Source organism: Streptomyces sp. NBC_00289, from assembly GCF_041435115.1.
Taxonomy (GTDB): domain Bacteria; phylum Actinomycetota; class Actinomycetes; order Streptomycetales; family Streptomycetaceae; genus Streptomyces.
In genome coordinates this window covers 7,058,765-7,116,435 of sequence record NZ_CP108046.1, presented here as the reverse complement: position 1 = coordinate 7,116,435, position 57,671 = coordinate 7,058,765, and the positions used below count along the sequence as shown (strand labels likewise).

Sequence of the window (57,671 nt, the reverse complement as noted above, 5' to 3'; positions counted from 1 at the left end):
TGCACCGGCACTGATCAGGGCCGCGGCCCGAAGACCCCCCACTGCGGCTGGGCGCTCCCCCCGGGGCGCTCAGCCGCAGCAGTCCGGATCCAGGCCCCGCGGCAGCAGGTCGCCGCCGAACACCGTGCAGGTCGCCTCGTGCCCGCCGAGGGCGGCGACCGCGAGGAGCAGCGAGCCGGCCGTCCACGTGGTCAGTTCCTCGGGCCACAGGGCCTCGTCGTCGAAGACGTATCCCGTCCAGTACAGGCCGCTCTCCGCGTCGCGCAGGTGCTGGATCGCCTGGAGGATCTCCAGAGCCCGGTCGGACTCGCCCACCGCCCACAGGGCCAGGGCCAGTTCGGCCGACTCGCCGCCGGTCACCCACGCGTTGGGGATGACGCAGCGCACTCCGAAACCGGGTACGACGAAGCGGTCCCAGCCCTCCTCGATACGGGACTTGGCCTCCGCGCCCGTCAACGCGCCGCCGAGCACCGGGTAGTACCAGTCCATCGAGTAGCGGTCCTTGTCGAGGAACCGCTCGGGGTGCCTGCGGATCGCGTGCCGGAGCGCGCCCGCGGCCAACTCCCAGTCGGGTTGCGGCTCTTCGCGCTGTTCGGCGATGGCGAGCGCGCAGCGCAGCGCGTGGTGGATGGAGGAGGAACCGGTCAGCAGGGCGTCCGCGGTGTCCGTGCCGTCGTCCTCGCGCTTCCAGCCGATCTGCCCGCCGGGCCGCTGGAGCCGCAGCACGAACTCGATCGCCGCGTGGACGGACGGCCACAGCCGGTCCAGGAAGGTGTCGTCGCCGGTCGATAGGTAGTGGTGCCAGACACCTACGGCTATGTAGGCGACGAAGTTCGTCTCCCGGCCCCGGTCGGTGACCGCCGCGAAGTCCCCGTCGGCGTAGGCCGCGTACCAGGAGCCGTCCGGGTTCTGGTGCCGGGCCAGCCAGTCGTAGGCGCGCTCGGCGGCCTCGTGCTCGCCCGCCGCGTCCAGCGCCATCGCGGCCTCGGTGTGGTCCCACGGGTCGAGGTGGTGGCCCCGGAACCAGGGGATCGCGCCGTCCTCCCGCTGTACGGCGAGGATGCCGCGGACGGTCGCGGCAGCCTGCTCGGCGGTGAGGACCCCGGCCAGGACGAGGTGTTCCGTCCGGGGCGTGGTCACTTGGTGGCCGCCTCGGGGGACTCGGACAGTACGGGCAGGTGCGGTTTGGTCGCGTACGCCACGAAGCTCTTGCCGATCAGCGGGTTCAGCGCCTGCTCGGCGACCCGCGTCGCGAGCGGCTTCTTCATGATGTCCCAGACCAGCAGCTTGTGGTACGCCCGCACCGGCAGGGCGCGGTCGTTGTCGACGCCGAACGCGCACTTCAGCCACCAGTACGGCGAGTGCAGCGCGTGCGCGTGGTGGCTGCCGTAGGGGCGCAGGCCGGCCTCCCGGATTTTGCCGAGGAGTTCGTCCGCGCGGTAGATGCGGATGTGACCGCCCTCGACCTCGTGGTAGGCGTCGGACAGTGCCCAGCAGACCTTCTCGGGGCCGTAGCGCGGGACGGTGATCGCGATGCGGCCGCCGGGCTTCAACACCCGGACCATCTCGGCGAGTACGCCCTTGTCGTCGGGGATGTGCTCCATGACCTCGGAGATGATGACGACGTCGAAGGACTCGTCGGGGAAGGGCAGCGCGAGGGCGTCGCCCTCCATGGCCGTCGCGGTGGCGCCGGCCGGCGCCTCGCCGGCCTCCTTCATCGCCGCGAACCACTTCGCGACCTCGCGGATCTCCTCGCCGTTCTGGTCAAGCGCCACGACCTGGGCTCCGCGCCGGTAGCACTCGAACGCGTGCCGGCCGGCACCGCATCCGAGGTCCAGGACACGGTCGCCCGGGGCGAGCGGGAACCGGGAGAAGTCGACGGTCAGCACGTGGCCCTGCTTTCGCGGTTGGAATCGACGTCTGTCACGTGTGCGGCGACGGCCGCGTCCCGCGCCGGGGGCGCGGGGGCGGTGGAGTTCACGGGGGTGCCCGCAGCGGGAGCCGGGGTGCCGGGCGTGGCGCCCGTGGCCTCGGCGATGGCCTCCCGGTACCTGGCCACGGTGCCCTCGGCCGCCCGGGCCCAGGTGAACCGCTCCAGCACGCGCCGACGTCCGGCCGTGCCGAGCCGCGCCCGCAGCTCCGGGTCGGCCAGCAGCCGGCTCAGGCCCGCCGCGAGCGCCCCGGCGTCACCCGGCGGTACCGCCAGGCACGTCTCGCCGTCCCGGCCCGCGACCTCCGGGATCGCCCCACCGGTCGTGGCCACCAGGGGCGTGCCGGTCGCCATGGCCTCGGCGGCCGGCAGCGAGAAGCCCTCGTACAGCGACGGCACACAGGCGACCTGCGCCGAGCGCACCAGGTCGACGAGTTCGGCGTCGGAGATGCCCTTGACGAACTCGACGGCGCCCTCGAGGCCGTACCGCTCGACCGCCTGGGCGACCGGTCCCTCCGTGGGGCGTTTGCCGACGACGACGAGGTGGGCGTCGGGGTGCTCGGTGCGAACCTTGGCGAGTGCCTCGACGAGGTGGACCAGACCCTTGAGCGGTACGTCGGCGCTGGACGTCGTCACGATCCGGCCCGGTCGCCGCGGGACCGAGGGGTCGGGCGAGAACAGGTCGGTGTCGGCGCCGATGTGGACGACGTGGATGCGGTCCTGACGCACGCCCAGGTCGTCGATGATCTCCTGCCGGGACGTACCGGAGACGGTGAGCACCGACGGCAGGCGGCGGGCGACGCGCTTCTGCATGCGCGTGAAGGCGTACCAGCGCCGCACGGACAGCCTGCGCCGCCGGCTCTCCGCCGCGTCCAGGTCCAGCCGGCGGTCCACGGTGATGGGGTGGTGGATGGTGGTGACCAGGGGCGCGCCGACGTCACCCAACAGGCCGTAGCCGAGCGTCTGGTTGTCGTGGATGACGTCGAAGTCGCCGCGCCGGGCACGCAGTTGACGGCGGGCGCGGAGCGAGAAGGTGAGCGGTTCGGGGAAGCCGCCGGTCCACATGGTGGCGACCTCGAGCGCGTCGATCCAGTCGCGGTACTCGCCGCGCCCCGGGGTGCGGAAGGGGTCCGGCTGCCGGTAGAGGTCGAGGCTGGGCAGTTCGGTGAGGCTCAGGCCTTCGTAGCCCTCGTCGAGGACGGGGTAGGGCTGGGAGCCGATGACCTCCACCCGGTGGCCCAGGCGCACGAGTTCACGCGAGAGATGCCGGACGTAGACGCCCTGGCCGCCGCAGAACGGGTTTCCCTTGTAGGTGAGGAGTGCGATGCGGAGCGGTCGCTCTCCCCCACCGGCCGCCTCGCTGGAGCGGGAGCGACCCCCACCGGCCGCGAGGTCGTCCGGAGACCCCGCCTGACTGGCCTCAGCGGTCACTCTGGGCCCCCTTCTGCCTGCACTGTCCCGCGACATTACGCCGGGCGCTAATCTAGAACAAGTTTCAGACTTGATCGTTCAGGAGGCTCTGAATCTACCGGCAGGTAGGGACACTGTGAGCAGTGGATCAGGTGATTCACGCCACGGCACAGGCTCCTGCCATGCTGTCCGATCACCAGCCCTCACCGACCGTCACGGAACGAGATCCATGCCTGCGCAAGCCAAGCCGGCCAAGGTGGAAGCCAGTACCGCGCGAACGGCCTCGGCGTCCCTCACCGAGCGTCAGGAGGCGCGCCGGCGCCGCATCCTGCACGCCAGCGCCCAGCTGGCCAGCCGGGGCGGCTTCGACGCGGTGCAGATGCGCGAGGTCGCGGAGTCCTCCCAGGTCGCTCTCGGCACCCTCTACCGCTACTTCCCGTCCAAGGTGCACCTGCTGGTGGCCACGATGCAGGACCAGCTGGAACACATGCACGGCACGCTGCGCAAGAAGCCGCCGACGGGCGAGACGGCGGCCGAGCGGGTCGCGGAGACCTTGATGCGCGCCTTCCGCGCCCTGCAGCGCGAGCCGCACCTGGCGGACGCGATGGTCCGCGCCCTGACCTTCGCGGACCGCAGCGTCTCCCCCGAGGTCGACCAGGTCTCCCGCCAGACCACCGTGATCATTCTGGACGCGATGGGCCTGGACGACCCGACCCCTGACCAGCTCTCGGCGGTCCGTGTCATCGAACACACCTGGCACTCGGCCCTGATCACCTGGCTCTCGGGCCGCGCCTCGATCGCCCAGGTGAAGATCGACATCGAGACGGTGTGCCGGCTGATCGACCTGACGTCGACGGACGGGTGACGGGCGCCACCACCACCGGCGCCTCGCCACCGGGGCTCACTCCTCCGGTGCCGGCGGCACCGCCGCGTCGACGTGGCGGCGGCGGTGCGCGCCACGGTCCGCGGCACGCCACCACCGGCGCCTCGCCACCGAGACCCACGCCTCCGGTGCCGCCGGCACCACAGGCGCCTCGCCACCGAGGCTCACTCATCCCGTGCCGGACGCCCTCGCCACCGGCACCTCGCCACCGAGGCTCACTCCTCCGGCGGGAACACCGCCTCCCCGCTGCCCAGCAGCGAGATCATGATGGCCTCCACGGGGCAGCTCTCCGCCGCCGCGAGGACCTTCTCGTTGGCGTCGGACTCCGGCTCGACCGGTCGGGACTGGCGGGCGGTGTCCAGGCGGAAGCCGGCCGGGGCGTGATGGACGCACTGGGCCGAGCCGATGCAGAGGGAGCGGTCGACCTCGACCTGCCAGCGGTCGCCCGCCCCCACAGTCGGCTGCGCTCGCGCGGGAGGTACGCCCATCGCTCAGCCCTCCCAGCCGGCCGGGAGGTGGATCATCTTGTGTTCCAGGAACTCGCCGTATCCCTCGGGCCCGAACTCCCTGCCGAGGCCGGAGTTCTTGTAGCCGCCGAAGGGGCCGAGCATGTCGAGGCTGAAGGTGTTCACCGAGTACGTGCCGGTACGGACCTGGCGGGCGACCTCGATGCCGTGCTCGACGTCGGCCGTCCACACGCTGCCGCTGAGCCCGTAGTCGGAGTCGTTCGCGATCTTCACGGCCTCGGACTCGTCGCCGTAGGGGAGGAGGCAGATCACCGGTCCGAAGATCTCCTCGCGGGCGATCCGCATGGAGTTGTCCACGTCGCCGAAGAGGGTCGGCTCGACGTACCAGCCGCGGTCCAGGCCCGGCGGACGGCCACCGCCGGTGAGGATCTTGGCGCCCTCCTCCTGGCCGATGCGGATGTAGTCGAGGTTGCGCTGTTGCTGGCGCCTGGCCACCAGCGGGCCGACCTGGGTCGCCGGGTCCAGCGGGTCGCCGACCACCAGCGCGCTCGCGGCCTGGGCGAAGGCGTCGGCGAACTCGTCGTAGCGGGAGCGCGGCAGCAGGATGCGCGTCTGGGCGACGCAGGCCTGGCCGTTGTTCATCCAGGCCGCGGAGACGATGCCGGGGACGGCGGTGGCGAGCTCCGCGTCCGGCAGCACCACCGCCGCCGACTTGCCGCCCAGCTCCAGGGTGACGCGGGTGAGGTTGCGCGCGGCGACCTCCATCACGCGTTTGCCGGCCGCGACCGAGCCCGTGAAGGAGACCTTGTCGACGCCGGGGTGCCCGACCAGGTACTCGCTCACCTCGCGGTCCGCCGGGAGGATGGAGAGCACGCCCTCCGGCAGGCCGGCCTCCCGCGCGATCTCGCCGAGGATGTACGCGTCCAGCGGCGACTCCGGCGACGGCTTGAGCACGACCGTGCAGCCGGTGAGCAGCGCGGGCGCGAGCTTGGCGGCGGCCACGAACTGCGGGACGTTCCAGGGGGCGACGGCCGCGACGACTCCGACCGGCTCGCGCCGCACGAGGATGCGGCCGAGGACGCCGGCGCGCTTCTCCTCGTAGGTGAAGTTCCGCGCGACCGTGATCGCCGCGTCCCACACCATCATCGCGCCGAGGGCCTGCGCGAGGACGCTCCAGGAGTACGGCGACCCGTTCTCGGAGGAGATCACGCGGGCGATCTCCTCGTGCCGTACGGCGATGGCGTCCTTGATCCGGCCGACCACCTCGATCCGCTCGTCGAGCGTCATCCGCGGCCAGGGTCCCTGGTCGAAGGCCCGGCGGGCCGCGGCGACCGCCCGGTCCACGTCCGCCGTGGAGGCGTGCGGGACCCGGCCGATGACCTCCTCGGTGTGCGGGGAGATCACCTCGATGACGTCCTTGCCCAGGGGGTCGGTCAACTCCCCGCCGATGAACAGCTGTCCGTGTTCCACGAGCTCGAGCTCGGTCATGGCGACTGCCTCCCGGGGCCGTTCCGGCCACTTCTCTGACGATCCATCAGATTCTCGGATACGAAGACTGATACCAGTTCCGTTCGCCGGAGTCCACGGACGGGACGTCCACGGGAAGGTCGGCTCGGGCTCCCATCGAAACTCGTTCTAGTTATAGTGACCGGAACGCGGCGATTGGGGAGCCATGACGCAGGTGTACGACCACGGCGGCGGCGTACGGTCCATCGAGGTCCCCATCCCGGACAACCCCCTGGGCCACACCCTTGTCTACGTCGTCGACACCGACCGCGGCCCGGTGCTGATCGACACCGGCTGGGACGACCCCGCCTCCTGGGACACCCTGGCCGAGGGACTGGTGGCGTGCGGCACCGCGGCCGGCGAGATCCACGGTGTGGTGATCACCCACCACCACCCCGACCACCACGGCCTGTCGGGCCGCGTCCGTGAGGCCTCCGGCGCCTGGATCGCGATGCACGCGGCCGACACGGCCCTCGTACGGCGGGCCCGCTCCACCGGCCTCGACCGGTGGTTCACCTACATGTCCGCCAAGCTCGCGGCCGCCGGCGCCCCCGAGACCCATGTGGCCCCCCTGCGCGCCGCCCGCCCCAGCACCCTGCCCGGCCTCTCCCCCGCCCTCCCGGACCGGGAGATCGTCCCCGGCGAACTCCTCGACCTCCCCGGCCGCCGGCTGCGCGCGATCTGGACCCCGGGCCACACGCCCGGCCACGTCTGCCTCCACCTGGAGGAACAGCATCCCGCCCGACTCCCGGGCCACGGGCGGCTGTTCTCCGGAGACCACCTGCTTCCCGGGATCACCCCGCACATCGGCCTCTACGAGGACCCCGACGACGCCACCGTCACCGACCCGCTCGGCGACTACCTCGACTCCCTGGAACGCGTCGGCCGCCTCGCCCCCGCCGAGGTACTCCCCGCCCACCAGCACGTCTTCACCGACGCGGCCTCCCGCGTGGGCGAGTTGCTCACCCACCACGAGGACCGCCTCACCGGCCTGCTGACCCTCCTGGCCGACCCGCTCACCCCCTGGCAGCTCGCCGAACGCATGGAGTGGAACCGCCCCTGGGACCAGATCCCCTACGGCTCGAGGAACATCGCCGTGTCGGAGGCGGAGGCCCACCTGCGCCGCCTGGTGAAACTGGGGCGGGCGGAGGCGGTGCCGGAGAGCGACCCGGTGACGTACGTGGCGGTGTGAACCACGCGCGCCGGTGGGTGCGTCGCCGACGGGCCGACCGGCCCCCCGTCACCGGCACGCGCCGAATCCACCCGGCACACAGGCGGCCCTCAGGGGTCTTGTTACGGGCCGGTAGAGTGGCGGCGTCGTCATCACACCCGTACGGGGGGAAGCCGGTGCAATTCCGGCGCTGACCCGCAACCGTGAGCCGTTCGCCAAGGACGGTGAGCCGGATCACCCCGCGCGGTACGTGACCGGCTCAACGCGCATCGGCAGCCGGCCGGTGTGCGGCACCGTCGAGGTTTCACGGAGCCGAGCCGCCGGGGTGTCCCGTGCTGCCCGGCTCTCCGCAGGAGAGGGCACCCGCCGATCATGAACGTCCGCCGCAGCGCCGCGGTTCTGGCCGCCATAGCCGTGACCGGCGTGGCCTCGCCCGCCGTCGCCGCCGATCCGTCCCCGTCCGCGTCGCCGTCGGTGGCGCTGCCGTCCGGGCTGTACGGCACCACCGACCCGCAGTACGACGGGGTCTGGCGGCAGTCGCTCGCCCTGCTCGCCCAGAAGACCGTGGGAGTGAAGCCCGCCGCCGAGGCCGTGGACTGGCTGGCTGGGCAGCAGTGCGCGAGCGGGGCGTTCGCGCCGTTCCGTGCCGACACCGCCAAGGCCTGCGACGCCAAGCTGCTGGTCGACAGCAACAGCACGGCCGCCGCCGTACAGGCACTGGCCGCGCTCGGCGGGCACGAGGCCGAGACCGGCAAGGCCGTCGGCTGGCTGAAGTCCGTGCAGAACAAGGACGGCGGCTGGGGCTACGCCCCGGGCGGGCCCAGCGACACGAACTCGACGTCGGCCGTCATCGGCGCCCTCACCGCCACCGGCGAGAAGCCCGCCGACGTGGTGAAGGGCGGCAAGTCGCCGTACGACGCCCTGCTGAAGCTCGCCCTCCCCTGCGACGGGGACGGGGCGGGCGCCTTCGCCTACCAGCCGGACAAGAAGGGCAGGCTCGCCGCCAACGAGGACGCGACCGCCGCGGGTGTGGTCGGCGCGCTGGGCAAGGGGCTGGCCGGGGAGTCCGTGAAGCCGACCGACGCGCCCGTGACGTGCGAGGACGCCAACGACCCCGAGCAGGCGGCGAACAACGGCGCCGCCCACCTCGTACAGGCCCTCGCCAAGGACGCACATCTGACGTCGGCTCTTCCCGGCTCCGAGGACCAGCCGGACTACGGCAACACGGCCGACGCGGTCCTCGCCCTCGCCACCGCCGGCCACGGCGAGAAGGCGGCCGACGCGATGCGCTGGCTGGAGGCCAACTTCCAGAAGTGGGCGCGTCAGGGCGGCCCGGCCGCGTACGCGGAGCTGATCCTCGCCGCGCACGCGGAGTCCTCCGACGTGCGCGACTTCGGCGGCCAGGACCTGGTGAAGCTCCTCAACGCGACCGGCCCCACGCCCGCCTCCGTCCCCGCCGTCTCCGCCGCCACGTCGGACGGCGCGAAGAGCGACGAGAGCAGCCGGGGCGACGACGGCCTCAACGTGTGGTGGGTCGTCGGTGTCGGTCTCGTCGCCGGCATCGGCATCGGCATCCTGATCAGCGGCCGCAACAGGAGGCGGCAGCCGTGACGCGCCGCCGCGCCGCCGTACTGCTCCTCGCCCTCTTCCTGCTGGGCAACGCGACCCAGGCCCGGGCCGCCGGCTATCGCTACTGGTCCTTCTGGGACCGCACCGGCGGTCACTGGACCTACGCCACGCAGGGCCCGTCGACCAGCCGCCCCACCGACGGCGACGTCCAGGGGTTCCGCTTCTCGGTCAGCGAGGACTCCGGCGACTCGGCGCAGCCGCGCGGCGCGGCCGACTTCGCGTCGATCTGCGCGCGAACGCCCGCGGCGGACGGCAGGAAGCGGGTGGCTCTCGTCGTCGACTTCGGTACGCCGGCGGACGCCCCGTCCGGCGAGACCCCGCCCTCGGCGCGCACCGCCTGCGCCCGGGTGACCTCGGACGCGACGACGGCCGAAGCGCTGGCCTCGGTGGCCAAACCACTGCGCTACGACGCAAACGCCCTGCTGTGCGCGATCGCCGGCTACCCGAAGACGGGCTGCGGGGAGCAGGTGGCGGCCGGCGAGAGCAAGCACGCGAGCGCGAAGCAGAAGCCTGCCACGAACGACGACGGCCCCTCCCTCGGCCTGCTCGCCGGTGCCGCGGTCGTGGCGGTGCTCGGCGGGGCGGCCGTATGGCAGGCGAGGCGGCGCAGGAATGCGCCGTAGGCCCCGGCTGCCGGGCTTCGAGGGGAACGGCTTCGAGCGGAAGGACTTGGGACGGCCGGACCTCGGGCGGCCGGGCCCCCGACGGGTCGGCGGGGCGCTGCACCCCGGCGCGTGGTGGCTGTGGGCGCTGTCCCTCGGCACCGCGGCCACCCGCACCACCAACCCCCTCCTCCTCGCCCTTCTCATCGCCACCTCCGCCTACGTCGTGGCCACCCACCGCCCCGACACCCCCACCGCCCGCTCCTACACCGCGTTCGTCAAACTCGCCCTGGCCGTCCTCGCCGTCCGCCTCGGTTTCGCGGTCGTCCTCGGCTCCCCCGTCCCCGGCACGCATGTGGTCGTCACCCTGCCCGAAGTGCCGCTCCCGCACTGGGCCCAGGGCATCCGCCTCGGCGGCAGGGTCACCGCGGAGGGCCTCCTCTTCGCGCTGTACGACGGCCTGAAACTGGCCACGCTCCTCATCTGCGTCGGCGCCGCGAACGCCCTCGCCAACCCGGCCCGGCTCCTCAAGTCCCTGCCGGGCGCCCTGTACGAGACCGGCGTGGCCGTGGTCGTGGCCCTCACCTTCGCCCCGAACCTCATCGCCGACGCGCAGCGGCTGCGCGCCGCACGCCGGCTGCGCGGTCGTCCCGACCGGGGCGTACGCGGCCTACTGCATGTGGGACTGCCGGTCCTGGAGGGCGCGTTGGAGCGCTCCGTCGCCCTCGCCGCCGCGATGGACGCCCGCGGCTACGGCCGCAGCGCCGACGTGCCGCCCACGGTCCGCCGTACCACCGCCGTCCTCACCCTGGGCGGCCTCCTCGGCGTCTGCGCCGGAACGTACGGCGTACTGACCGCGGCCGGCGGCACCTACGGCCTCCCCCTCCTCCTCGTCGGCCTCGTCTGCGCCCTCGCCGGCCTGCGCCTCGGTGGCCGCCGCTCCCTGCGCACCCGTTACCGCCCCGACCGGTGGGACGCGCGGGCCTGGCTGGTCACCGGGTCCGGCGTCGCGGTCGCAGCGCTGCTGACCCTCGCCGCCGCCGGCGACCCCGAGGCACTGCATCCCGGTGTGGTCCCCCTCGTCGCCCCCACGCTGCCCATGTGGCCGGCGGCGGCCGTACTCGTCGGTCTGCTCCCGGCGTTCGTCGTGCCCACCGCCCGGGCCGACTCCGGTACCCGGCCCGCGCCCGCCGCCCCCGCGTCCTTCGAAAGCCCCTCCCCCAAGGAGCCGTCGTGATCCGCTTCGAGAACGTCTCCGTGACGTACGACGGCGTCCCCGAACCCACCGTCCGCGGCGTGGACTTCGAGGTCCCGGAAGGTGAACTCGTCCTCCTCGTCGGCCCGTCCGGTGTCGGCAAGTCCACGATCCTCGGGGCGGTCAGCGGCCTCGTCCCGCACTTCACCGGCGGCACCCTGCGCGGCCGCGTCACGGTGGCCGGCCGCGACACCCGCACCCACAAGCCTCGCGAACTCGCCGATGTCGTCGGCACGGTGGGCCAGGATCCACTGTCCCACTTCGTCACGGACACCGTGGAGGACGAACTCGCCTACGGCATGGAGTCGTTGGGCCTCGCACCGGACGTGATGCGCCGCCGCGTCGAGGAGACCCTCGACCTCCTCGGCCTGACCGGCCTGCGCGACCGCCCCATCTCCACCCTCTCCGGCGGCCAGCAGCAACGCGTCGCGATCGGTTCCGTCCTCACCCCGCACCCCCAGGTCCTGGTCCTCGACGAACCGACATCCGCCCTGGACCCGGCCGCCGCGGAGGAGGTCCTCGCGGTCCTCCAGCGCCTCGTGCACGACCTCGGCACGACGGTCCTCATGGCCGAACACCGCCTGGAACGCGTCATCCAGTACGCCGACCAGGTCGCCCTCCTGCCGTCCCCGGGAGCGGCGCCGGTCCTCGGCACCCCGGCCGCCGTCATGGCCGTGTCCCCGGTGTACCCGCCGGTGGTGGACCTGGGCCGGCTGGCGGACTGGTCGCCCCTGCCCCTCACCGTGCGGGACGCGCGACGCCGGGCACCGGCACTCCGTGAACGGCTGACGGAGCGGGCGGAGGCGGCAGAGCGGGCTGAGGCAGCACAGCGGGCGCCGGCCAGGGAAGAGGCGTCGGCCACGGCGGAGGCGCAGCGGGCGGAATCGACCTCACCGCCACCCGCACCCAAGGCACTCCGGCACGCACCCTCCCGCTGGTGGCGGCGCCGTCACCGGCCGTCCGACTCCGCGAGGTCCGCACCCGTGGCACACGCTGCGCACGCGGCCGAGGTCCGCTCCCTCGCCGTCCGGCGCGGTCGCGTCCAGGCGCTGCGTCACGTCGACCTGACCGTCACCCCCGGGGAGACGATCGCGCTCATGGGCCGCAACGGCGCCGGCAAGTCCACGCTGCTCGCCGCACTCGTCGGACTCGTGGAACCCGCGTCCGGTTCGGTGCGGGTCGGCGACGCCGTACCGCATCGCACGGCGCCCCCCGACCTCGTACGCCGCGTCGGCCTCGTACCGCAGGAGCCGCGCGACCTGCTGTACGCCGACACGGTCGCCGCCGAATGCGCCCACGCCGACCGCGACGCGGGCGCCGCCCCCGGCACCTGCCGGGCCCTGGTCTCCGGCCTCCTCCCCGGCATCGCCGACGACACGCATCCCCGTGACCTCTCCGAGGGGCAGCGGCTCACCCTCGCGCTGGCCGTCGTCCTGACCGCCCGTCCTCCCCTCCTCCTGCTCGACGAGCCGACCCGCGGCCTGGACTACGCGGCGAAGGGCCGCCTGGTCGCGGTCCTGCGCGGCCTCGCGGCCGAGGGGCACGCCGTCGTGCTGGCCACGCACGACGTGGAACTGGCCGCCGAGCTCGCCCACCGGGTGGTGCTGCTGGCCGACGGCGAGGTGATCGCCGACGGTCCGACGGCGGACGTGGTGGTGGCCTCCCCGTCCTTCGCCCCGCAGGTCACCAAGATCCTGGCCCCGCAGAAGTGGCTGACGGTCGCGCAGGTCAGGGAGGCGCTGGCATGACCGCCGCCCCCGCCTCCGTCCCCCAGGCCCGGCCCGTCCGTCTCGGCCCGCGTTCGCTCGTCGCCCTCGCGCTCGTCAGCGCCGTCGGCGTGGCCGCTCTGACCTGGCCGTTCCTCGCCCCGCCCGCCTCCCAGCTGAACGCCCACGCCCAGGACGCCCCCTGGCTCTTCGCCGGCTTGCTGATCCTGCTCGTGGCGGTGGTCACCGCGACGATCTCCGAGTCCGGCCTCGGTCCGAAGGCGGTCGCGATGCTCGGGGTGCTGGCCGCCACCGGCGCGGCTCTGCGCCCGATCGGCGCCGGGACCGCCGGCATCGAGCCCATGTTCTTCCTGATGGTGCTGAGCGGACGGGTGCTCGGTCCGGGGTTCGGCTTCGTTCTCGGCTCGGTCACGATGTTCGCGTCCGCGCTGCTCACGGGCGGGGTGGGTCCGTGGATGCCGTTCCAGATGCTCGCGATGGGCTGGTTCACGATGGGCGCGGGCCTGCTGCCGGGTCCCGACCGGCTGCGCGGCCGCGCCGAGCTGCTGCTCCTCGCCGCGTACGGCTTCCTGGCCGCCTTCGCCTACGGCACGGTGATGAACCTCGCCGGGTGGCCCTTCATGAACGAGAACGCCTCGAACATCGCCTTCGACCCCGACGCGGCGGTCCCCGCCAATCTGGCCCGCTTCCTCGCCTACTGCCTGGCCACCTCCCTCGGCTGGGACCTGGGCCGGGCACTGGTCACGGTCCTCCTCACGCTCGCCGTCGGACCGGCGGTGCTCAAGGCGCTGCGTCGCGCCACGCGCCGGGCGGCCTTCGAGACGCCGGTCACGTTCGACGGCCCCGCTGCGTGAGACGCCGTACGCCGACCGTCACGACAGGTTGGTCCAGCGGTGAACCATCCCACATGACGCAGGTCACGTACGAAGCCGGGCCGTAGCGGAAAACGCCTGGCATGCACCCGCCATTCTGGGGTCTGACCTGCGGTTTGAGAGCCACGTCACACGGGGGCCAATCCCCCCAGGTACGGCCGCAACTAGCAAATAGGGTATTTGCGGGCACTTCGCCGAACTGTTTCTCTGGATGACGTCGCACGGCGCCGACGTGCCCTCCAGGGCCTCGGCGCCGCTGTACGCCCCCCGCCACGCACCGCGTGGTCCGGATGTACGGCGACCGCCCCGTCCCCGAAGAAAAGGTTCTCCGTGTTCGTCTCCCGCATCGCCCGTCGCATCGCCACCCCGAAGAAGGCCCTCACCGCCGCCGCGCTGGCCGCCGCCACCACCGGCATGGTCCTCACCTCGGCTCCGGCCCAGGCCGCCACTTCGTCGGCCCCCCAGGCCCAGGCGATCGCGCACAAGCTGATCCCGAGCGCCGCGCAGTACAACGCCTTCAGCAAGATCGTCCAGCACGAGAGCGGCTGGAACGTCACCGCCAAGAACTCCTCGTCCGGCGCCTACGGCCTGGTCCAGGCCCTGCCCGGCTCGAAGATGGCCTCGGCCGGCTCCGACTGGAAGACCAACGCCGCCACCCAGATCAAGTGGGGCCTGGACTACATGAACTCCCGCTACGGCAGCCCGGCCGCCGCCTGGAGCTTCTGGCAGTCCAACGGCTGGTACTGAGCGGTCCCACCCGCCAGGCACCTGCCGTAAGAGCCGGCTGCACACCGTCCCTGCCGCCCCTGTCCGCGAGGGCCGACCGCAGACCTCCGAAGCGCCGGCCGCACGCCACACGCGCATGACCCCGCCTCCTGCTCGACCGATCCCCTCGACCGGCCCACCGCACGGCCGTTCACCTGGACCGACATCTCCATACGACCGGTCACCCCGACCGGCACCCACCCCCGGTCACCCCTCGACCGACCCACCCGTACGACCGGTCACCGCGACCGACTTCCCGTACGACTGGTCCCCCCTCGACCGACCGTCCCGCACGACCGGTCCCCCTGACGCGAAGGCGGCGGCCCCCCGATCCCCGGGGCCGCCGCCTTCGCCATGCCCGGGCGGCGCGGCGGCACCCCGTGCGGAGGGGGCTCGCCCCGGCGGCCCGGCGGACGTGTCGCCGCGTGCGGCACCCTCACCCCGGCGGCGGCCGGACGTCACTCCGTGCGCACCGCCTTCACCCCGGCCGCCCGACGGACGGCACCCCGTAAGCACGGCGCGGCGGCACCCCGTGCGTAGGGCGCTCGCCCCGGCGGCCCGGCGGACGTGTCGCCGCGTGCGGCACCCTCACCCCGGCGGCGGCCGGGCCCTGCTGACCCCCGCCATCACCCGCCGCCTGATCGAACGCTTCGCCCACCGCACGGAGACCCCGCCGACCGCCCCGCACCGCGACCTGTCGGACCTGACCCCCCGTGAGCTGGAGGTCCTCCGCCTCCTGGCCACGGGCCTGAGCAACGCCGAACTCGCCGCCCGCCTCTCCCTCAGCCCCACCACGATCAAGACCCACGTGGGCCGCATCCTCTCCAAACTCGACCTCCGCGACCGAGTCCAGGCAGTGGTACTCGCCTACGAGACGGGCCTGATCTCCCCGCACCACGGCGACAGGTAGAAGATCGCGGACCTCACGGAAGCGGCCGCGAGGGCGCGGCCCGGCCAGGACGTCGGGCGGCTCCCGGCCCTCGGCTCCCGGCTCCCGGCTCCCGGCTCCCGGCTCCCGGCTCCCGGCTCCCGGCGTGGGAGTCTGGCCCGCGGTGATCCCCTTGCCCTCCTTCGCCGTGTCCGGGGTGGGCTCGGCGGACACCGTGCGCCCGTCCCGCCGACCACCGGAGGCTCGTATGACGTCAGAGAGCGCCGAGGCGCAGCCGCGTGCCGCCGAAGCGCGGGGGGTGCGGCTGGTGCCCGTGTTGTTGGTGTTGACCGTGGTCAGCGGGCTGATCGACGCGGTGAGTTACCTCGGCCTCGGACGCGTCTTCACCGCGAACATGACCGGCAACGTGGTGGTGCTCGGCTTCGCGGCGGCCGGGGCGCCCGGATTCTCCGTCGCGCACACCCTCACGTCCCTGGTCTCCTTCCTGGCGGGCGCGGTGGTCGGCGGGCGGGTGGCGGTCCGGCTCGGCAGTGGCTCGCGGCGCACCTGGGTCCGATCGACGCTGGCCGTCGAAGCGGTGCTGCTGGGCGCGTCGGCCGCGGTCGCCTTCGCCGACCCGGACGCCTCCGCCGACGCCACCGTGTACGCCCTGATCTCGGTCACGGCCTTCGCCATGGGCCTGCGCAACGCGACGGTACGCAAGCTGGGCGTCCCCGACCTGACGACGACCGTCCTGACGATGACCCTCACGGGCCTCGCCTCCGACTCCCGGGCCGGCGGCGGCTCCGGCCACCACTCACCCCGCCGTACCGCCTCGGTCGCCGCGATGCTGGCCGGCGCCACACTCGGCGCCTGGCTGGTGATCCACCACGATCTGGGCATCCCGCTGCTGATCGCGGCGGTGGCCGTGGCGGTGCTGGCGGTGGTGGCCTCGGGGCGGGAGTAGACGCCCGCTCCGGTCCTCACCCGCCGCCGTCACCACCCCGGCCCGCCGCGTTCACCACCGTCGTCACCTGGGCGGCGGCTACAGTCGCTGGATGATCGTGCCGGTGGCGAGGCCGCCTCCGGCGCACATGGTCACCAGGGCGAACTCCTTGTCGGCGCGCTCCAGTTCGTGGAGGGCCGTGGTGATGAGCCGTGCTCCCGTCGCCCCGACCGGGTGGCCCAGGGCGATGGCGCCGCCGTTGACGTTGACCTTGTCCAGGTTCTGTTCGAAGACCTGCGCCCAGCTCAGCACCACCGACGCGAACGCCTCGTTGATCTCGACGAGGTCGATGTCCTTCAGGGACATGCCCGCCTTGCCGAGCACGGCCTTCGTGGCGTCGATCGGTCCGTCCAGGTGGAAGTGCGGGTCCGCTCCGACCAGCGCCTGAGCGACGATCCGCGCCCGTGGGCGCAGTTTCAGCGCCCGCGCCATCCGCTTCGACGCCCACATGATGGCCGACGCCCCGTCGCTGATCTGCGACGAGTTGCCCGCCGTGTGCACGGCTGTGGGCATGATCGGTTTGAGTGCGGCCAGCGCGTCGGTCGACGTGTCGCGCAGCCCCTCGTCGCGGTCGACCAGTCGCCACATGCCCTGGCCCGCCCGCTGTTCCTCCTCCGTCGTCGGCACCTGGACGGCGAAGGTCTCCCGTTTGAACCGCTCCTCCGACCAGGCGGCCGCTGCGCGTTCCTGGGAGGCGAGGCCCAGGGCGTCGACGTTCTCCCGGGTCAGGCCCCGGTGCCGGGCGATCCGTTCCGCCGCCTCGAACTGGTTGGGGAGGTCGACGTTCCACTCGTCCGGGAACGGTTTCCCGGGTCCGTGCTTGGAGCCCGATCCCAGCGGCACCCGCGACATCGCCTCGATGCCGCAGCTGATGCCCACGTCGATGACGCCCGCCGCGATCATGTTGGCCACCATGTGGGAGGCCTGCTGCGAGGATCCGCACTGGCAGTCGACGGTCGTCGCCGCCGTCTCGTAGGGCAGCCCGACCGTCAGCCAGGCCGTCCGCGCGGGGTTCATGGACTGTTCGCCGGCGTGGGTGACCGTGCCGCCGACGATCTGCTCGACACAGTCGGCGGGGATGCCGGTCCGACCGAGGAGTTCTCGGTACGTCTCGCCCAGCAGGTAGGCGGGGTGCAGGTTGGCGAGCGCGCCGCCGCGCCTGCCGATGGGAGTGCGTACGGCTTCGACGATCACGGGTTCCGCGGCCATGGGGAGTTCCTCTCCTCCGGTACCCGCGCGGCGCGGGGCGTCCCGGCCCGGCCCGCCACGCGGAACTAGTACGTGTTCTAGTTCCCCCTGCAGTCTGCTGACAGGGAGTCCGTCGCCGCAAGGGTCGTGCACCCCGGAAGTCTTGATCTGCGCGTCCGCACGGAGTCCTCACTCAATTGACGGCGCCGTGCCTCTTGCCACTTGTAGAACCCGTTACTACCTTCACGGCAGTTCCTGATGGACCGTCAGAAGGCTGTCACACCACAGCTGGAGTTGCCGATGCCCTGTCCAGCGCTGCCCGACGGGTTCGACTTCACCGACCCCGACCTGCTGCAACACCGCGTGCCCTTGCCGGAGTTCGCCGAACTGCGCCGGGCCGAACCGGTCCGCTGGATCCCGCAGTCGGACAACGTGGCCGGCTTCCAGGACGAGGGCTACTGGGCGGTGACCCGCCACGCCGACGTCAAGTTCGTCTCCACGCACCCGGAGATCTACTCCTCGACCCTCAACACGGCGATCATCCGCTTCAACGACCACATCGAGCGCGACACGATCGACGCGCAGCGCCTGATCCTGCTGAACATGGACCCGCCGGAGCACACCCGGGTCCGCCAGATCGTGCAGCGCGTGTTCACCCCGCGCGCCATCCGGGCCCTGGAGGACAACCTCCGCACCCGCGCCCACACCATCGCGCAGACCGCCCTCGCCCACTCCGGGCCCTTCGACTTCGTCACCCAGGTCGCCTGCGAACTGCCCCTCCAGGCCATCGCCGAGCTCATCGGCATCCCGCAGGACGACCGGGCCAAGATCTTCGACTGGTCCAACAAGATGATCTCGTACGACGACCCGGAGTACGCCGTCACCGAGGAGGTCGGCGCCCAGTCCGCCGCCGAACTCATCGCCTACGCCATGAACATGGCCGCCGAGCGGAAACAGTGCCCCGCGAAGGACATCGTCAGCACGCTCGTCGCGGCCGAGGACGAGGGCAACCTCGCCTCCGACGAGTTCGGCTTCTTCGTGCTGATGCTCGCCGTCGCCGGCAACGAGACGACCCGCAACGCCATCACCCACGGCATGCACGCCTTCCTCACCCACCCCGAGCAGTGGGAGCGGTACAAGCGGGAACGCCCGGAGACGGCCGCCGAGGAGATCGTCCGCTGGGCCACCCCGGTCAACGCCTTCCAGCGCACCGCCACCCAGGACACCGAACTCGGCGGCAAGCAGATCAGGAAGGGCGACCGGGTCGGTGTCTTCTACGCCTCCGCCAACCACGACCCCGACGTCTTCGACGACCCGGACACCTTCGACATCACCCGTGACCCCAACCCGCACCTCGGCTTCGGCGGCGGAGGCCCGCACTACTGCCTCGGCAAGTCCCTGGCCGTCCTCGAGATCGACCTCATCTTCAACGCGATCGCCGACGCCCTGCCCAACCTGACGCTCGCCGGCGACCCGCGCCGGCTGCGCTCCGCCTGGATCAACGGCGTGAAGGAACTCCAGGTCAGCGCGGACTGACGGACAACACCCGTAGGACAACACCCTCACACTCGGGCCGGCGGCTTTCCCGGCGCCGCCGGCCCGTTCACAGTCCTGCGAGGCCCGAAGGCCCCCCGCCTCCTGGGGGAGGCGGAAGCACACCTCCCCACGCCCCGCCCCTGCCTCCCCGAGGGCCGCCCGGCGCGCGGCCTCGTCCCCCGTCGGGGCGGTGGTGCTTTTTACGGCGGAGTTCCGCCGGAACAGCCTTCCGCCCGAGCCGCGCGTGCAGCCGCAGTGGCCGGGCGGCAGCGAACGGGGGCGAGGCCGTCGCGGGCGCGGCGGTCTCCGCCCGGAGGCGGCGCCTGGGCTACGCCACCACGTATCCCTCGGTCCACTCGTCCTCGTCGAGTACGGACTCCTGGATGTAGAAGCAGTCGGGTTCGTCGGCGAAGCCGGGGAGCTGTCGGGCCCGCTCGATGCGCCCGCGCGCGGCCTCGCGGCTCGAATAGGTGCCGAGGTGTTTGACGTCGTCACCGGCCTCCTCGTCGGACCAGAAGTCGTCAGGTTCGGTGAAGTGCCGGATCTCGCCGTCCTCTTCGGCGACGTGGTGTACATGCCACAGCAGGTAGACCGTGGTGGTGCCAGCCATCGTTGTCACGCCTTTCGCTCTGTCGTCACGTGCGAAGGGGACCCGGGTCCCCTTCGCACGTGACGAACGATACGGAGAGGACCCGGGTCCCCGGTCGGCCGGTCGAGTCCTCAGGACTCAGGCGCCGTCGTGCGCCGTCAGTTCCGGGACAGGTACTTCCGCACCTTGTTGTAGATGGATCTCGGTCCCTTCTGGTACGGCGGACGGTAGCCGCCGTGCTTCATCACCCGGTCCGTCGCGTGGTCCAGCGATTCACCGGAGTGCCTGCGCTGCCCCTTCGCGAAGTCGGGGACGTCGTTGCCCTTGGCCTTGCCGGACTTCTTGGCTTCCTTCCACAGGTACTTGACCTTGCGGATGGCCCAGCTCTTCCCGTACCACCAGATGAGTCCGATGATGGCCACCACGGCCGCGACGCCGATGATGGTGAGTGCCGTTCCGGCGCTCACTCCGAGTCCGGCGGCGCCGACGAGGGCCAGTGCGGCCATCCTTCCGTCGAGGTCGACCATGTTGACGGGGTCGCCGCACACGTAGTCGTAGGCGTTGCAGCTGCCACCCGTCACCGGGTCCGTCTGGAGGAAGCGGCCGGTGGCCGGGTTGTACAGGCGGGCGCCCATGAGGCTGAGGCCGGTGAGGGTCTCGCCGGAGCGCTGCTCGTCGCCGAGCCAGCCGTAGCGTGAGGCCACCTGTCCGGCACGCGGGTTGCCGTACTCATCCGCGTCGAGGACGGTCGGAGCCTGGGCGATGTCGCTCGGCAGGGCGAGGGTGATGTCGCCGTGCAGGTCGGCCAGCAGGAGGACCGTGCCGCCGGTCTTGGTGGTAGTGGCGGCGAGTTTCCCGTCGAGGCCGCTCACATTACGGGTGAGGGCTCCGCTGGTGTTGTTCTCGACGATCCACCGCGGGCTGTCGGAGTCGGAGTCGTAGTGGTTGGTCTTCGCCTCGGTCTGGCTCCACGTGCCCGCGTTGTTGGTCTCCTTCGTCCAGGACCGGAACCGCATGTTGGAGTCCAGCGTCCAGGTCTGGCGCTGAGTTCCGGCGGTCTGCTGCTGGGCGAGGTCGTTCGCGAAGTACGCGACCGTGGACCCGGGCAGGGCGGTGGTGCGGCCGAGGGCGTCGTAGGTGTAGCCGGAGTTCACCTGTCGGTCGGCGCTGTCGTAGCTGTAGGAGGTGGTGGTACCGCCGGTGGTGGTGCAGTCGGCGTTGACCGCCGCGGTGGCGGAGGCCAGCGTCTTGCGGTTGGAGTTCTTGTCGAAGGTGTAGGAGCGGGTGGTACAGACGGCGTCGGTGCTCGTGTCCTGCACACGGGTCAGCCGACCGGCCTTGTCGTAGGAGTAGGACTGGGAAGCCGTGACGCCGGGGGTGCCGGTGTGGGTGGCGACCTGTCCCTGGACCGTGGACGTGACGCTGTCGGACACCAGCACGGTGCCGTCGCTGTCACGGGTGTAGGTACGGGTGACGGGTGTTCCCGCCGGGTCCTGCTCCTGCTTCATGGTGAAGCCGCCGGGCAGACCCTGGCTCACCATGGTGCCGTCGGCGTCGTAGCGCGCGGTGAGCGTGCCCGCGACCGAGTCCGCGACCGACGTGGCAAGACCCCGGGGGTCGACGGCGGTGTCGTAGGTGTACGTGGTGGTCGACGGCACGCTGTCGGTGACCTTGGCGGGCCGGTCCAGCGCGTCGTACTGGGTCGAGGTGGTCCCGCCGTCGGCGTCCGCGTAGGACATCTCACGGCCGAGCTGGTCGTACGTCTTGGCGATGGTGCCGCCGGCCGTGGACGTCTGCTTGTCCTGGAGCCCGGTGGCACTGTCGTAGGACAGCGTCGTGACGGGCACGGCCGCGCCGACGCCACCAGCGACGGTGACCGTCTTGGGCCGGCCCGCGGCGTCGGGGGTCGTCGTGGTGGTGCGGGTGACGCTGTTGGCCGTCTCCGTGACCTTGGCGGTCTGTCCGAAGAGCCCGTACTCGACGGTCTTCTCCGGGAGCTGGCTCGGGTTGGTCCCGCCGTCGGTGACGGCCCCGGCCGGCGTGGTGCGGCACAGTGCGTCCGCCCATTCCGGCTTGCCACCGCAGGGGCCGGTGCCGTCGCCCGTGTAGTACGTGGCGATTGTCGTTCCGGCATCGGTTCCGGTGGACGCCGGCTTGGTGGTCTTGATGACCTGGCCCTGGCTGTTGTACCCGGTGGTCGTGGTGATCGCCAGACCGCCGGGGTCGTTGGTCACGCTGGTGGGCTGCCCGAGGGCCCAGTCGAACCCGATGGCGACCGCACGGGGATCGGCGAGCAGGTCGGGCCAGGAGCGCGGCTGCGCACCGTCGGTCTGACGCGTGACCTGGTCCTTCACGACGGCGGTGCCGTCGGTGGGACGCCCGGTGTCGTACGCCTTGACGGTGTGCTGGCGGGCCATGGTCTGGCTGCCCGCCGCGGCGACCGTGACGGATCCGCTGACCAGGTCGGCCGCCAGCGTGATCTGCCGCAGCGGACCGTAGGCGTCGGTCTCCCTCGTACCGGTGGCGTCGTAGACCGAAGCGCTGGACAGCAGATGCGCCCGCTCCGCGGAGGAGAGCGCGTTGATGCCGAGGTCGACGAGCCGGCTCTTCTGCGCCGTGGTCGTGCCGAGTGCCAGTTCCCGGTTCGCGGCGGTCAGCGCGCGGACCGTGTTGCCGAACTGGTCGTACTCGGTGACCGCGATGTGGTCACCCGGAGTGGCCTCGTCGACCTCGCGGCCGGAGGCGTCCAGGTAGTGGACCGCGGCGCGCGTGTAGGCACCCGCGCCGAGGGAGGCTCCGTCGTTGGCGGACGGGACCTGGTCGGCGGGGAAGACGGCTGTCCCGTCGGTGGGGGCGTCCGTCTGGCCCCAGGACGCGATGGCCGCGGCTCCGAGGTCGTTCGGGGCGGAGCTGCCGCTCAGCGGCACGCCGTACACCACGTTGGTGTCGGCCGTGCCGTTCGTCTGGGTGGCACTGCCGGGCGTCAGCGTGGCGCGGGACGTCTTGAGCAGCATCCCGGCGCCGGAGGCCGGATTGGAGCCGGCCTGGCCGTAGGTGAACGTCCAGGGGAGTTGTCCGGGCGGGGTGAGTGTCGCGACCCGGCCGGCACCGTCGTAGGTGTAGGCCGTCTTCAAAGCCGGGGAGATTCGGGGGTCCCAGGTGTTCCTGAGTCGTCCCGAGTCGTCGTAGGCGTAGGCGGCGACGGGGGTCGCGGTCGATGTGGCCGCGCCGGGGGCGGTCGCCCACAGCTTGATCGACGAGACCTGGTCCTTCACGTCACCGAAGGCCGACGACGTGGCGGTGGTCGTGCCGGCGTACACGAACTCCAGGACCCGGCAGCCCTTCGTCGACGGATCCGCGTCACAGGAGGCCAGGGTGGTCGCGGTGGTGGAGGCGATGATGCGCTTGGGGCGGGCCCGGGTCGTGCCGTCGACGGTGACGGCCTCCGAGACCACCTTGGTGGTGGAGTTGGCCAGGCCGTCGGCCAGCGAACTCGTCACGGTCCACGTGGTGGCACCGGCGGCGACCTTGGAGAAGGTGGTCACCGTGCCCGCCGTGTCGAACAGCGTGAACGAACCGGTCGTGAAGACGCCCTTGAGGGTCAGGTCCTCCGATCCCGGTTCGGGGACCCAGCCGTTGGCCGCCGCGTTGGCGGTGAACGTGATGGTGGAACCGTCGCTGGTGACCACGTCGAGCGAGGTGGCGGACGTCTTGCGGATCTCGGTGTAGTCGGAGTCGACGACGTCGGCGACGGTGCCGGACAACCACTCCTTGCCGAAGATCGCCGCCTGACCCTGCTGGTCGGCCCCTGCCTGGGGCGAACGGGAGGATGCGGTGCGGTTGACCGTCATGCCGAAGAACTCGGCGTCGGTGTCGGAGAGCGTGTAGTCGCCGGTGAGGAGGTTCACCGTACCGGGGCCGACGCTCTCGGACGCGGCTCCGTCCGCGTTCCGGTCCACGACCACGGTGATCGGGTCGGACGCGGCGGCCGCGTCGGCCGGACCGGTGAAGTCCGCCCGCACCTGCACCGCGCCGTCGGGGTCGATGGTCGAGGTTGCGTTCCAGGTCAGCTTCGGGCTCTTGCCCGAGACCAGCGCGAGCGGCCACGACGTGACGGTCTGGCCGTTGTCGGTGACGTCCTTCGCGGGGACTGCGGTCCAGCTGTCGGCGTCACCGCGCCGCCAGGAGAAGGCGACCTTGTCGAACTTGGCGCCGTCGGCCTCCGCCATGAGCGAGACGCGGGCGGCGGTGCGGGTGCCGTCATCGGGCAGGGTGACACCGCCGGGACCGGCGTGGAAGGTGTAGCCGATCGGCTCGGACTTGTTCTCCGCCTTGTCCGTCGCGCGGACCTGGAGGGTGTTCGTCCCGGCCTTGGGCGGGGTGACGGAGATGGTCACCGGGGTGGTGCCGCTCGTGGCGACCTTGGTCCACGTGGTGCCGTCGAGGGACCACTCGATGCCGTTCTGGTCGCCGGCCGGCGGGACGACGGTGAACTGGCCCGCCTGACCCGCGCCCTTGACCCACTGGCTGCTCGGGTAGTCCGTCGAGGCGACGGAGGACGGCGCGGACGGCGCGGACGTGTCCACGGTGAAGACCGCGTACGCCGACCAGCCCACGTTGTAGCTGGTGCCGTCGTAGGGCGACGTGCGGAACTTGTACGTCTTGCCGTTGGTCAGCAGGCCCGCCGGAACGGTCACCGAGGCCGGCTGCCCGGAGGGGACGTACGGCGACACGAGGACGTCGCCGACCTGGGTGCCCGTCGCGTTGTCGAAGATCTGGAACGTGCCGTCGACCTTGTCGTTGTTCGGGTCGACGAAGGTGTCACGCAGCGTGGGCGTCGTGGTGTTGACGAACCATGTGCCTGTGGTGTTCTTGAAGAACGGCGGTCCCGCCTGCTGGTCGGTACCGGTACGGGGACGGTAGTTGTAGGTGACGACGAGCTTCGGCGGGTTGGACGCCGCGTTCGCGGAGTTCACCCGCTTCCACTGCGCGGTCAGCGTCTCCGAGGTCGCGCGCAGTCCCATGCCGGACGTGGCGTTCTTCGCGGAGGCCCACTCCTGCACCAGGGTGGTGACGTCGGCGTTGATCCAGCCGTCCGGTGCCGAGGTGCAGCCCGGGTTGCCCTTCGTCTCGGTGGACGTGGCCTTCTTCGCCGTCCACGCCGGCTGGGCGGTCCAGCGCGAAGCGGTGGACGCCTTGCCCGCGGACCAGACCTCCCAGGGCTCCGCGGTGCACGCGGTGTTGCCCGAGTGCATGTTCCACAGGCTCAGCTTCGCGTCCGAGACCAGAGCGTCCGAGATCGGTGCGGTGTTCCACGTGATGAAGGAGCGCGCGGTACGCGGGGTGCCGTCGCCGTTGGTGGTGCCGGGGTTGCCGAGGTCCAACTCCGTGTCGGCCGACCAGTCGACGGTCTCGCCCTGCTGGACGTAGGTGTCGAAGACGTTGCCCAGGGCCGCCGTGGAGGGGTCCACGGTGACCGGGAACTTCGTGGCGGGGTCGGCCAGGAACTTCGCGTCCGGGGTGAAGACCAGGTCCAGGGAACCCTGGTGCCGCACCACACGGAGCTTCACCGGCGCACGGTGGGTGTGCTCGCCGGAGATCTTGTCGACGGCCGCGTCCCACATGACGGGCGCGGGCATCGACGCCCGCTTCTTGCCCTTCTTGTCGGAGAAGGTCAGGCTGCCGTCCTTCAGCTGCTCGACCTTCAGCCCCTTCGCCTTGAGGGGCAGCGTGTACGCGAAACCCTCGCGGTCGGGCTTCTCACGGATGTCGACGTACTGCTCGAAACCGGTCCGGGTCGCCTCGACGACGAGGTCGGCTCCCGGTACGGCGTTGACGTACGTGGCACGCGTGCCGTCCAGCTTCGGGTCGGGCAGTCCGCCCTTCCACTGCAGGGCGATCTGCTGGTCGCCCTCTCCCAGCGTGACGAGGTCGCGGGCCTTCGCCTTGCCGGTGTCCGCGAGCGAGCGCGCCTTCGTGCCGCCGCCGGCTGCCAGGCGGAGACCACGGGGGTGGGACTTCGGCGTGATGCCGCCGGCCCCGTCGTCGACGAGGTCGAGGTCCACGGAGCGCCAGTGGCCGTCCTCCTGGAACCGGACCGGTCCGGCCGAGAGTTCGGTGGTCAGCGAGCCGTTGGCGTTGACCCACGTGGTGGAGGTCTCCGTCCGCTCGGACAGCGCCTCGACCCGCTTGCCCGACAGCCGGGCGGTGACGCGCGCCCCGGCGATGTCGGCTGCTTCCGTGGCGTACTTCTTGGCCTTCGCCGGAGCCTTCGCGGGCGGTGCGGCCAGGGCCGCTCCGGTTCCGTCGAGCACGGTGACAGCCAGTGCCAGGGCGAGTGAGGTGGCTATGCGCCGGGTCCACACTCCCTGGGGATCGAGCCATGCGCGACCGCGCCGTGCCCGCATCCTTCGTTTACTCATGATGTCCCTACAACGCTCGCCGGCCCACGAGTTGGGCCGAGCGCCATGATCGTAACGACACCTAAAAAGCGCTCCGCGCACCAAAGACGGACGATACGCTCCTCCAGACGGCCCCCACATGTCGGATCGTTATGCCGGAGCGCCAGGAAGGGCACGAACCCGTCAGTCCGGGAATACGCGCAGGTGGCGACATATTGGTCGCACGACCTGACGGCCCATCATGGGGTACGGGGAGGCGTCGCGCACCGCTGACGGACCCGATCCCGGTCAAGCTCCTTACAACATGCTTATCCGCCAAGGGACTTCGAACCACAGGGCCTGCGGAGTCGGACCGTCCACAGCGCGAGGCGGTCGCCCCCTCGCCGCCGCTACCCCTGCGACACGGCGATACCCGAGGAACAGGGAGGATCTCCACCGCTGCCGGAAGTACCCGCGCCCGGGCCAGTTCGCCGTTCGTCCCGCGAGGGCCCGGCGGATCGCCTCCACGGCCGCCTTCCGTCGGCCCCGCGCCAGTCACAGCAGGGCCAGGCTCGGCTGGGCGTCCCAGCCGTGGTGGACGGTGTCCCGGTAGGCCCGCTCGGCGTGAATGCCACCCGGGCGAAGGTCCCCCGCGTCGGGACCACCGAGCACCGGCTCAGCTCGGCACGGTGGCCTTCTCCCGGGCCGGTGCCTCGCTGACCGGGGCCGTCGTCGCGCCCCCGGCCCGTGGCCCCTGGAACAGGTACGTGAGGCCGAAGCCGCCGCCGACCACCATCGCGCCGCCGGCCGCGTCCAGCACCCAGTGGTTGCCGGTCGCCACGATCGCCGAGACGGTGAAGAGCGGGTGCAGCAGGCCCAGCGCCTTCATCCACCACCTGGGCGCGATGATCGCGATGACGAGCCCGCACCACAGCGACCAGCCGAAGTGCAGCGAGGGCATCGCCGCGTACTGGTTGGTGAGGGCCGTCAGCGTGCCGTAGTCCGGCTTGGAGAAGTCCTGCACGCCGTGCACGGTGTCGATGATGCCGAGACCCGGCAGCAGCCGCGGCGGGGCCAGCGGGTAGAGCCAGAACCCGACGAGGGCGAGCAGGGTGGCGAAACCGAGGGCGGAACGGGCCCAGCGGTAGTCGACCGGGCGGCGCCAGTACAGGACGGCGAAGACGCTGAGCGGGACGACGAAGTGGAACGACTCGTAGTAGAAGTCGAAGAAGTCGCGGAGCCAGCCGACCCGCACCACCGCGTGGTTGGCCCAGTGCTCGATGTCGATGTGCAGCCACCGCTCCAGATCGAGGATCTGGTGGCCGTGCTCCTCCGCCCGCGCCCGGCCCTCGGAGTTCGATCCGCCGGTCGCCGCGAGCCGGACCTTCTGGTAGGCGGCGTAGGTGACGCGGATCAGGAGCAGTTCGAGCAGCAGGTTGGGGCGGGTCAGCACGCGGCGCAGGAAGGGCAGCAGGGGCACGCGCGGGAAGCGGGTGGGGACCGGGGCGGCGTACTCGGTGGGGATCGGCGACCGGTAGTACGGCGAGGTGCGGGAGAGGAAGGGGACGAGGGTGGCGGCGGCCAGGGCCGCCAGCAGGACGATGTTGTCACGGAGTGTGTACAGCGACGCCATGTTCGGCAGCATCATCTTGGCCGGCAGCGTCATCACCAGGATCACCGCGACCGGCCACACGTACCGGTCGGAGGCCCGTCTGCCGACCCGGCCGACGACCGCGAGCAGCACCCACAGCAGCTGGTGCTGCCAGGTGGTGGGCGACACGGCGATCGCGGCACAGCCGGTGATCGCGACCGCGAGCAGCAGCTGCCCGTCGCGGGCGTAGCGCACGGCGCGCCGCAGGCCGAGGACGGCGACGGCCGCGCCGAGCAGCAGGAAGAGGGTGATCTCCAGCGGCCCGGACAGCCCCAGCCGCAGCAGGGCGCCGTGCAGGGACTGGTTGGCGAGGCCGTCGGCCGCGCCGCCGAGTCCCGCGCCCGCCATGTGGTGCACCCAGTAGGTGTACGAGTCGTGCGGCATCGCGGCCCAGGCAAGCGCGGTGCACGCGGCGAAGGTGATGCCGGTGGTGGCGGCGGCGCGGCGGCGGCCGGTGAACCACAGCAGGGGCGCGAAGAGCAGTACGGCCGGCTGTAGCGCGGCCGCGACGCCGATCAGCACTCCGCCGGCCCGTTGGCCGCGTACGACGAAGCAGCCCAGCAGCACGAGCAGGACCGGCATGATGCTGGTCTGGCCGAGCCAGAGGGTGTTGCGCACCGGCAGCGAGAGCATGAGCAGGCTGATGGTGACGGGCGCGGCCAGCAGCGAGGTGCGGCGGCTGACGGGCTGCGGCAAGGCGCGGGCGGCGACCAGGCCGAGGGCGACGACCAGCAGCAGGGTGCCGAAGGTCCAGCCCCAGCCGAGGGCCTGCTCGGCGGCCCGGGTCAGCGGTTTCAGGACCAGTCCGCCGAACGGGGTGCCGGTGAACCGCGTCGAGTCGTACAGCGAGCCCGTCACGTGCAGGACGCCGTTCGCCCCGACCCAGGTCTCGAGGTCCGTCAGCCGCTCCCCCTCGGGGGTGCCGAGGACGACGACGAGCTGTCGTACGGCGAGAACGGCGGCCACCAGCCACAGGCCGAGTCTCGCCGCGCGCAGGCGTGGTCTGGCAGGACCCGCGTCCGCCGCCCCGGTCACTCCGAAGGCCTCCGCCGCTCGCCCGCTGTGCTCCGCATTCGCCACGCCTCGCCGGCCTCCGCCCCGATTGTTCGCGTGTCCTACGCGCCGAGTTCCGCTTGCGGACCCCGTGGGCCCGCACCACCCCCGGAAAGAGACGCCGGCAACCCCGCCTTCACCTGACGTCCGTTCCCCTTTTGTCCGGACGACGATAGTCCGCCGCGGGCCCGGTCGCCGCCGCGGGGCGCGAGATGGATCACAGTGATCTCCCGCGGAACGCGTTCAAGAGCGGGCCTGCGCGCCTGTACAGACCCCATTTACGTGCCCCATGCAATCAATCGCGCACGGCACGTAAGGGGGACAAGTACCCCTATGGTCGTTTTTTGGCCTGCCGCGGGCGCCATCGTCGCCGCCGTCGCCGCACCACGGGCCGGTCCCTGTCTCCGTCGAAAGGTGGCGAGCGAAGTTTTGCCGACTGCCACAGTCGTCACATCCCAGTCCCCCACGTCCCCCGCCCCGCTCTCGCAGGGGGCGCCCGACGTCACCACCGTCGATCCCGCCCTCGTGAAGCGCGCCGTCAAGGCCGCCGCCCTGGGCAACGCGATGGAGTGGTTCGACTTCGGTGTCTACAGCTACATCGCGGTCACCCTGGGCAAGGTCTTCTTCCCCTCGGGCAACCCGACCACCCAGCTGCTCTCCACGTTCGGCGCCTTCGCCGCGGCCTTCCTGGTCCGCCCGCTCGGCGGCATGGTCTTCGGCCCGCTCGGCGACCGCGTCGGACGCCAGAAGGTCCTCGCCGTCACCATGATCATGATGGCCGCCGGCACCTTCGCGATCGGCCTGATCCCGTCGTACGCCACCATCGGCGTCGGCGCCCCGATCCTGCTGCTCGCCGCCCGCCTGGTGCAGGGCTTCTCGACCGGCGGGGAGTACGCGGGCGCCTCCACCTTCATCGCCGAGTACGCGCCCGACAAACGGCGCGGCTTCTTCGGCAGCTGGCTGGAGTTCGGCACGCTCGCCGGATACATCGGCGGCGCGGGCCTGGTCACCCTGATGACCGCCCTGCTCTCCTCCGCGGACCTGCAGTCCTGGGGCTGGCGGATTCCGTTCCTGATCGCGGGCCCGATGGGCATCATCGGCCTCTACCTGCGGATGCGGCTGGAGGAGACCCCGGCGTTCGCGGCCGAGGTCGAGAAGGCCGAGGCCGACCGCCCGAAGGTTCCGCTGCGCGAGATGATCACCGGCCAGTGGCGTGCGCTGCTGCTGTGCGTGGGCCTGGTCCTGGTCTTCAACGTGACCGACTACATGCTGCTGTCGTACATGCCGAGCTATCTGACCGGCGAACTCAGGTACGACGAGACGCACGGCCTGCTCGTGGTGCTGGGCGTGATGGCGCTGATGATGGTCGTCCAGCCGTTCGCGGGTGCGCTGACCGACCGCGTCGGCCGCCGCCCGGTGATCGCCGCCGGCTGCGCGGGCTTCCTGCTCCTGTCCGTCCCGGCCCTGCTGCTGATCCGCCAGGGCAGCCTGCTCGCCGTCGCCCTCGGCATGGGCGCGCTCGGCCTGCTCCTGGTGTGCTTCACCGCCGCGATGCCCTCGGCCCTGCCCGCCCTGTTCCCCACCCGGGTGCGGTACGGCTCGTTGTCGATCGGTTTCAACGTGTCCGTCTCGCTGTTCGGCGGAACCACGCCATTGGTGGTGACGGCACTGATCGGCGCGACCGGGAACATGATGATGCCCGCCTACTACATGATGGCGGCGGCCGTGATCGGTGGCGCCGCGGTGTGGTTCATGACGGAATCAGCGGGACGCCCGCTGCCGGGCTCGGCACCCGCCGTGGAACGGTGACCGGCCCGACCCGCTCCGCGTCCGGGTCCGGGCGCGCCCGTCACAGCGGTGACCGTGACCGCCCGCGCCTGCCGCCGCGCGTCCCCGCCTGCCGGCAGCCGCCCTCACCCGCGGCTGCCGGCGCCTGTCCCGGCTCCGGGTGCGCCCGATGACGGGCCGCCGGGCCGCTCCCGACAGGGCTCCCGGAAATCCCGGACAGGGGGCGGGCGCGCGACTATATTCGTTAGGGCAGCTAGTTAGCTCCCCTAACTAGACATATGAAAGGCACAGGTGCATGAGCGAGTCGCAGCTCTGGGACGCCGTCGACGACTACGTCACCGCCCACCTCGCGCCCGATGACGAGACCCTGGAGGCCGCCGTCCGGGACAGCGAGACCGCCGGTCTCCCGCAGATCGCCGTCACGGCGCCGCAGGGCAAGTTCCTCCACCTCCTCGCCCTGATCCAGGGGGCCCGCACCGTCCTGGAGATCGGCACCCTCGGCGGCTACAGCACCATCTGGCTGGCCCGCGCCCTGCCCGCCGACGGCCGACTGGTCTCGCTCGAGTACAGCGCCCGGCACGCCGAGGTCGCCACCCGCAACATCGCCCGCGCCGGTCTCGACAAGCTCGTCGAGGTCCGGGTGGGTCCGGCCCTGGAGTCCCTGCCCAGACTCGCCGACGAGAACCCGGCCCCCTTCGACCTCGTCTTCATCGACGCCGACAAGGCCAACAACCCGCACTACGTGGAGTGGGCCCTGCGGCTCACCCGCGCCGGCAGCCTGATCGTCGTCGACAACGTCGTACGGGGCGGCCGGGTAGCCGACGCCGACGACACCTCGCCGGACGTCGTGGGCACCCGCGCCGCCCTCGAACTGATCGGCAGCCACCCGAGACTGAGCGGCACCGCCCTCCAGACGGTGGGCGCCAAGGGCTACGACGGTTTCGCGCTGGCCCGGGTACTGGCCTGAGCGGCCCGCCGGTACGGGTACTGACCTGAGCGGCCCGCCGGTCCGGGCACTGGCCTGAGCGCCCCGCCGGTACGGGCGAACGCCCCGCAGATCCGGGCGAACGCCCCGCAGGTCCGAGCCGAGCGCCCCCCGGTCCGGCGAACGCCCCGCCGGTCCGAGCCGAACGCCCCGCCGGTCCGAGCCGAGCGCCCCGCCGGTCCGGGCGAACGCCCCGCCGGCCCCGGCGAACCCTCAACAGATCCGGCCCGAGCGCTCCGCAGGTCGGGCAGGGCAACGGCGCCGGCGTGCCGCACGCGACGGCGCCGAGCCCCCTCCCACTCGGCCCCTGGCCGCTACACCTCGTGGTAGAAGCCGACGTTGACGCTGCGCGGGGCGGTGCGGTCGCGGACGATCACCTCGCCGCTGCCGCCCCTGGGCAGCGGCACCGTCCCGCCGTAGGGGAGGGGCTGCGCGTACCCGCCGATGGTCACGGCGACCTCGGAGGACGGGTCCGGCTGCGAACCGCGCAGCCAGGACACCTGCCACGCGCCCTCGGGGCCGCACAGGAACTCCAGGTGCACCCGGGAGATGAACAGCCAGTCGTCGGGCGTCGCGAGCCGGCACACGGACTTGTCCCGGCCCACCCGCAGCACCGCGCCCGGCTCGCTGGGCGCCTCGGCCATGAGCATCCCGGCCGTGGCGCCCTCCTCCGCCGCGCTGACGGTGGCCATGGTGAGTTCGAGCACGTGCGCTCCTCCTGAGACGTCCTGGTACGAGGGCTGGGAACGCCCCTGTACGGCGCCCCGGTTGGCGCACCGCCGCCGCATGATAAATCGCCCGGGCCTGCCGCGTCCGGCACAATGGACCCATGACCGAGCGAAAGCCACCCGGCATCCCGTTCGAGTCCTGGGTCGACAAGCAGATCCGGGAAGCGGAAGCACGCGGCGACTTCGCCCATCTGACCGGCGCGGGCAAGCCACTTCCGGGCGGCGCGGACACGTCGTACGACGAACTCTGGTGGATCAAGCGCAAGATGGCCCGCGAGGGCCTGTCGGTCCTGCCGCCGACCCTCGCCCTGCGCAAGGAGGCCGAGGACGCGCTCGCGGCGGCCGCCAAGGCGCCCAGCGAGCGGATCGTCCGGAAGATCGTCGAGGACATCAACGTCAAGATCCGTGAGGTCATGTTCAAGCCGCCGCCCGGCCCCCCGCTGGGTCTGAAGCCGTACGACGTCGAGGACGTCGTACGTCAGTGGCGGGAGCGCCGGGCGGCGGCTGGATAGGCGAGCGAGCGGCCCCTCGGAGCCGGGCCTGCAGCCGGGCTGTCAGAGGTGCAGGAGCCGTTCCGCCAGTTCGCGGTAGTCCCGCAGCGCCAACCGGAGTTGCTCGGTGTCGGTGCTCGTGGCCGACTTGGCGTCCGCGCCGTCCACGCCGTCCGCGGACTGCCAGGACTTGCGAAGCGTACGGCGGTGCTGCGTCACGGCGTCGGTGAAGCGCGAGGTGACCTCCTCCAGCACCCGGTCCGCCTCCTCCACGGAGGTCCGGGGGCTGTCGACGAAGCCGGTGACCGCGTGCTGGAGCCGCAGGGCGAGCTTGTCGCTCTCGTCGTCGTGCGGGAAGAGCTGCTTGCCGTGGACCCCGATGCCGGACTTCGCGGCACCGCCGGGAGTGGCGGTGCCCGACGTGGCGTCAGTGGTCCGTGCGCCGGCAGCGGCGGCGGCAGGTGAGCCGGAGGACGACTCGGTGCCCCGCGTGCCCAGCGGATCCGGTTCGTGGCCGCGACCCCCGCCCAGGCCGCTGTCGCGACCCGTCGAGGTCTCACGGCCCGTCGAGGTCTCACGGCCCACCGAAGTCTCACGATCCGCCGTGGTCTCGCGACCTGCCGGTGTCTCGCGTCCCACCGATGTCTCCCGACCGATCGCACTGTCGCGCCCCGTCGTCGTCTCGCCACCGGGAGCGGACTCGTGCGGTGTGCGGCCGCCCGTCCCGGTGTCGCCGGCGGGCGTGGTGAGTCCGCCCGGGACCGTGTCGCCGCGCGGCGCGCTCGCCGGTTCGCCCGTCGCCGGGTCACGGCCCGGAGCGGTCGCCGGGATCGTCGAACGGCCTCGGTTCTTGCCGTCGCGCGGGGCGCCCTCGGCACCCGCGCCGGTCGTCGCGTCCGTCATGTCACTCAACTCCCCTTCGCGTGACGCCTGGTGAATGCCCACCCCTGATGGCCGCGGCCCTCGGTACGGGCGGGTGTCGACTCGCCGGTGGCCGTCCGGGACTCGTCCCGGCGATCCAGCCGACGGGCCGGGCCCATCAGCTGCTCGTACAGGGCCCTGGCCTCGACCATGGCCTCGCGCATCTCCTCGGTGCCCGCCCGGCCACCGTCCTGCGTCCCACTCGCGCGCGTGGCGGCGACGCGGTGCACGCGCCGGAAACCGTGCACGTGGTGCGCGTGGTGCACGGACAGCGCGGCGAGCTGCTCCTCGTACTGTGCGCCCGCCGGGAAACCGCGGGCCTCGGCCAGCTCGGCGAGCAGCCGGTCCGCCTCGGCCACCGCCTCCGACGGTGAGTCGACGAAACGCTCCTGGGCCGCCGTCCAGCGGGCCTCGAACTGTTCCCGCTGCGCGGGCTCGAGCTCCCGCTCACGCAGCGATCCGTGCCGCTCCACGCGCTCGGCGAGCTCGCGTTCGGCGGCCTTGGAGTCCCCGTCGTGCCGGGCCAGGGCACGGTCGTACTCGGGCCCGAAGCGTCGCTTCAGGCTTCCGCCCGCGTGCCCGCCACGGGCTCGCAGGGTCAGGACGGCCGCCACGATGACGACGACCGCCACGATCACGATCAGAGCAATGATCACGCCTGTGGACATGAATGCCTTCCGGGTTCTCGACCCAACCGACCTTCCGTACGGGCCGGTTCTCTGAAGCGTGTTGCCCCGAAGTCGCTCCCCAAACGGTGCCTGCCCGCCACGGGGGTGTACGTCGGGCCGGTGCGGTTCACGGCGACCGGTCGCCGGAATGCATCCGAGCGACGTGTCGATCCGGCGGTGGCCCGATCGACGCGGAGGTGAGGGAACACCGACTGAGGAGGTAGTCATGGGTGAGGTCATCGCACGGCTGGCCATGTCGCTCGACGGATACGTCGCCGGCCCGGACTCGGGCCGCGAGCACCCGCTCGGCATCGGCGGGGAACGGCTGCACGCGTGGGTGTACGGGCTGCGGACCTTCCGCCGGATGCAGGGGCTGGAGGGCGGGGCGACCGGCCCCGACGACGAGCTGATCGCGGCGTGGGCGGAGCGGCCCGGGGCCGTGGTCATGGGCCACGGCATGTACATCACCGGCGAGATCCCGTGGGGCGACGACCCGCACTTCCACACGCCGGTCTACGTCGTCACCCACCATCCCCGCGAGCCCCTCGTGAAGGAGGGCGGCACCACATTCCACTTCGTCACCGAGGGCCCCGGGCGCGCGCTGGAGCTGGCGCGCGAGGCGGCCGGGGACAAGGACGTCTCGCTGGCGGGCGGTGCGGACCTGGTGCAGCAGTTCATCCGGGCCGGATGGCTGGACGAGCTGCTCCTGCACGTGGTGCCGGTGCTGGCGTGCGGCGGGCGGCGGCTCTTCGAGCACCTCGGTGACGAGCAGCTCGAATGGCGCAAGACGCAGGTGCTCGACTCGCCGGGGGTCACGCATATCCGGTTGCGCGCCCCGCACACCGCCTCACGAGAATGAGGACCATGACGTGGACCCTCGCTCCGGAACCCTTCGACTCCCCGGTCGCCGCCGCGCTGTGGCGGGCGTACTACACGGAGGTCAGCGACCGCTGGTACCTGCTGCACGAAGGGCGCCGGACCGACCCCGCCGAGCTGGAACGGGAGATCGCCGCCGAAACGGGCGCGGATCTCGCCCCGCCCAAGGGGCAGTTGGTGGTCGCACGGTACGACGGTGAACCGGCCGGCAGCGCGGGCGTACGGCTGCTCGACGCCGCGACCGCCGAACTCACCCGGGTGTTCCTGTACGAGGGGATGCGCGGCCGGGGCGGTGCCGCGCTCCTCGTACGGGCGGCCGAGGACGCGGCCCGCGCCCTGGGCGCCACCCGGCTGATCCTCGACACCCGCGGGGACCTCGTGGAGGCCCGCGCGCTGTACGCCCGCCTCGGCTACACGGAGACGGCGCCCCACAACGACGACCCGTACGCCGACCACTGGTTCACCAGGAACCTCGGCTGAGCTGCCGGAACCCGCACGAGCCTCGGCCGGCCCGCACGAACCTCAGCCGACATGCGTGGCCGGACCGCCGTGCGGTTCCTCCCGGTCCGAGCCGCACAGCTCCTCGTTCAGCTCCCGCACCAGCTGGGCGAGGTCGGTCGGCCGGTCCGGGCCCCACCAGTCGCCGAGGAGCTCGGCCAGGGACTCCTCCCGGGCGAGCGCCAGCCGTTCCGCGACCTCGCGGCCCCGGTCGGTCAGCGTCATGTCGAGGCCCGCACGCTCGGCCAGGCCCCGTTCCTCGACCTGCCGGGCGGCGTCGACCAGGACACCCAGGGGGACGGCGCTGCGGTCGGAGAGGACGGCCGGCTCCACCCAGCCGTACTTCTTGATCCGCAGCAGCAGCCAGCTCGCCGCGGGCAGCAGGTCGTAGCCGGCCCGTTCGGTGATCTTCTCGTAGATCCGACGGCGGCCCTCGCGGGTGCCGAGGACGGACAGCGCGCGGCACACCTCGTCGTACGACGAGCGCTCGACCGGGTTGCTGGCGAGGGTCTCGGTGACATCGGGTGCCGTGACGGAGCCGCGCAGCTTGTCCTCCTTCAGGAACCAGGCCAGCACGAAGCCGAGGAGGGCGACGGGAGCGGCGTACAGGAAGACGTCGGTGATGGACGAGGCGTAGGCGTGCAGGGCCGCCGGGCGCAGGGCGGGGGACAGTGTGGCGATGCCCCGCGGGTCGGACTCCAGCGCGTCCGCCGTGACGCCGGGCGGGAGCTGGGCACCCCGGAGGGCGTCCGCGAGCTTGTCACCGAGACGGCTCGCGAAGACCGTGCCGAAGATGGCCACGCCGAAGGAGGCCCCGATGGACCGGAAGAAGGTCGCGCCGGAGGTGGCGACGCCGAGATCCTCGTAGGAGACCGAGTTCTGCACGATGAGGACGAGGACCTGCATGACCAGGCCCAGGCCCAGGCCGAAGACGAAGAAGCAGCCGCTCATCGCCGCGGTGGAGCTGTGCTCGTCGAGCCGGTGCAGCAGGAGCAGGCCGAGGGTGGTGACGCCGGTGCCCAGGACCGGGAACACCTTCCAGCGGCCGGTGCGGCTGACGATCTGGCCGGAGGCCGTGGAGGCCAGCAGCAGGCCGGCCACCATCGGCAGCATGTACACCCCGGACACGGTCGGCGAGACGCCCCGCACGACCTGGAGGAAGGTCGGCAGGTAGGTCATCGCGCCGAACATGGCGAAGCCGACGATGAAGCTGATGACGGCGGAGAGGGTGAAGGTGCGGATCCGGAAGAGTTTGAGCGGCAGGACCGGCTCGGCCGCCCTCCGCTCGACGCGGACGAACACCACGGCCAGCGCGACGCCCAGCACCGTGAGGACGACCACCTGCGGCGAACCCCAGCCCCAGGTGGTACCGCCGAGCGAGGCCACCAGCACCAGGCAGGTGGCCACGGAGGCGATGAGGAACGTACCGAGGTAGTCGATGACGTGCGGGGTGACCTTGCGCGGAATGTGCAGGGTGCTCGCGATCACCGCGAGCGCGACGACGCCGACGGGCAGGTTGACGTAGAAGACCCAGCGCCAGCTCAGGTGCTCGGTGAACAGGCCGCCGAGCAGCGGGCCGAGCACGCTGGTCGCCCCGAAGACCGCGCCGAACAGGCCCTGGTAGCGGCCGCGTTCACGGGGTGGGACGAGGTCGCCGACGATCGCCATCGACAGCACCATCAGCCCGCCGCCGCCCAGTCCCTGGAGCGCGCGGAAGGCGATGAGCTGGGGCATGTTCTGCGCCATGCCGCACAGGGCAGATCCGATGAGGAAGATCACGATCGCGGTCTGGAACAGCTTCTTGCGCCCGTACTGGTCGCCGAGTTTGCCCCAGAGCGGGGTCGCGGCGGTCGATGCCAGCAGGTACGCCGTGACCACCCACGAGAGATGGTCGAGACCGCCGAGGTCGCTGACGATCGTGGGCAGGGCGGTCGAGACGATGGTCTGGTCCAGGGCGGCCAGCAACATGCCGAGCAGCAGCGCGCCGATCGAGACGAGGACGTTGCCGGGCACGTGCGGGTCCCTCGCGTCTCGCGCGTGCCCGGTCGCGACGGGCGCATCCCCTGCCATGCGGACCTCCGTGGATCTCGGTTCCTCTTCTCGTGGGTTCCATCGTGGTCGGAGTGGCGCGTTACGGCCTGTCGAATCCCGCCGGAAGCGGGCATTCCGGGGGCTCACGACGGGGGCTGTGGAGGAGATCTGGATAATCTCTGGAGTTCGGGAGGGGAACGCGAACACATGGACGAGGGGAGGGCCGAACGCGTGGACAAGCCGAAGGGGCACCTGTGCCCGGAGTGCGGAGCGCCGCGGGGGGCCGACAACACCCCGTCCTGCGACTGCCGTCAGCGGGCGTCCGAAGCCCTGCTGCACACCCGTACCGCGGAGGCGGCAGCGGCGGAGGACTTCGATCCGCTGCGGATACGGCCGTACGTGGAGCTGGAGGGCGCGGAGACCGAGACAGGGGCTGGAGCGGCGGCGGGGGCGGGGAACGACGACGTTCGGCATCCGGGGGTTCCGGCGGAGAGCGGGAGCGGGCCCGAAGCCTCGGCCGGAGCCGCGACCGGAGCCATGATGGAAACCGCTGCCGGAACCGCGGCCGGAACTGGTGTGCCCCCGGCGGAGGTCACCATGGCGCTGCGGGCCGTGCCCCCCGGGGCGGCCACCGCAGCGGGACCACCGGTGTCTCCGGCGCCTCCTGTGCCCCCTGTGGCTTCGCACGGGGCCGATCCGCTCGGACCGGAGGCCGCCGCCGTGACGATGCCGATCCCGGCCGTCCGCGCCGGCGCGTTCGACCACCAACCTGTGGACGGGCACGACGGCAGGGTGGATGGCGCAGACGCGACCACCGCGCTGCCGACGCCCCTGGCACCTTCGGCGACCGCGCCCAGCGCCACCGATCTGAGCCTGTTCGAGGCGGACGGCGGTCGGGGCACTCCGGGGGCGTTCGACGACCGGGAGCGGCCGCGCCGCCGGGGCCGTACGGTGCTGCTCGGCGTCGGTGGGGCCGTCGTCGCGGTGGTGGCGGTGGCCGGGTTCGCGAGTGGGCTGTTCACCTACGAGGCGCCCTCGCGCAACGGTGCGGCGCCCGAGGACGTACGCGTCAGCATGCCGGATCCGTCGCCGAGCACGGTGTCCGCCTCCCCGTCCGCCTCGGCCGGCTCCGCCACACCCACGTCCGCGTCACCGTCCCCGTCGGCCAGCGCGAGCCCGTCGCCGTCCTCGGCGTCACCGTCGGCGTCGAGCGCCTCGCCCTCGCCGTCCCGGTCGGCCTCGCCCACGCAGACCACACCGGCCGCCACGCCCACCGCGTCCGCGGGCGGGTCCGGCGACGACCGGTCCGGCGCGACCGTTCTGCGGCGCGGCGACAAGGGGCCCGAGGTGGTCGAACTCCAGCTGCGGCTGACCCAGTTGTTCCTCTACGACCGGGACGCGAGCGGCAGCTACAACGAACATGTCGAGGACGCCGTGCGCAACTACCAGTGGTCGCGCGGCATCCAGGCGCCCGAACTCGGTGTGTACGACCGGGCGACCCGGGCTCGGCTGGAGTCGGAGACGCGGGAGCCGTAGTGGCCTACGGCCGCTGATGTTCGGTTCAGGGGGCCTGTGCCTTTGCCGGTGCCGGTGTCCTTGCCGGTGCCGGTGCCAGTGCCTTGTCGGTTCTGGTCCCGGTGTGGCCGTCGCTGGGGGCTGCCGCCCCCAGACCCCTGCTTCGGCCTGAAGGGCCTCGTCCTCAAACGCCGGACGGGCTGTGATGTGCCGCCCCGTCCCGGGAGGCGGGCCGTGATGTGCCGACCGCTTCCGGACGGAACCCACCCGCCGAAGCTGATGCCGCCGCCGACCCGCCCCGCCACCTACCCCACGTACAACCGGATCCCCTCGTCGCCCGCCGCCTCCACGCGTACCTGCGTGAGGTCGTGCACGAGGGCGTCCGGGTTGTGGAGGCCGGCCCTCGGGCCGACGCCGACGACCCGCATTCCCGCGGCGCGGCCGGCGGTGATGCCGGCCGCCGAGTCCTCGAAGACGACGCAGTCGGCGGGTGCGATGCCCAGTTCCGCGGCGCCCTTGAGGAAGCCTTCCGGGTCGGGCTTGCTGGCGCCGACGGATTCGGCGGTCACCCGGATGTCCGGAAGGCCGAGGCCGGCGGCGGCCATCCGGGCCGTGGACAGGGGGACGTCGGCGGAGGTCACCAGGGCGTGCGGCAGGCCGCGCAGGGCGGCGAGGAACTCCGGTGCGCCGGGGACGGCGACGACGCCGTCCATGTCGGCGGTCTCCTCGGCGAGCATGCGCGCGTTGTCGGCGTGGTTCTGCTCCATGGGCCGGTCCGGCAGCAGCAGGGCCATCGACGCGTAGCCCTGTCGCCCGTGGACGACCTTCATGACCTCGCCCGCGTCCAGCCCGTGCCGCTCGGCCCAGCGCCGCCAGCAGCGCTCGACGACGGCGTCGGAGTTGACGAGTGTGCCGTCCATGTCCAGCAGCAGGGCACGGGCGGTGAGCACGGTGGGCGCGGCGGTGGCCGTCATCGGCAACTCCAGGACGTGGGGCGAGGGGCGCTGGGGTGTGTCCCCGGGTGACAAGGTGGCCCCGCCCGCCGGTCAGGGAGAACGAGCGGGAGCCACTTTGTTTCTCTACGGTACAAAACCCGGCCCGCTTCCGCCAGCGTCTCCGGAAACAGTTCACCCGCCGTTCAGCTCGGCGCGGCTCATCCGGCCACGGCCTCCCACAGGCTCCACACGCCGAGGCCCAGCATCAGCACGGCGGCGATCCGGGTGATCAGTTCCAGCGGCACCCGCTTCATCAGCGCCCTGCCGCCGACGATGCCGAGTCCGGCCACCGCCCACAGCGCCAGCACGGCACCGAGGCCGACGGACAGCGGGTCGTCGTAGCGGGCCGCGAGGTTCGCCGTCATGATCTGCGTGAGGTCGCCGAACTCGGCGACCAGGATGAGCATGAAACCCGCACCGGCGACCTTCCAGAAGGACTGATCCTCCGGCTTGCGGATCTCCTCCTCGCCGTCGTCCTTCTTCAGCAGCAGCACCGCGGCGCCGCCCAGGAAGAGCAGGCCCGTCAGCGCGTGCACGAGCCGCTGGGGCAGCAGCGTCAGCACGCTGCCGGCCGCGACGGCCAGCACCACGTGCAGGGTGAAGGCGGCGGCGACGCCGGCGAAGACGTACGAGGCGCGGTAGCGAGTGCCGAGGACGAGGCCGGCGAGCGCGGTCTTGTCCGGCAGTTCGGCGAGGAAGACGACGCCGAAGACGAGCGCCGTCACGGTGATGCTGATCAAGGTCCCTCAATCGGTCGGGGCTGCCCCACCGAGAGCGCTGAGCCTTTCCACAGGACACCTCGGCAGGGCAGCACACGGGTCCCGCGCCTGACGGCACGGACGTGCACTGCTTGCCGAAGGTCTCGCTGGCCGACCTCGCGATGGTGCGAGGGTCTGCCTCCGGGCGCCGGCTCAGACGAGCTGAGCAGTATGTCGACGGTCCGGCGAAGAGCTACTCCCCTTCTGCGCCGTCCATGGTACGCGACCGCCGCGGAGTCCTTCGAGGCGGGAATCCCGTCATGAACCTTGTTATGTCATGAACGCGTCACTAGCTTCTTACCCACCGCACACCTCCCCGCAACACGGCGTCGCGAGCATTCCCTCGCTCGCACTCCAACGCCCCCTGACCCCACAGGAGTTCGCATGCCGAAGTTCTACGCGCGTCGACGGCTGAGCATACTCGCGACCCTCACCGGCCTCATAGCCTCCGTCGCACTCTTCAACTCGCCGTCCGCCTCCGCCGCCCTCCCCACCCCGGTCAGCGCCGCCACCGCCCGCACCTACCTCTCCTCCCTCACCGTGGCCACCGAGGTCCGCACCGGCTACGACCGGGACCTGTTCCCGACCTGGATCACCATCAGCGGCACCTGCAACACCCGCGAGTACGTCCTCAAGCGCGACGGCTCCAACGTCGTCGTGAACTCCGCCTGCACGGCCACCAGCGGCAGCTGGTACTCCCCGTACGACGGCGCCACCTGGACCGCCGCGTCCGACCTGGACATCGACCACCTCGTCCCGCTCGCCGAGGCCTGGGACTCCGGCGCGCGCAACTGGACCACCGCCCAGCGCCAGGGCTTCGCCAACGACGTGACCCGGCCGCAGCTCCTCGCCGTCACGGACAACGTGAACCAGTCCAAGAGCGACCAGGACCCGGCCGAGTGGATGCCGTCGCTCACCTCGTACCGCTGCACCTACGTCCGCGCCTGGGTGCAGGTGAAGTACTACTACGGCCTGTCGGTCGACTCGGCCGAGAAGTCCGCGCTCACGAGCTACCTCTCCGGCTGCTGACGCGCCCGGAGAACCCGGAGGCGCCGGAACCTCCCCACCGGCCTCCGTCGTTCCGTACCGTACGGGGCGACGGAGGAGGGCGATCACGTGGCGGAACTGCGCCTGGGACCACTGCTGAGGTATGCCGACAGCTCGTCCGCGACCATCTGGGTCGAGGCGAGCCGTCCGTGCACCGCCGAGGTGCGCTGCGCCGACGGCGCCGAGGGCTCGGCCCGCACCTTCCAGGTCGCGGGGCACCACTACGCTCTCGTGCCGGTCGACGGACTGGCACCGGACACGACCCGGTCCTACGAGGTGTATCTCGACGGCGACCGCGTGTGGCCGCTGCCCGAGGCGCCCTTCTCGGCGTTCCCGCCCTCGGTGATCCACACCCCCGGGCAGGACGACGGCGTGCGGGTCGCCTTCGGCTCGTGCCGCTGGGCCGCGCCCGCCGCCGACGCGCACGATCCGGTGGGCCCCGACGCCCTGGACACGCTGGCGGCCCGGATCGCCGCGGACCCCGAGGGCGAACGACCGGACGTCCTGCTGCTGCTCGGCGACCAGGTGTACGCCGACGAGACCTCCCAGGACACCCAGCGCTGGCTGGCCGCCCGCCGCGACCTGAGCGAGCCGCCGGGCACCGGGGTCGCCGACTACGAGGAGTACACCCACCTCTACTACGAGTCCTGGCTCGACCCCGAGATCCGCTGGCTGCTGTCCACCGTGCCCAGCTGCATGATCTTCGACGACCACGACGTCATCGACGACTGGAACACCTCCGCGTCCTGGCTCGCCGACATGCGCGCCACCCCCTGGTGGCAGGAACGACTGCTGAGCGGCCTGATGTCGTACTGGGTGTACCAGCACCTCGGCAACCTCTCCCCCGCCGAACTCGCCACCGACCCCCTCTACGCGGCCGTCCGCGAGACCCCCGACGGCACCGGTCTCCTCCGGGAGTTCGCCGGCCGGGCCGACGCCGACGCGGCCTCGGTGCGCTGGAGCTACCGGCGCGACTTCGGCCGCGTACGCCTGCTGATGGTGGACAGCCGGGCGGCCCGCGTCCTCGAGGAGGACCGCCGCGCGATGCTCGACCCGGGCGAGGAGCGCTGGCTGCGCGAACAGGTGCTGGAGGAACCCGGCTCCTACGACCATCTCCTCATCGGCACCTCGCTGCCCTGGCTGCTGCCGCATCTGGTGAACGACGCCGAGAACTGGGACGCCGCGCTGTGCCGGGGCCGGCGCGGCGCCCGCCTGGCGCGGTTCGGTGAGTATCTGCGGCGCCGGGCCGACCTGGAGCACTGGGCCGCGTTCCCGGCGTCCTTCGAGGCCCTCGGTGAGCTGATCGCCGAGGCCGGTTCCGGGCCGGGGGCACCGGCGACGGTCTGTGTGCTGTCGGGAGACGTCCACCACGCGTATGTGGCCGAGGCGCGGTGGCCGTCACGGGCCGAAGGTGCTCCCCGGGCGCGGGTGGTGCAGCTGACCTGCTCTCCCGTCCACAACTCCATCCCGCTGACGATGCGCCTCGGCTTCCGCTTCGGCTGGAGCGCGGTGGCCCGGGCCCTGGGCAGGGGGCTCGCCCGGCACGGCGGCTGTCCGCCGCCGTCGGTCAAGTGGCGCAAGACGGGCGGTCCCTGGTTCGGCAACCAGCTCATGACGCTCACGCTGCGCGGGCGTTCGGCCCGGCTCCGGCTGGAGCAGGCGCTGACGACCGACGCCGGGCGGGCGCGGCTCGAGGTGGTGCGGGAGTCCGAACTCGCCCCCTGATCAACCGGTTTCGTCCGTTTGTTGTACCCGTGGCCCGGGATGCCCGTGACCCCTCCCACACCGGGGGCACCCGGGGCTGAGACGGTGACACCCCCGACGGCATGATGATGCGGACCGTCCGCTTCCGGCTGGGCGGTCCGCTGCCACGCGCCCCCCACGCCCGGGAGTCTCCGCCTTGTCTGCACCGACCGCGGACCACGTGCCCGTCTCCGTCGCCCTGGTCGGCGCCGGCCCGCGCGGCACCAGCGTCCTGGAACGCCTCAGCGCCTCCGTGCCCGACCTCCTCCCGCCGGCCGCGCGGCTGACGGTCCACGTCGTCGATCCGGCACCGCCCGGCCCCGGGCGGGTGTGGCGCACCGCGCAGTCGGCCGAGCTGCTGATGAACACCGTGGCCTGCCAGGTGACCCTGTTCACCGATCACAGCGTGGACTGCTCCGGCCCGGTCCGGCCGGGCCCGAGCCTCCACGAGTGGGCGGACGGCGAGCTGGGACCGGACGAGTACCCGACCCGTGCCCACTACGGCCGGTACCTGGAGTGGGTGTTCGCGAAGACGGTGCGCGAACTGCCGCCCGGGGTGCGCGTCGAGACACACGCGGCACGCGCGGTACGGCTCGACGACGCCCCCGACGGCCGCCAGACCCTGACGCTCGACGACGGCCGCACCCTGACCGGGCTGGCCGCCGTGGTCCTCGCACAGGGCCATCTGCCGGTGGCCGCGGACACGGCGCAGCGCGGGCTGACCGCGTACGCCGGACGCCACGGCCTGCGGCACGTCCCGCCCGCCAACCCGGCGGACGTCGACCTCTCCCCGCTCGCCCCCGGTGAACCGGTGCTGCTGCGCGGCCTGGGCCTCAACTTCTTCGACCACACGGCCCTGTTGACGACAGGGCGCGGCGGCCGCTTCGAGCGCGCCCCGGGCGGCCGGCTGCGCTACCTCGCCTCCGGCCGCGAGCCGCGCCTGTACGCCGGTTCGCGGCGCGGCGTCCCGTACCAGGCCCGCGGAGACAACGCGAAGGGCGCCCACGGCCGTCACCTCCCGCTCGTGCTGACCGACGAGGCCGTCGCCAGCTTCCGCAAGCGCGCCGACTCCGGCGAGGCGCCGGACTTCCTCGCCGAGATATGGCCGCTGGTGGCGAAGGAGGTGGAGACGGTCTACTACGAAGGGCTCGTCGGCGCCCTGGAGTTCAGGGTGCGGGGGTTCGCGGCCGGGGAGTCCGGCCTTCCGGAGCCCGGCGCCCCGCAGTTCAGGGACCGCTTCCTGGCCACCGCCCACCGCAGCCCCCAGGAGGCGGCCGTACTGGACGAGTTCGGGGTGCCGGAGGCCGACCGCTGGTCCTGGGACCGGATCTCCCGGCCGTACGCGGGCCGCACCTTCGCGACACCGGACGCCTGGCGGGACTGGCTGCTCGGCCATCTGCACGAGGACGCGGCGCAGGCGGCCCTGGGCAATGTCGCCGGCCCACTGAAGGCGGCCCTCGACGTGCTGCGGGACCTGCGCAACGAGCTGCGGCTGATCGTCGACCACGGCGGGCTCGCCGGCGCGTCCCGGCGGGACCATCTGGACCGCTGGTACACGCCGCTCAACGCGTTCCTGTCCATCGGCCCGCCCCGGCGCCGCGTCGAGGAACTGGCCGCGCTGGTGGAGGCGGGCGTGGTGGAGGTGCTCGGACCGCGGCTGGAGGTGCGGGAGGAGGACGGGGCGTGGGTGGCGCACTCGCCGGAGGTGCCCGGCTCCGCTGTCCGGGTGACGACGCTGGTGGAGGCGCGGCTGCCGGAACCGGATCTGCGGCGCACCGGCGACGACCTCCTCGCCCGGCTGCTGAAGACCGGGCAGTGCCGCCCGCACGCCGTCGAGGGCGGGTACGAGACCGGTGGGCTGGACGTGACGCGGCGGCCGTACCGCCTGATGGACCGTCAAGGACGCGTGCACACACGGCGGTTCGCCTTCGGGGTGCCCACTGAGGGCGTGCACTGGGTGACCGCGGCAGGTGCGCGACCGGGTGTGGATTCGGTCACGCTTTCGGACGCCGACGCGGTGGCGAGAGCCGTTCTACGTGCGGCGGCGGGCGAAGCGGAACCCCAAGCGGAAGCACACGCATGGCCAAATGTTGAACTTGCAAGTATTGATTAGCTCCGCCTAGCGTGGGTGCCTCACTCGGTTCCGCCCCCAGACCGGTTCCCCCACGGACCGGCCCGACCGAAGGAGCAACCCCCACATGACCGAACGCCTCAACAGCGCCCAGCCGTACGCCCTCGGCCTGTTCCGCATCGTCGTCGGCCTGGTCTTCGCCCTGCACGGAGCAGCCTCGATCTTCGGCATCCTCGGCGGCGCCGCGGGTACCAACGGCGGCACCCTCGACTCCGGTACCTGGCCCGGCTGGTACGCGGCCGTGATCCAGGTGGTCGCCGGCACGCTCGTGACCCTCGGCCTCGGCACCCGGGCCGCCGCGTTCCTCGCCTCGGGCTCGATGGCGTACGCCTACTTCAAGGTGCACGCGCCGATCGGCCTGGGTCCGTCGGAGAACGGCGGCGAGCCCGCCGCCCTGTTCAGCTGGGCCTTCCTGCTGCTGGTCTTCACCGGCTCCGGCGCCTTCGGCCTGGACCGGCTGTTCGCCCGGCGCGCGGCCACCCGCAGCCGGCCGGCCGCGGAGAAGACCCCGGTGGCCGCGTAACACGACGGCCTCGCCGGGCACTTGAGGGCACCCGACGACGCGGTGAACGCACCGCATCGAACACGTGAGCACCCCGTGACTCTCCTGTCACACCCCAGGCGTACGCTGTATGGCTGTCACGGGGGAAACACGGGGAGTGTCAAGTGCTCGGGAGTCTCGAGAGTGTGGGGTCGTTGACCGGCAGTCCATGGATCTACGCCATGGTCGCGCTGTCGGTCCTGCTGGACGTCTTTCTGCCGGTCCTGCCGAGCGGGGTGCTCGTCATCACCGCCGCCACGGCAGCGGCCGCGGGCTCCGGCGCGGCGACCGGCCAGGTCCCGCACCGGGTCCCCGACATCCTGGCCCTGACCCTCTGCGCCGCCACCGCCTCCGTCCTGGGCGACCTGGTGGCCTACCGGCTGGCCTGGCGGGGCGGCGAGCGCCTCGACCGGGCGATCGCCCGCTCCCGCCGGCTGACCACCGCGCAGGAACGTCTCGGCGGGGCCCTCTCCGGTGGCGGCGGCGCGCTGGTCGTCCTCGCCCGCTTCGCCCCGGCCGGCCGCTCGGTCGTCTCCCTGGTCGCGGGCGCCGCCCACCGCCGCGTCCGCGACTTCCTCCCCTGGTCGGTCCTCGCCGGCATCGCCTGGGCCGCCTACAGCGTCGCCCTCGGCTACCTGGGCGCCCAATGGCTGGGCGCGACCTGGCTGGCCACGGCCGTATCCCTACTCGCCCTCTTCGGAGCAGGCGCAGCAGCGGCCTACGTCATGCGCCGCCAACCGGCCTGACCCCACAAGCCCCCCACACGGCACCGCCCCACAGGGGCGCGGGGAACTGCGCGACCAGCCACAACCCACCCGCAGCCGACACACAACCGCACCCGCCCGTGCGAGCCGAAACAGCGGGCACCTGACAGCGGACAGCCCGACAACGCCCCAAAGGGGCGCGGGGAACTGCGCGACCAGCCACAACCCACCCGCAGCCGACACACAACCGCACCCACCCGCGCGAGCCGACCCGAGCCGACCCGAGCCGCTCCAGGGAGCGGGCCCCCGCCGTGGGCACACGGACGCACCCGGGCCGGCGCCCCTACCCGGCCCGCCGCCCCGCCTGCCCCCGAACCTCCAGCCCCGCCAACAGCTCCGCGGTGGCCTCCGCGATCACGTCCACGGCACGGTCGAACACCTCCTGGTTGTGTGCGGCGGGCGCCCGAAACCCGGAGACCTTCCGTACGTACTGCAGCGCGGCGGCCCGAATATCGGCCTCCGTCGCCTCCTCGGGCAACACGGGCGGACGAAGTGTCTTGATGCTCCGGCACATGCCCCCAGTCTCACCCCGGACGGCTGATTTGCCGAACCGGCAAACCGCCTCGCGATGCCCTCCCCGCCGGTCCCAGGATCGCCGTACGACAAGAAGGCGAGGACACATGCCGTACCCGACCCACCCCACGGACGTCACCCACCGTCTGGTCGCCACACCGGCGGGCCGGACCCATCTGGTCGAGCAGGGAGACGGGCCGCTGGTCCTGCTGCTGCACGGCTTCCCGGAGTCCTGGTACGCGTGGCGGCACCAGCTGCCGGCGCTGGCCGCGGCCGGCCACCGGGCGGTCGCCGTCGACGTGCGCGGCTACGGTCGCTCCTCGAAGCCACCGGCGGTGGACGACTACCGGATGCTCGACCTGGTCGAGGACAACGTCGCCGTGGTGGAGGCCCTCGGCGAGCGGTCCGCGGTCGTGGTCGGCCACGACTGGGGCGCGACCGTCGCCGCGCACTCCGCCCTGCTCCGCCCGGACGTCTTCACCGCGGTGGGGATGCTGAGCGTCCCGTACACCCCGCCCGGCGGCCCCCGGCCCGGTGAGGTCTTCGCGCGGCTGGGCGGCGAGGAGGAGTTCTACGTCTCGTACTTCCAGGAGCCGGGTCGCGCCGAGCGGGAGATCGAACCGGACGTGCGCGGCTGGCTCGCCGGGTTGTACGCCGCCCTCTCCGCCGACACGATGCCGGCGCCCGGCGCCCCCGACCCGCACTTCCGGTCGCCCGGCGGAACCCTGCGGGACCGCTTCCCCTCGTCCCGCCTGCCCTCCTGGCTCACGGAGCGGGATCTCGACGTGTACGCCGGGGAGTTCGAGCGAACCGGCCTGACCGGCGCGCTGAACCGCTACCGCGCCATGGACCGCGACTGGAAGGACCTCGCCGGCTTCGCGGGCGCTCCTCTCATCCAGCCGTCGCTGTTCCTCGGGGGCTCCCTGGACGCCTCGACGACCTGGCTGGCCGACGCGATCGACGCCTTCCCCACCACCCTCCCCGGACTGCGCTCCTCGCACCTTCTGGAGGGCTGCGGCCACTGGATCCAGCAGGAACGACCGGAGGAGGTGAGCCGTCATCTCACCGACTGGCTGGGCTCCTTGGCGGGCTGAGCCGAGAGGTACACCCGTTCGCATGAACCACGGGAAGGAACTCGCCACCCAAAATCGAACAGGCGTACCATTGCCGCGTGGCTACGACCTATGACTTTCCGAGTGACCTCCTCGCCGGTCAGGAGGAGCTGCATCAGGTCCGGGCCGAGCTGTCGGCCCTGCTGAAGCGGCTTCCCTGGTCGGTCGAGGCCCTGGACGGCTTCAGTGACGACAACGGCTGGCGCAAGGTGGAACGCCCCGCCTCCCCCGGCTGGACGGCCGACGAGCAGGCCGAGGTGGAGAAGCTGCGGCAGCGCGAGCACGAACTCGCGGTCTTCGTGAGCTGCCACCGCTTCTGGGCGGAAGTCGCGACGGCCGAGCGGGTCGACGCCCGCACCGAGCTGAAGCACGCACAGGGCACGTGAACGCGGAAGACCCCGGCCGTGATCGGCCGGGGTCTTCTCCCGTGTGGGCGCGGACGGTTTCGAACCGCCGACATCCTGCTTGTAAGGCAGGCGCTCTACCCCTGAGCTACGCACCCGAGACGAGTCGACAGCCTACATTGCCCGGCCCCCGGTCCCGCAAACCCGTATCGCGGTCCGACCTGCGCGGCCGGGCGGCGGCGCCCGCGTGCGGGGGTTTTCCCCACCCCGGATCCGGGAGGCCGCCGGATCCTTCGCCGGGCCCCGGATCCGTACGGTCGTAGAGGCTTCGCGGTCCGGCTCAAGGGGAGACCGGAGGCGCGCCGATCTCAGGGGGATCCTCATGGCCCGTACCGTTCCTGTTCGCGTCGCCGCCGTCGCCGGGGCCGTCGGGGTGCTCCTCGCCGGCGCCACCGCCTGCGGCGCCTCCGCGGGAGACGACAAGCACCCCGACCACAGGGCCTTCCCCCTGCACGGCAGGACCCTCACCGTCGACTCCGACGACTCGGCGCTGGAGATCGTCGCCGCCGACTCGAACACGGCGGGGACGGTGGCGGTCACCCGGTGGTGGCAGGGCAGCGTCGCTCTCGGCAAGGAGCCCAGGGTGACCTGGTCCATGAAGGACGACCGGCTCGTGCTGCGCCTGAAGTGCACCGGCGTGGTCGCCGACTGCTCGGCCAGGCACCGGATCGAGGTGCCGGCCGGGGTCGCCGTGAAGGTCGAGGACGGGGACGGGAGCGTGCGGGCCCGCGGGTTCGAGGATGCGCTGAGCATCCGTACCGGGGACGGGTCCGTGCAGGTCACCGACTCCACCGGGCCGCTGGAACTGCGCACCGGCGACGGGTCCGTGCGGGCCGACGTCTCCTCGCGGCGGGTCAGCACCGTCACCGGGGACGGCTCGGTGCACCTCGAACTCGGCGCCGTACCGGACCTGGTGGAGTCGCACAGCGGGGACGGCTCGGTCACCATCGCGCTGCCCCGGTCCACGTACCGGGTCAGCACCGAGACCGGTGACGGAGGGGTGGATGTGTCCGTGCCCCGGGACGACTCCAGTTCGCACGTCGTGTCCGCCCGTACCGGCGACGGCAAAGTCACGGTGCGGACCGCGAACTAACAGCCCCGTGTGTTCGTCCTTAACCGGTGGGAGAATGACACCAGGCACCGGCCAGGACGAACGAAGCACGGGAGAGGGATGTGACGGCGACACCTTCGCAGCCGTACTCGCCGTCGGTGCCGCGCGCACACCACCGTGCCGCACGTCGGGCGCTGGGCGACGCCCTCGCCCTGATCGCCCTGCCCGTCGCGCTGGCCCTCACGCTGCCCGCCGCGTTCGCCGGCGGCGGCACCCGGCGCTGGTTCGGCGGCCGGGCCGAGAGCCAGCGGGCCGAGGCGCAGGCCGCGAAGGACGCCGCCGCGGCCGCGTTCTACGAGCTGGACACCGCCCAGCGCGATCTGCGGATCTCCATCGAGACGATCACCGCCGTCGACGACTCGCCCGCCGCCCGACGCGCGGTCGCCGACTTCGAGGCGATCGGCAGGCGGGTCGACGAGGCCAGCAGCCAGTACATCGACGCGGTGGACGCGCACGACCTCGACCGCGACGACCTGGAGGCGCACGCCGCCTCCCAGGCGCGCACCCGGCTGACCGCCGCGAAGGACGAGCTCGGCCGCGTCAAGCAGGAGCTGGACCGCTTCACCGACGGGCTCGGGCCGCTGCTCGGTAAGGCGGAGACGCAGCTCGCCCGGCTGGCGCCCGCGGTGGAGCGGGCCCGGCAGGGACTGCTGGCCGCCTCGAACGCCCTGGACGCGGTCCGCGCCTCGGGACTGACCGCGGACGACCTGGCCGCCCGGCTGGCCGCCCTCGCCCCCGAGCTGACCAAGCTGAACCAGGGCGCCGGGCAGCACGGCGTGCCGGGGACGCTGGAGCGGGCCGAGCGGGTGGCCCGGGAGGCCGAGGCGGTGCGCGTGGAGGCCGAGCGGCTGCCGGAGCGGGCCGCGGAGACCGACCACCGGCTCGTCTCGCTGCGGACCCGCGCCCAGGCGCTGACCACACGCGCGGGACAGGTGGAGCCGGTGCTGAGCGAGCTGCGGCGGCGGTTCACGGCGGAGTGCTGGCAGGACCTGCAGCATGTGCCCGAGCTGGCCGGGGACAACGTCCGGCAGGCGGAGCTGAAGCTGAAGGAGGCGCAGGCCGCGCGGGACGCGCAGCGCTGGCCGGACGCCACCGCACTGCTGTCGACGGTGCGGGCACTGCTGAACACCACCGACGAGTCGGTGTCCGCGGCCGGGGACCGGCTGCGGCGGCTGAACGCCGTGCAGAAGGACCCGCAGCAGGAGATCGAGCGGACGCGGTTCGCGATCCGGGACGCGCAGCGGCTGGCCATGGCCGGCCGCAACACGCCCGACCCGCGGCACGCGCGCCCGCTGGACGACGCGGTCGCCCGGCTGGACCGGGCGATCGGCACGCTGGAGGGCCGCCACCCGGACTACTGGCACTTCCTGACGGAGACGGAGACCGTACGGCAGTCCGTGACGCGGGTGGTCTCGCAGATCCGGGAGGAGCGGGGAGCCGGCCACTGAGTCCGGCTCCCGCCCCGGAAAGCACCGGTCAGGTGCGGTACGCGTAGAACGCCGCGTTCGGGTAGGAGGCGACGAGGCTCGCCACCGACCTGCGGTAGGTGTTGTTGGAGTGGTAGGTCACGTAGGGCACGCCGCCGCTCTTGTACGTGACGATCATCGTGTGGTCCTTGGACCCGTCCTTGTCGAAGTCCATCTGGAGGACGTCGCCGACCTCGAGCTGGAAGACGTTGGCGAGGCTGGTGGTCCGCTTGGAGTTCTGGGCGAACCAGGACCACTCGTTGACGCCGACGAACGAGTCCGACTGGATGTCGGCGTTGCCGAACCACTTGGTGTAGTCGTACACGTAGCCGGGGACGTGCTTCCAGCCGCCCGCCTTCAGGGACTGGCTGACGAAGTTGGTGCAGTCGCCGCCGTCCGCGTGGCCGTTGTAGTTCGGGTAGGCCGTGTTGTAGACGTTCCAGTACTTCTCGGCGTAGGTCGCCATCGCCTTGTAGTCGTAGGCGGTACCGGCCTTCGGAACCGCGACCGGGTTCCGGGTGGTCGCCGCGCGCGGGGCGTTCGGCATGGTGTCGTCCGCCGTGGTCGCCTTGACGGACACCGGCTTGGAGAGCGTGTTCACCGCGAGACCACCCTGGTCGGTGTCCTCGACGTCGGTGAGCTGCCAGGTGCCCCGCTCGTCGGCCTTGAAGGTCAGCTCGTGCTGGGCCTGGAAGCCGGTGGACTTCGGCGCGCCGCCGCGGGCCTGCGCGTAGGTCAGGGTCGTGGTCTCGGTGACCGCGGCCTTGGCCGTACGGCCCGTCACGCGCGTGGCGTTCAGGGTGACGGTGGTGGTGGCCTTGCTGTACTTCTCGCCGGCCTTGGCCAGGGTGTCCTTGCGCCGGCCCAGCGTGGACAGGGCCGCGTCCTCGGTCCGGGCGGTGCCCGAGGACACCTTGACGTCACCGGAGAAGCCGTCCGTCAGCTGCTTGCCGCGGCCCCCCTGGTTGCCCTCGACCAGGGCGTCCGTGCGGTCGGTGAAGACCGCGTCGGCCAGCCGCTGGAAGGTGGCCTTGGTCTGCGCGTCGACCGTGGGGTCGTCGACGACGGCCGCACCGGCGCTCCAGTTGGGCAGCAGCGCCACTCCGGCGACGACGGAGGCAGCGGCCGCCCCGAGTATGGTCGCGCGACGCCGCGTACGGCTCAATTTCCTTGACTTCACTGAAGATTCCCCTCTTCACCGGCACTGGGGACGCCGGGAAGCGCATCTTCGCATGCTCTGTGCGCACGTTGTGAAGAGGGTTAACGGTTGAGGTTTGGTTACTCCACGACCGTCGACCAGGCGGGAGACTGCGCCGGGTCGAGGCTGCGCAGCCGTTCCAGGGTCTCCGGTTTCTGTACGTCCATCCAGTCGGCCAGTTCCCTGAAGGACACGCACTTGACGCCCTTCTTGGAGCACACGCTCTTGATGACCTGGTCGATGGACTTCATGTAGATGCCGCCGTTCCAGTCCTCGAAGTGGTTTCCGATGAACAGCGGGGCCCGGCTGCCGTAGTAGACGCGGTTGAAGCCGGCCATGTAGGAGTCGACGGTCTCCTGTTCCCACTGCGGGAACTTGACCGCGTCGCCCTGGGTCTCGCCCTCGGACTGGTTGTAGAGGAAGTTGAAGTCCATGGACAGGCCCTGGTACTTGCCGCCGTCGTAGGGGAGCAGCTGGAGCGGGAAGTCCCACAGGCCGTTCTTCTTCTTGGGCCATATCTGGAAGTCACCGGTGGAACTGGCGTCGTAGCGCCAGCCGTAGCTCTTGGCGGCCTTCAGCAGGTTCGCCTGGCCCTCCAGGCAGGGCGCGCGGCCGCCGGTGACCTCCTTCTTGAAGTCGAAGGGCAGCGGGTCGATGTCCTTGTAGCCGGTGTTGGTCTTCCAGTTCTCCACGAAGGAGTAGAACTGGTCGATCTCGCTCTTCCACTCCTGGACGCTCCAGTCGCCGCCGCCCTTGGCGCCGCAGAAGTGGCCGTTGAAGTGGGTGCCGATCTCGTTGCCCTCCTTCCACGCCTCGCCGAGCTGCTCCAGCGTGGTGCGGATGTGCTCGTCGGTCGGGAAGCTGATCGCCGAGGAGCCCTTGGAGTGCATCGGTGGGGAGTAGAGGTCCCTCTTGCTCTTCGGCAGCAGGTAGATGCCGGTGAGGAAGAAGGTCATGTGGGCGTTGTACTCCTTCGCCAGCTCCCGGTAGTGCGAGAAGAGTTCGTCGTCGCCCTGCAGCGCGCCGTCCCAGGAGAACACGACGAACTGGGGAGGCTTCTCACCCGGCTTGAGCGGTACGGCCTTCAGCTCGCCGCTCTGCGGGCCGGTGTACGACGTGGAGCCGTCCCCCAGCACCTTCGTTCTGCCGTCCCACACGGGCTCTTTGCTCGCCTTGTCCGAGGCGCCCTTGCCCCCGGAGGACGCGGTGGGCGTGGTGCTGTCCGAGCGGTTCAGCGCCAGGTAGCCCGCGACCAGGGAGGCCACGACGAGGAGAGCGGCCAGGGTTATGAACCCCGGCCGGGGGGTGCGGCGGGGTGCGCGGGCTCTCCGGCGCCGGCCGGATGGCGCCTTCGTACGAGGCTTCATGTGCGGCTCATTCTGCGAGGGTGCGGGTGCGCTGGCGGTCGGTCAGCCAAGTGGGCTCATGGCGCTCGACCAGATTCCGTAGGGGACGTCAGGCGAGGTTTCCTCCCCTCCGGACGGGCCGGCCGGGAGGGCCGGTGTTCCGGCCACGCCCTTCAGCGGCAGGGGTTGCAGGCTCTTGCTCAGATTGATCCGGTAGACGACGACGGCGGTCGACACGGATTTGTTCGTGCCGACGTACCAGGCGGCGGTGTCGTCCTGCGTGGTGCCGGTCTTGCCCGCCACGTCCGCGGCGGCGGGCGCGTCGCCGGGGTGGGCACTACGGAAGGCGTCCCGGAGCCCCTCGGTGACCGAGCCGGCCGTCTCGGCCCTCACCGCCCTGGTCGGCTTCGGCCGGACCAGTGCGATGCCGGAGCCGTTGCGGGTGATCCGGCTGACCGAGTACGGCTCGGTGTGCCGGCCGCCGGCGGCGAAGGTGGCGTAACCGCTCGCCATCCGCAGCGCGCTGGGGGTGGCGCTGCCCATGGACAGTTCGGGCACCTGCCGCCCGAAACTGGAGGGCAGGAGGCCGGCCGCCTCGGCGGTCTTGCGCACGTTGGCCAGGCCGGTGTCCATTCCGAGCTGCATGAACGGCGTGTTCACCGACTGGGCCAGCGCCGTGCGCAGACTGATCCGGCCCCACGACTTCTTGCCGTCGTTGCGGGCGGCGACCACCTTGCCGGAGCGGTCCCAGTACGGCCCCTCGGGTGTGGTGACCGGGACGTTGTCGTCACCGTTGTAGACCGACTCCGGGGTGACCGGTGTGGTGGTCCCGTCGCGGGTCTTGGTGACCCCGTGTTCCAGGGCGGCGGCGTAGACGAAGGGCAGGAAGGCGGAGCCCGCCGAGACGGTGGTCGCGTTGGACTCGTTGTAGCCCTGCGTACGGTGGTCCGGGCCGCCGTAGACGGCGAGGATCCGTCCGTCGGCGGAGACCGAGGTGGCCCCGTAGTGAGTGCTCTTGGCCCTGTCCGGGTCGCTCTTCCTGACGTCCTTGCGGGCCTTGGCCACGGCGTCGGTGAGCTCGGCCTCCCGCTTGCGGTCGAAGGTGGTGTAGATCTGGTAGCCGCCCAGGTCGAAGTCCTTGTCGGAGATGTGCGCGGTCTTCTTGGCGTACTGGGTGGCGAGTTCGACCAGGTAGTCGCTCTGCTTGCCGGTGTCGTAGGTCCGCGACTGCTTGAGCGGCTCGGGGAACGTCCTGTACTTGGCGCGTTCGGTGGGCGACAGCTTGCCGAGGTCCACCATGCGGTCGAGGATCCACGACCAACGCTCGACGGCCCGGTCGTGGTTGGCCTTGCTGAGGACGGGGTCGTAGAGGCCCGCGCCCTTGAGCAGGGAGGCGAGGAAGGCGGCCTCGCTCACGTTGAGCTCGCTCACGTCCTTGCCGTAGTAGGCCTGGGCGGCGCGCTGCATGCCATAGGTACCGCGGCCGAACCAGCTGGTGTTGAGGTAGCCCTCGAGGATCTTGTCCTTGCTCAACTTGTTGTCGAGCTTGAGGGAGATCATCGCCTCGGTGAACTTGCGGCCCACCGACCGGTTCTGGTTCAGATAGACGTTCTTCACGTACTGCTGCGTGATGGTGGAACCACCCTGGGTGTCGCCCTCGCCCACGGTGCGCCACAGGGCGCGGCCGATGCCGCTGACGGATATGCCCGGGTCCGAGTAGAAGCTCGCGTTCTCCGCGGCCAGTACCGCCCAGCGGACGTCCTCCGGTATGTCCTTGAGCGGCATCGCCTGTCGCTGCACCCAGCCGGTACGGGCCATCGGGGTGCCGTCGGACCAGAAGAAGACGTTGTCCTGCTGGGTGGCATACGTGTTCAGGTTGTCCGGTATGTCCGTGGCGGCGTACGCGACGACCAGCAGCAGGCTGCTCAGCCCGACGGACGTCAGAACGGCCCCCAGCGACTGCCGCCAGGACGGCAGCCAGCGGCGCCAGCCGACGCGGCCGGGCCGCGGGTACAGCGGCCGCAGCTTGCGGGCGTACGGCGCCGCGAGGTGCACGAGCGGCGTCAGGCCGGTGATCAGCGGGTCCAGCCGCGGCCCGACGGCCGCGGTGACGCGAGCGCGCAGGGAGGGCGCCGGCGTCTTGTGCCGGGTGGGCCGGCCGCCGGGTTGCGGGGGTTCGGGATGGAGTGCCCGCAGCGCATCGACCTTGAGCTGCATGGTGGCGTCCGCGGCCGGCGGTGGGTCGGCCTGCGGCGACGGGTCGGCTTTCCTGGGCGGGGCGGCCTTCCTCGGCGGGACCGCTTCCCCGGGCCGGGCGGCCTTACGCGGCGGGTCGGCCGGCTCGGAGGACTCCATCCGCAGCGCCGGGTTCGCCCGCAGTGCGTCGACGTTGAGCTGCATGGTCGCGTCCGCGGCCGGCGGCGGGTCGGCCTGCGGCGACGGGGCAGCCTTCCTCGGCGGGACGGCTTTCCTTGGCTGGGCTGCCTTCCGAGGCTGGGCTTCCCTCGGCGGGACGGCTTGCCTGGGCTGGGCGGCTTTCCGGGGCTGGGCGGCTTCCCTCGACAGGCCGCCTTCCCTCGACGGACCGGCTTCCCTCGACAGACCGCCTTCCCTCGACGGACCGGCTTCCCCTGGCCGGGCGGCCTTCTTCGGCGGGTCGGCCGGCTCTGAGGACTCCATCCGCAGCGCCGGATTCGCCCGCAGCGCATCGACGTTGAGCTGCATGGTCGCGTCCGCCGGCGGCGGCGGATCGGCCTGCGGCGACGGGTCGGCTTCCCTCGGCGGGGCGGCTTTCCTGGGCTGGGCTGCTTCCCTCGACGGACGGGCTTCCCTCGCCCGGGCAGCTTCCTTCGACAGTCCGGCTTCCCTCGCCCGGGCCGCTTCCCTCGACAGTCCGGCATCCCTCGCCCGGGCCGCTTCCCTCGACAGTCCGGCATCCCCAGGCCGGGCGGCCTTCTTGGGCGGGTCGGCCGGCTCGGAGGACTCCATCCGCAGCGCCGGATTCGCCCGCAGCGCGTCCACGTTGAGCTGCATGGTCGCGTCCGCCGGCGGCGGTGCGTCCGGCTCCGTGGGGGCCTCGGCCGGGGCGTCGTCCTCCATGGGTCGACGCCGGGACCACCTGGGTGCCGGCCCGTGGCCCTGCGACCCACGGTTCCCCTCGGCGCCCTCCCCCTGCCCTGCCTCGGTCACGACTGCTGTCTCCCTCCGCACTTTTGCTGCTCGCGCGGGTAGATGCAGCGGCCGACGTCTCGGCTGCGAACCCCCTGTTTTCCCCCGGCCTTGCGGCCTCCTCGCGGCATCCACAAATTACCAGCGATTTTTTCGAATAGTTCGATCGGAGTGCGGTCAGAAGCAGAGGCTGTGAGGCACGCAACTCTCCAGGGCGGTCGTTCCCGCTAACCTGAGCGCATGCCTCGCTACGAGTTTCGGTGCCGGACCTGCGGTGACACCTTCGAACTGAGCCGCCCGATGGCGGCGTCCGCCGACCCCGCGACCTGCCCTTCCGGGCACGGTGACACGGTAAAGCTGCTGTCCACGGTGGCGGTGGGCGGCT

At 72.0% G+C, this 57,671-nt stretch carries 46 protein-coding genes, 1 tRNA gene, 1 pseudogene and 1 riboswitch (2 of these 49 running past the window's edge); of the genes and pseudogenes, 28 read left to right on the top strand and 20 right to left on the bottom strand.

The genetic code is table 11. From position 1 onward, the window contains the following. On the top strand, nt 1–14 hold the final stretch of the coding sequence (locus OG985_RS32210) for a hypothetical protein (RefSeq protein ID WP_371671856.1). The gene continues 277 nt to the left of window position 1, outside the view; the window shows 14 of its 291 coding nt (coding positions 278–291); its start codon lies beyond the left edge, outside the window; it ends in the stop codon at nt 12–14. A 55-nt stretch (nt 15–69) separates the two neighbouring features. Here OG985_RS32210 and OG985_RS32205 read toward each other — a convergent pair whose 3' ends face one another. Genes OG985_RS32205 through OG985_RS32195 form a run of 3 tightly spaced genes read right to left on the bottom strand, consistent with a single transcriptional unit; the run spans nt 70 to nt 3,361 of the window. Then, on the bottom strand, nt 70–1,140 hold the full coding sequence (locus tag OG985_RS32205; RefSeq protein WP_371671855.1) for a prenyltransferase/squalene oxidase repeat-containing protein: 1,071 nt from the start codon (nt 1,138–1,140) through the stop codon (nt 70–72). Further along, nucleotides 1,137–1,889, bottom strand: coding sequence for a class I SAM-dependent methyltransferase (locus tag OG985_RS32200; protein ID WP_371671854.1), 753 nt, complete (start codon nt 1,887–1,889; stop codon nt 1,137–1,139). Before OG985_RS32200 ends, OG985_RS32205 begins: the two co-directional genes overlap by 4 nt. Beyond that, nucleotides 1,883–3,361, bottom strand: a complete 1,479-nt coding sequence (locus OG985_RS32195) for a glycosyltransferase family 4 protein (protein WP_371671853.1) — start codon at nt 3,359–3,361, stop codon at nt 1,883–1,885. Before OG985_RS32195 ends, OG985_RS32200 begins: the two co-directional genes overlap by 7 nt. 208 nt (nt 3,362–3,569) lie before the next feature. Between OG985_RS32195 and OG985_RS32190 the strand changes: the two genes are divergently transcribed. Continuing rightward, a complete protein-coding gene (locus tag OG985_RS32190) occupies nt 3,570–4,205 on the top strand; it encodes a TetR family transcriptional regulator (RefSeq protein WP_371671852.1) in 636 nt (211 codons plus the stop codon). Nucleotides 4,206–4,438: 233 nt separating this feature from the next. Here the strand turns inward: OG985_RS32190 and OG985_RS32185 are convergent, their stop codons facing one another. Together OG985_RS32185 and OG985_RS32180 are read right to left on the bottom strand one after the other, a co-directional pair. Next, nucleotides 4,439–4,711, bottom strand: a complete 273-nt coding sequence (locus OG985_RS32185; protein ID WP_371671851.1) for a ferredoxin — start codon at nt 4,709–4,711, stop codon at nt 4,439–4,441. Between the two features lie 3 nt (nt 4,712–4,714). Next, nucleotides 4,715–6,178, bottom strand: coding sequence for an aldehyde dehydrogenase (locus tag OG985_RS32180; protein WP_371671850.1), 1,464 nt, complete (start codon nt 6,176–6,178; stop codon nt 4,715–4,717). Between the two features lie 184 nt (nt 6,179–6,362). Between OG985_RS32180 and OG985_RS32175 the strand changes: the two genes are divergently transcribed. From OG985_RS32175 to OG985_RS32135, 9 genes and pseudogenes are all read left to right on the top strand, one after another. Next, complete coding sequence (locus tag OG985_RS32175; protein ID WP_371671849.1) at nt 6,363–7,388, top strand: MBL fold metallo-hydrolase; 1,026 nt, start codon at nt 6,363–6,365, stop codon at nt 7,386–7,388. Between the two features lie 98 nt (nt 7,389–7,486). Next, nucleotides 7,487–7,628, top strand: a riboswitch (cobalamin riboswitch). Nucleotides 7,629–7,739: 111 nt separating this feature from the next. Continuing rightward, nucleotides 7,740–8,978 carry a prenyltransferase/squalene oxidase repeat-containing protein gene (locus tag OG985_RS32170; protein ID WP_371671848.1) on the top strand — a complete coding sequence of 413 codons (1,239 nt, stop codon included), beginning with the start codon at nt 7,740–7,742 and terminating at the stop codon, nt 8,976–8,978. Then, complete coding sequence (locus tag OG985_RS32165; protein ID WP_371671847.1) at nt 8,975–9,619, top strand: SCO2322 family protein; 645 nt, start codon at nt 8,975–8,977, stop codon at nt 9,617–9,619. Before OG985_RS32170 ends, OG985_RS32165 begins: the two co-directional genes overlap by 4 nt. Continuing rightward, entirely contained in the window at nt 9,609–10,835 is a 1,227-nt protein-coding gene (locus OG985_RS32160) for an energy-coupling factor transporter transmembrane component T (protein WP_371671846.1), read from the top strand. The genes OG985_RS32165 and OG985_RS32160 overlap by 11 nt, the downstream gene beginning before the upstream one ends. Then, nucleotides 10,832–12,601 carry an ABC transporter ATP-binding protein gene (locus OG985_RS32155; RefSeq protein ID WP_371671845.1) on the top strand — a complete coding sequence of 590 codons (1,770 nt, stop codon included), beginning with the start codon at nt 10,832–10,834 and terminating at the stop codon, nt 12,599–12,601. Before OG985_RS32160 ends, OG985_RS32155 begins: the two co-directional genes overlap by 4 nt. Beyond that, on the top strand, nt 12,598–13,434 hold the full coding sequence (locus OG985_RS32150) for an ECF transporter S component (protein WP_371671844.1): 837 nt from the start codon (nt 12,598–12,600) through the stop codon (nt 13,432–13,434). Before OG985_RS32155 ends, OG985_RS32150 begins: the two co-directional genes overlap by 4 nt. 348 nt (nt 13,435–13,782) lie before the next feature. Then, the gene (locus OG985_RS32145; protein WP_371671843.1) at nt 13,783–14,199 is read left to right on the top strand and encodes a transglycosylase SLT domain-containing protein; all 417 of its coding nucleotides are present in this window, start codon (nt 13,783–13,785) and stop codon (nt 14,197–14,199) included. A 619-nt stretch (nt 14,200–14,818) separates the two neighbouring features. After that, nucleotides 14,819–15,127, top strand: a pseudogene (locus OG985_RS32140) (response regulator transcription factor); the annotation flags it as partial. 226 nt (nt 15,128–15,353) lie between these two features. After that, nucleotides 15,354–16,052, top strand: coding sequence for a YoaK family protein (locus OG985_RS32135; RefSeq protein WP_371671842.1), 699 nt, complete (start codon nt 15,354–15,356; stop codon nt 16,050–16,052). Between the two features lie 78 nt (nt 16,053–16,130). On the opposite strand, the gene OG985_RS32130 is transcribed toward OG985_RS32135, so the two are convergent. Continuing rightward, nucleotides 16,131–17,300 carry a steroid 3-ketoacyl-CoA thiolase gene (locus OG985_RS32130; protein ID WP_371671841.1) on the bottom strand — a complete coding sequence of 390 codons (1,170 nt, stop codon included), beginning with the start codon at nt 17,298–17,300 and terminating at the stop codon, nt 16,131–16,133. 279 nt (nt 17,301–17,579) lie between these two features. On the opposite strand from OG985_RS32130, the gene OG985_RS32125 reads away from it, so the two are divergent. Continuing rightward, the gene (locus tag OG985_RS32125) at nt 17,580–18,815 is read left to right on the top strand and encodes a cytochrome P450 (RefSeq protein ID WP_371671840.1); all 1,236 of its coding nucleotides are present in this window, start codon (nt 17,580–17,582) and stop codon (nt 18,813–18,815) included. Between the two features lie 328 nt (nt 18,816–19,143). Here the strand turns inward: OG985_RS32125 and OG985_RS32120 are convergent, their stop codons facing one another. From OG985_RS32120 to OG985_RS32110, 3 genes are all read right to left on the bottom strand, one after another. Next, on the bottom strand, nt 19,144–19,425 hold the full coding sequence (locus OG985_RS32120) for a hypothetical protein (RefSeq protein ID WP_371671839.1): 282 nt from the start codon (nt 19,423–19,425) through the stop codon (nt 19,144–19,146). Nucleotides 19,426–19,562: 137 nt separating this feature from the next. Further along, nucleotides 19,563–25,730, bottom strand: coding sequence for a DNRLRE domain-containing protein (locus tag OG985_RS32115; protein WP_371674560.1), 6,168 nt, complete (start codon nt 25,728–25,730; stop codon nt 19,563–19,565). A 730-nt stretch (nt 25,731–26,460) separates the two neighbouring features. Next, nucleotides 26,461–28,515 carry a phosphatase PAP2 family protein gene (locus OG985_RS32110; protein ID WP_371671838.1) on the bottom strand — a complete coding sequence of 685 codons (2,055 nt, stop codon included), beginning with the start codon at nt 28,513–28,515 and terminating at the stop codon, nt 26,461–26,463. A 402-nt stretch (nt 28,516–28,917) separates the two neighbouring features. On the opposite strand from OG985_RS32110, the gene proP reads away from it, so the two are divergent. Together proP and OG985_RS32100 are read left to right on the top strand one after the other, a co-directional pair. Continuing rightward, the gene (proP, locus tag OG985_RS32105; protein ID WP_371671837.1) at nt 28,918–30,297 is read left to right on the top strand and encodes a glycine betaine/L-proline transporter ProP; all 1,380 of its coding nucleotides are present in this window, start codon (nt 28,918–28,920) and stop codon (nt 30,295–30,297) included. A 274-nt stretch (nt 30,298–30,571) separates the two neighbouring features. After that, nucleotides 30,572–31,243, top strand: coding sequence for an O-methyltransferase (locus OG985_RS32100; protein ID WP_371671836.1), 672 nt, complete (start codon nt 30,572–30,574; stop codon nt 31,241–31,243). A gap of 332 nt (nt 31,244–31,575) precedes the next feature. On the opposite strand, the gene OG985_RS32095 is transcribed toward OG985_RS32100, so the two are convergent. After that, nucleotides 31,576–31,968, bottom strand: coding sequence for a hypothetical protein (locus OG985_RS32095; protein WP_371671835.1), 393 nt, complete (start codon nt 31,966–31,968; stop codon nt 31,576–31,578). Between the two features lie 122 nt (nt 31,969–32,090). Here OG985_RS32095 and OG985_RS32090 point away from each other — a divergent pair, with 122 nt between their 5' ends. Further along, on the top strand, nt 32,091–32,501 hold the full coding sequence (locus OG985_RS32090; RefSeq protein ID WP_371671834.1) for a DUF1992 domain-containing protein: 411 nt from the start codon (nt 32,091–32,093) through the stop codon (nt 32,499–32,501). Nucleotides 32,502–32,543: 42 nt separating this feature from the next. Here the strand turns inward: OG985_RS32090 and OG985_RS32085 are convergent, their stop codons facing one another. Beyond that, nucleotides 32,544–33,383, bottom strand: coding sequence for a hypothetical protein (locus tag OG985_RS32085; RefSeq protein ID WP_371671833.1), 840 nt, complete (start codon nt 33,381–33,383; stop codon nt 32,544–32,546). A gap of 5 nt (nt 33,384–33,388) precedes the next feature. Continuing rightward, on the bottom strand, nt 33,389–34,069 hold the full coding sequence (locus OG985_RS32080) for a hypothetical protein (protein WP_371671832.1): 681 nt from the start codon (nt 34,067–34,069) through the stop codon (nt 33,389–33,391). A 226-nt stretch (nt 34,070–34,295) separates the two neighbouring features. Between OG985_RS32080 and OG985_RS32075 the strand changes: the two genes are divergently transcribed. Continuing rightward, nucleotides 34,296–34,928 (top strand): dihydrofolate reductase family protein, encoded by a 633-nt coding sequence (locus OG985_RS32075; RefSeq protein ID WP_371671831.1) that lies wholly within the window; start codon nt 34,296–34,298, stop codon nt 34,926–34,928. Nucleotides 34,929–34,933: 5 nt separating this feature from the next. Further along, nucleotides 34,934–35,425, top strand: coding sequence for a GNAT family N-acetyltransferase (locus tag OG985_RS32070; RefSeq protein WP_371671830.1), 492 nt, complete (start codon nt 34,934–34,936; stop codon nt 35,423–35,425). Between the two features lie 42 nt (nt 35,426–35,467). Here the strand turns inward: OG985_RS32070 and OG985_RS32065 are convergent, their stop codons facing one another. Next, nucleotides 35,468–37,513 carry a DHA2 family efflux MFS transporter permease subunit gene (locus OG985_RS32065; RefSeq protein WP_371671829.1) on the bottom strand — a complete coding sequence of 682 codons (2,046 nt, stop codon included), beginning with the start codon at nt 37,511–37,513 and terminating at the stop codon, nt 35,468–35,470. Between the two features lie 168 nt (nt 37,514–37,681). Between OG985_RS32065 and OG985_RS32060 the strand changes: the two genes are divergently transcribed. Beyond that, nucleotides 37,682–39,010, top strand: a complete 1,329-nt coding sequence (locus OG985_RS32060) for a peptidoglycan-binding protein (RefSeq protein WP_371671828.1) — start codon at nt 37,682–37,684, stop codon at nt 39,008–39,010. 284 nt (nt 39,011–39,294) lie between these two features. On the opposite strand, the gene OG985_RS32055 is transcribed toward OG985_RS32060, so the two are convergent. Together OG985_RS32055 and OG985_RS32050 are read right to left on the bottom strand one after the other, a co-directional pair. Beyond that, the gene (locus tag OG985_RS32055) at nt 39,295–39,963 is read right to left on the bottom strand and encodes an HAD family hydrolase (RefSeq protein WP_371671827.1); all 669 of its coding nucleotides are present in this window, start codon (nt 39,961–39,963) and stop codon (nt 39,295–39,297) included. 179 nt (nt 39,964–40,142) lie between these two features. Further along, nucleotides 40,143–40,724, bottom strand: coding sequence for a TMEM165/GDT1 family protein (locus OG985_RS32050; RefSeq protein WP_371671826.1), 582 nt, complete (start codon nt 40,722–40,724; stop codon nt 40,143–40,145). 402 nt (nt 40,725–41,126) lie between these two features. Between OG985_RS32050 and OG985_RS32045 the strand changes: the two genes are divergently transcribed. The 5 genes from OG985_RS32045 to OG985_RS32025 all read left to right on the top strand — a co-directional run bounded on the left by OG985_RS32045 (nt 41,127) and on the right by OG985_RS32025 (nt 46,950). Continuing rightward, nucleotides 41,127–41,771 carry an HNH endonuclease family protein gene (locus OG985_RS32045; protein WP_371671825.1) on the top strand — a complete coding sequence of 215 codons (645 nt, stop codon included), beginning with the start codon at nt 41,127–41,129 and terminating at the stop codon, nt 41,769–41,771. Nucleotides 41,772–41,858: 87 nt separating this feature from the next. Next, on the top strand, nt 41,859–43,514 hold the full coding sequence (locus OG985_RS32040) for an alkaline phosphatase D family protein (protein WP_371671824.1): 1,656 nt from the start codon (nt 41,859–41,861) through the stop codon (nt 43,512–43,514). Nucleotides 43,515–43,689: 175 nt separating this feature from the next. Continuing rightward, nucleotides 43,690–45,645 (top strand): FAD/NAD(P)-binding protein, encoded by a 1,956-nt coding sequence (locus OG985_RS32035; protein ID WP_371671823.1) that lies wholly within the window; start codon nt 43,690–43,692, stop codon nt 45,643–45,645. Nucleotides 45,646–45,730: 85 nt separating this feature from the next. Beyond that, nucleotides 45,731–46,186: a DoxX family protein gene (locus OG985_RS32030; RefSeq protein ID WP_371671822.1), complete on the top strand. Its 456-nt coding sequence runs from the start codon at nt 45,731–45,733 to the stop codon at nt 46,184–46,186. Between the two features lie 200 nt (nt 46,187–46,386). Continuing rightward, a complete protein-coding gene (locus OG985_RS32025) occupies nt 46,387–46,950 on the top strand; it encodes a DedA family protein (protein ID WP_371674559.1) in 564 nt (187 codons plus the stop codon). A 301-nt stretch (nt 46,951–47,251) separates the two neighbouring features. On the opposite strand, the gene OG985_RS32020 is transcribed toward OG985_RS32025, so the two are convergent. Further along, nucleotides 47,252–47,482: a DUF2277 domain-containing protein gene (locus OG985_RS32020; RefSeq protein WP_371671821.1), complete on the bottom strand. Its 231-nt coding sequence runs from the start codon at nt 47,480–47,482 to the stop codon at nt 47,252–47,254. A gap of 106 nt (nt 47,483–47,588) precedes the next feature. Here OG985_RS32020 and OG985_RS32015 point away from each other — a divergent pair, with 106 nt between their 5' ends. Continuing rightward, nucleotides 47,589–48,575 (top strand): alpha/beta fold hydrolase, encoded by a 987-nt coding sequence (locus tag OG985_RS32015; RefSeq protein ID WP_371671820.1) that lies wholly within the window; start codon nt 47,589–47,591, stop codon nt 48,573–48,575. A gap of 77 nt (nt 48,576–48,652) precedes the next feature. Further along, nucleotides 48,653–48,979, top strand: coding sequence for a hypothetical protein (locus OG985_RS32010; protein ID WP_371671819.1), 327 nt, complete (start codon nt 48,653–48,655; stop codon nt 48,977–48,979). 44 nt (nt 48,980–49,023) lie between these two features. Here the strand turns inward: OG985_RS32010 and OG985_RS32005 are convergent. Further along, a tRNA-Val gene (locus OG985_RS32005) sits at nt 49,024–49,095 on the bottom strand. Between the two features lie 224 nt (nt 49,096–49,319). Here OG985_RS32005 and OG985_RS32000 point away from each other — a divergent pair. After that, nucleotides 49,320–50,090: a DUF4097 family beta strand repeat-containing protein gene (locus OG985_RS32000; RefSeq protein WP_371671818.1), complete on the top strand. Its 771-nt coding sequence runs from the start codon at nt 49,320–49,322 to the stop codon at nt 50,088–50,090. Nucleotides 50,091–50,170: 80 nt separating this feature from the next. Beyond that, a complete protein-coding gene (locus tag OG985_RS31995) occupies nt 50,171–51,556 on the top strand; it encodes a hypothetical protein (protein ID WP_371671817.1) in 1,386 nt (461 codons plus the stop codon). 28 nt (nt 51,557–51,584) lie between these two features. Here the strand turns inward: OG985_RS31995 and OG985_RS31990 are convergent, their stop codons facing one another. The 3 genes from OG985_RS31990 to OG985_RS31980 all read right to left on the bottom strand — a co-directional run bounded on the left by OG985_RS31990 (nt 51,585) and on the right by OG985_RS31980 (nt 56,335). Next, nucleotides 51,585–52,739 carry an amidase domain-containing protein gene (locus tag OG985_RS31990; protein ID WP_371671816.1) on the bottom strand — a complete coding sequence of 385 codons (1,155 nt, stop codon included), beginning with the start codon at nt 52,737–52,739 and terminating at the stop codon, nt 51,585–51,587. Between the two features lie 113 nt (nt 52,740–52,852). Then, nucleotides 52,853–54,139, bottom strand: coding sequence for a hypothetical protein (locus OG985_RS31985; protein WP_371671815.1), 1,287 nt, complete (start codon nt 54,137–54,139; stop codon nt 52,853–52,855). A gap of 42 nt (nt 54,140–54,181) precedes the next feature. After that, nucleotides 54,182–56,335, bottom strand: a complete 2,154-nt coding sequence (locus OG985_RS31980) for a transglycosylase domain-containing protein (RefSeq protein ID WP_371674558.1) — start codon at nt 56,333–56,335, stop codon at nt 54,182–54,184. 1,191 nt (nt 56,336–57,526) lie between these two features. On the opposite strand from OG985_RS31980, the gene OG985_RS31975 reads away from it, so the two are divergent. After that, nucleotides 57,527–57,671, top strand: partial view of a zinc ribbon domain-containing protein gene (locus OG985_RS31975; protein ID WP_371671814.1) — the 5' portion only. Its footprint extends 77 nt past the window's final position; only the first 145 of its 222 coding nucleotides appear in the window; its start codon is at nt 57,527–57,529; its stop codon lies beyond the right edge, outside the window.

Excerpts from the sequence above, each read along its gene's own strand:
- OG985_RS32190 (WP_371671852.1), top strand. The coding sequence starts at position 3,570 with ATGCCTGCGCAAGCCAAGCCGGCCAAGGTGGAAGCCAGTACCGCGCGA.
- OG985_RS32185 (WP_371671851.1), bottom strand. The coding sequence starts at position 4,711 with ATGGGCGTACCTCCCGCGCGAGCGCAGCCGACTGTGGGGGCGGGCGAC.
- OG985_RS32180 (WP_371671850.1), bottom strand. The coding sequence starts at position 6,178 with ATGACCGAGCTCGAGCTCGTGGAACACGGACAGCTGTTCATCGGCGGG.
- OG985_RS32175 (WP_371671849.1), top strand. The coding sequence starts at position 6,363 with ATGACGCAGGTGTACGACCACGGCGGCGGCGTACGGTCCATCGAGGTC.
- OG985_RS32170 (WP_371671848.1), top strand. The coding sequence starts at position 7,740 with ATGAACGTCCGCCGCAGCGCCGCGGTTCTGGCCGCCATAGCCGTGACC.
- OG985_RS32160 (WP_371671846.1), top strand. The coding sequence starts at position 9,609 with ATGCGCCGTAGGCCCCGGCTGCCGGGCTTCGAGGGGAACGGCTTCGAG.
- OG985_RS32150 (WP_371671844.1), top strand. The coding sequence starts at position 12,598 with ATGACCGCCGCCCCCGCCTCCGTCCCCCAGGCCCGGCCCGTCCGTCTC.
- OG985_RS32135 (WP_371671842.1), top strand. The coding sequence starts at position 15,354 with ATGACGTCAGAGAGCGCCGAGGCGCAGCCGCGTGCCGCCGAAGCGCGG.
- OG985_RS32130 (WP_371671841.1), bottom strand. The coding sequence starts at position 17,300 with ATGGCCGCGGAACCCGTGATCGTCGAAGCCGTACGCACTCCCATCGGC.
- OG985_RS32125 (WP_371671840.1), top strand. The coding sequence starts at position 17,580 with ATGCCCTGTCCAGCGCTGCCCGACGGGTTCGACTTCACCGACCCCGAC.
- OG985_RS32120 (WP_371671839.1), bottom strand. The coding sequence starts at position 19,425 with ATGGCTGGCACCACCACGGTCTACCTGCTGTGGCATGTACACCACGTC.
- OG985_RS32100 (WP_371671836.1), top strand. The coding sequence starts at position 30,572 with ATGAGCGAGTCGCAGCTCTGGGACGCCGTCGACGACTACGTCACCGCC.
- OG985_RS32090 (WP_371671834.1), top strand. The coding sequence starts at position 32,091 with ATGACCGAGCGAAAGCCACCCGGCATCCCGTTCGAGTCCTGGGTCGAC.
- OG985_RS32085 (WP_371671833.1), bottom strand. The coding sequence starts at position 33,383 with ATGACGGACGCGACGACCGGCGCGGGTGCCGAGGGCGCCCCGCGCGAC.
- OG985_RS32080 (WP_371671832.1), bottom strand. The coding sequence starts at position 34,069 with ATGTCCACAGGCGTGATCATTGCTCTGATCGTGATCGTGGCGGTCGTC.
- OG985_RS32075 (WP_371671831.1), top strand. The coding sequence starts at position 34,296 with ATGGGTGAGGTCATCGCACGGCTGGCCATGTCGCTCGACGGATACGTC.
- OG985_RS32070 (WP_371671830.1), top strand. The coding sequence starts at position 34,934 with ATGACGTGGACCCTCGCTCCGGAACCCTTCGACTCCCCGGTCGCCGCC.
- OG985_RS32065 (WP_371671829.1), bottom strand. The coding sequence starts at position 37,513 with ATGGCAGGGGATGCGCCCGTCGCGACCGGGCACGCGCGAGACGCGAGG.
- OG985_RS32060 (WP_371671828.1), top strand. The coding sequence starts at position 37,682 with ATGGACGAGGGGAGGGCCGAACGCGTGGACAAGCCGAAGGGGCACCTG.
- OG985_RS32055 (WP_371671827.1), bottom strand. The coding sequence starts at position 39,963 with ATGACGGCCACCGCCGCGCCCACCGTGCTCACCGCCCGTGCCCTGCTG.
- OG985_RS32045 (WP_371671825.1), top strand. The coding sequence starts at position 41,127 with ATGCCGAAGTTCTACGCGCGTCGACGGCTGAGCATACTCGCGACCCTC.
- OG985_RS32030 (WP_371671822.1), top strand. The coding sequence starts at position 45,731 with ATGACCGAACGCCTCAACAGCGCCCAGCCGTACGCCCTCGGCCTGTTC.
- OG985_RS32025 (WP_371674559.1), top strand. The coding sequence starts at position 46,387 with ATGGTCGCGCTGTCGGTCCTGCTGGACGTCTTTCTGCCGGTCCTGCCG.
- OG985_RS32020 (WP_371671821.1), bottom strand. The coding sequence starts at position 47,482 with ATGTGCCGGAGCATCAAGACACTTCGTCCGCCCGTGTTGCCCGAGGAG.
- OG985_RS32015 (WP_371671820.1), top strand. The coding sequence starts at position 47,589 with ATGCCGTACCCGACCCACCCCACGGACGTCACCCACCGTCTGGTCGCC.
- OG985_RS32000 (WP_371671818.1), top strand. The coding sequence starts at position 49,320 with ATGGCCCGTACCGTTCCTGTTCGCGTCGCCGCCGTCGCCGGGGCCGTC.
- OG985_RS31985 (WP_371671815.1), bottom strand. The coding sequence starts at position 54,139 with ATGAAGCCTCGTACGAAGGCGCCATCCGGCCGGCGCCGGAGAGCCCGC.
- OG985_RS31980 (WP_371674558.1), bottom strand. The coding sequence starts at position 56,335 with ATGCAGCTCAAGGTCGATGCGCTGCGGGCACTCCATCCCGAACCCCCG.